The organism is Streptomyces sp. NPDC047108 (genome assembly GCF_040643575.1).
Lineage (GTDB): Bacteria > Actinomycetota > Actinomycetes > Streptomycetales > Streptomycetaceae > Streptomyces.
Window position 1 is genome coordinate 112,131 of record NZ_JBEYUP010000015.1, and the last position, 50,045, is coordinate 162,175.

Here is a 50,045-nt window from a genome sequence, read left to right on the forward strand (position 1 = left end):
CACCAGCCAGGGCAGGGTCATCAGCGCGGCGAAGCGGGTGAAGCTCAGCCCGCTCGCGGCGAAGGCGAGGAGATTGGTCAGATTGGAGACCGGCAGAAGCAGCGAGGCCGTGTTGGACAGATGCGTGCAGGCGTAGACGTGCGGCTTGGGACGGGCGCCGAGGCGCATGGCGGTGGCGAACACGACAGGCGTGAGCAGCACGACCGTGGCGTCCAGACTGAGCACCGCCGTGATGGCCGACGCGGCCGCGAAGACCTGGACGAGCAGCCGGCGCGACTGCCCCGCGGCCGCACGGGCCATCCAGGCGCCGCAGGCCCGGAACAGGCCCTCGTCGTCGCACAGTTGGGCGAGGACGAGCACGGCTGCCAGGAAGCCGATCACCGGGCTCAGCTGCTCCGCCTCGGCACGGGCGTGGTCCGGCGGGAGGGCGCCGACGACGATCACCAGGAGGGCTGCGGGTACGGCGACGACCGCCTCCGACCTGCCCCAGGGGCGCACCACCGCCCAGGCGAGTACGGCCAGGAGCAGCACGACGGAGAGGGCTTCGGCGAGCGGCGCGTTCAGGGTCGGTCGGGCCTTTCCGGGCGGAACGGGCGGGGCAGCGGGGTGCAGAGGCGGCGCAGAGGGGGCGGACGGCGGGGGGTCCATCCTCGCGGACGCGCACCCCGCGCAAGCACTTCCGGGGGACGGGTGTGGCGGGCACGGTGGAAAGCGCTGTCCCGCGGGGGAGAATCTTCACTGTCCCGCACGCAGGAGGACGAGGGGTGACGCCATGGCGCTTCGCAACAACAGGGCTCCGAAGGACACCGTGCACCATCCGCTGTTCGCACGCTTCTACGCCCGGCTGAGCGTGGCCGCCGACGCACGGGCCGGAGTGGCCGCCCACCGCGCCGAGTTGCTCTCGGGCCTGTCCGGGCGCGTGATCGAGATCGGTGCCGGGAACGGGCTGAACTTCGCCCACTACCCCGCGCAGGTCTCCGAAGTGGTGGCCATCGAACCGGAGCGGAACCTGCGGCGCATGGCGGCGACCGCCGCGCTGCGCGCCGACGTGCCGGTCGACGTCGTACCAGGTGCGGCTGAGGCGCTGCCCGTGAAGAGCGAGGCCTTCGACGCCGCCGTCGCCTCCCTGGTGCTGTGCAGCGTGCGGGACCTGCCGCGCACCCTCAGGGAGATCCGCCGCGTGCTGCGGCCGGGCGGTGAGCTGCGGTTCTACGAGCACGGGCGTGCGGAGGGACGGGCCATGGTGGTGGCGCAGCAGGCCGTGGACCGCACGGTCTGGCCGCTGCTGTTCGGCGGCTGCCACTCGGGCCGGGACACGCTGGGCGCGCTGGAGGCAGCCGGGTTCGAGCTCGGCCCGTACAGGCGGCTTCGGGTCCCCGAGCAGGGGCTGCGGCTGCCGTCCTCCGCGCACGTCCTGGGCGTCGCGCGCCGGCCCGCGGACTGACGGCCCCGGCCCGGCCCGTACAGCCGCTGACCGCTACAGGCTCCAGGTGCGCAGTTCGTCGGCGATCCCGCGCACGTCGGCCTCGCCGTCCTTCACCAGGCGCGCGAGGTCCCGGACCTGCTCCGGCGAGGTGGTCACCTTGACGCCGCTGGCGACGAGATACGCGTACGCGACGGCCGAGGCGAACATCGCGTTGGACCGCTCCAGCGCCGGTACGTGGAGCAGCAGTTGCAGCAGCGCGGCCGCGCGGTCCTGTGGGTCGGTGTAGACGGGGACGCCGAATATCTCCGCCTCGTGCCGGCTGACGGCGGCGACGAGCGCACCCCAGTCGGTGACCGGAGGGTCACCCGGAGTGTGCTGTTCGGCGATCATGAGGAGCCAGGAGAGGTCGATACGGAGGCTCAACGGTTCTTGTGCTCCTCGCCGAACTCCTCCGCGAACACGTGCTCGTACTGCTTCATGAAGTCGGAGGCGGCTTCCACGAACGTGTGCCCGGCTTCGCCCGCGTCCTGGCGGACCAGCTCCTCGATGTACCGGTTCATGCTGAGGCCCCGCTGGAGCGCTCGCTGTCTCGCGGTCTCGGCGGTCGATTCGTCCACGCGGACGTTCAGCTGTGTTTTCGCCACCCCACCAAGCTAGCGCTCATCCGCTAGCACCTGCAAGGGCACGTGGCGCCGCGAAGATGTACGGCGTGGGCTGTGAGCGCGGGGGCACGCGCGCCGGGGCAGCGGCGCGGCCCTCGCACTCCGAGGGCGCATACGGCGGGGACCCGTACCGGAGGGGGATGCCGTTCCGTGCCTGACCGCTTTACCCTCGGTCACAGACGCTCGGTGAGCCCGGTCCAGGGAGGCGGCCTTGTCCACACCCGCGGCACAGAAGGCATTCGGCGTGGCAGAGGGGACGGAGATCGCCGCCCGCGCCTTGGCACTGACCAAGGCCTACGGCACCGGCGAGACGACCGTCCTCGCCCTCGACGCGGTCGACGTGGCCCTGGCCCGCCGCCGTTTCACCGCCGTCATGGGCCCCTCCGGCTCCGGCAAGTCCACGCTCATGCACTGCCTCGCCGGTCTGGACACAGTCTCGGCGGGCCAGGTGTGGCTGGGCGAGACCGAGATCACCGGTCTGAGCGAGCGCGAGCTGACCCGGCTGCGCCGCGACCGCGTGGGTTTCATGTTCCAGTCCTTCAACCTGCTGCCCACCCTGAACGCGGCGGAGAACATCACGCTGCCCATGGACATCGCGGGCCGCAAGCCCGACCCGGAGTGGTTGGAGCGGGTCATCGACACCCTCGGTCTGCGGGACCGGCTGGGGCACCGGCCCGCGCAGCTCTCCGGGGGGCAGCAGCAGCGCGTGGCCTGCGCCCGCGCGCTCGCCTCCCGCCCCGAGCTGATCTTCGCCGACGAGCCGACGGGCAATCTCGACTCGCGCTCGGGGCAGGAGGTACTGCGGTTCCTGCGGGAGGCGGTGGACGACCTCGGGCAGACCGTGGTCATGGTGACCCACGACCCCGGAGCCGCCGCCCACGCGGACCTCGTGCTGTTCCTCGCCGACGGACGGATCGTGGACGAGATGCCCGAACCGACCGCGGAGGCGGTGCTGGAGCGGTTGAAGCGCTTCGACACCATCAGCGGCGCCGGCTCCGCCGGGAAGACCGGGAAGAGCTGAGTCCGGGTGCTCCGGGCCACCCTCCGCAGCTTCCTCGCCCACAAGGGACGGCTGCTGCTGTCCGCCCTCGCCGTGATGCTGTCGGTGGCGTTCGTCGTGGGGAGCCTGATCTTCTCCGACACGGTGAACCGCACCTTCGACCAGCTCTTCACCTCCACCTCCGCCGATGTGACGGTGGGTCCGAAGTCGGAGTTCGAGGAGGCGGGCGGGCTGTCCTCGGGCCGGGTGGAGACCCTCCCCGCCGAACTGCGCCGGCGCGTGGCCGCGGTGGACGGGGTCGCGGACGCCCAGGTCGACGTCCGCGTGGAGAACGTCACGCTCGTCGACGAACGCAACGATCCGGTCGGCCCGACCACCGGCGCCCCCACGATCGCCACCAACTGGAACGACACCGAACGCAGCCCGGTCGAGCTGACGAGCGGCCACCTCCCCCGCGGCCCCCGCCAAGCCCTCCTCGACGCCGAGACGGCCGACCGCGCGGACGTGCGGATCGGCGACACCCTCCGGGTGGTGGCGCGGCCCGGCACCTTCCCGGTGAAGGTCGTCGGGATCATGACGTTCACCACGACCAACCCGGGCGCCGCCCTCCTGGCCCTCGACACCCCGACCGCGCAGACGAAGCTCCTCGGGAAGCCGGGCGCCGTCACCTCGATCATGGCCGAGGCCGCCCCCGGCGTCGGCGACCAGGAGCTGAAGCAGCGCATCGCCGACGCGCTCGGCCCCGCGTACGACCTGACCACGCGCGACGAGCGGGCGGAGTCCCAGGCCGCCGAGCTGGGCGGGTTCCTGGACGTGATCAAGTACGTGATGCTGGGCTTCGCGGGCATCGCCGTCCTCGTCGGGGTCTTCCTGATCGTCAACACCTTCTCGATGCTCATCGCCCAACGCACCCGCGAGCTCGGCCTGTTGCGTGCCCTGGGCGCCGACCGCCGCCAGGTGCGCCGCTCCGTCCTCGCCGAGGCGCTGCTGCTCGGTCTCGTCGGCTCGACGCTCGGGCTCGTCGCGGGCATCGGGCTCGCCGCGGGGCTCATCTCGCTGATGTCCCTGCTGGGGATGAACCTGGACGCGGCCGAGATGGCGTTCGGGTGGCAGACCCCTGTCGCCGCGTACGTGGTGGGCGTCGGCGTCACCTTCGTCGCCGCCTATCTGCCCGCGCGGCGCGCCTCCCGCGTCTCCCCCATGGCCGCGCTCGCGGACATCGAAGTGGCGGGCGTGGGACGGCCGTTGCGGGTCCGCGCGATCGTCGGCACGGTGCTCGGGGCGGGCGGGGCGGCCGCGCTGGCCGGCTGCGCCTGGGCGACCCGGACCGCGGACGCCACGCTGCTCCTGCTGGTGGGGCTCGTCCTCACCCTGGTCGCGACGGTCGTGGCGGGCCCGCTGCTCGTGCGACCGGTGATCCGCGTCCTGGGCGGCGCGTTCCCGCGCGTGTTCGGCCCGGTGGGCCGGATGAGCCAGCGCAACGCGCTGCGCAACCCGCGCCGTACGGGAGCGACCGCGGCCGCCCTGATGGTCGGACTCGCCCTCGTCACCGGTCTGTCGGTGGCCGGGGAGTCGATGACGAAATCCTTCGACCAGCAGATCGATCAGCAGCTCGGCTCCGACTTCGTCGTCCAGAACCGCAACTTCACGCCGTTCCCGCAGGAGATCACCGACCGGATGCGGAAGACGGAGGGCGTCGGCACCCTCGTACGGGAACGGTTCGCGCCGATGCGGCTGACCCTGCCCGACGGGAGGACGGTCCGCACCACCGGCGCGGGCTTCGACCCGGGTCTGGACCGCGTCGTGAACATGGAGTACGCCGCGGGCGACACCGCTTCCGCCCTCGCGCCCGGCCGGATCGCCCTGCAGAAGGCGTACGCGGACGAGCACAAGATCCGTGTCGGCAGCAGGATCGAGGCACGGTTCGCGAACGGACGGAAGGCGGCCCTGACCGTCGGGGCGCTCACGGACATGGAGCGCGGCGAAGGATTCGGCACCCAGGGCGGCTTCTTCCTGCGGCTGGCCACGCTGGAGCAGTACCTCCCGGGCGGGCAGGACGCGGCGGTGTACGCCAACGCGGCGCGCGGCACCGATCCGCCGCAGCTGCGGGAACGCCTCGAACGCACCCTGGAGCCGTTCCCGCAGGTCCAGGTGCGGGACCAGGCCGACTACAAGGAGCTGGTCCGCGGGCAGATCGCGGTGCTGCTGTATCTGGTCTACGCGCTGCTCGGCCTGGCGATCGTCATCGCGGTGCTGGGGGTGGTCAACACCCTTGCCCTGTCGGTCGTCGAGCGCACGCGCGAGATCGGCCTGCTGCGGGCCATCGGCCTCTCGCGCACCCAGCTGCGGCGCATGATCCGGCTGGAGTCGGTGGTCATCGCGGTCTTCGGTGCCGTACTGGGGCTGGCGCTCGGCTTCGTCTGGGGTCTCGCCGTCCAGCAGGTGCTGGCGCTGGAGGCCATGAAGGCGCTGGCGGTTCCCTGGCTGACCGTGGCAGCGGTGGTGGCCGGTTCGGTCGTGGTGGGCCTGGCGGCGGCGCTGCTGCCGGCGCTGCGCGCCTCGCGCATGAACGTCCTCGCCGCCATCGCTCACGAGTGACGCCGCCATCATCCGTGCAGGGGGCATGCGTTCCCACGGGGTGAACACACCTCCGACACGATTCCCTGCCAAGCGGAGGTCTGCTCCGATAGCGTCGGGTGAGGCGTGAGCGAGGAGGGGTCTCATGGGGCGGGCGTTCCGGTTCGGCGTGAATCTGTACACCTACGGCACGGGCGAGGAGTTCCGCGCCAAGTGCCGCCGTGCCGAACAGCTCGGCTACGACGTCATCCTGGCCCCCGACCACCTCGGGTGGCCCGCACCGTTCCCCGCGCTCATCGCGGCCGCGGAGGTGACCGAGAGGCCGCGCCTGGGCACGTTCGTGCTCAATGCCGGATTCTGGAATCCCGCGCTGCTGGCCCGCGAGGTGGCCACCACCGACCTCCTCACCGGCGGGCGTCTCGAACTGGGCCTCGGCACCGGCTATGTGAAGGCCGAGCACGACACCGCGGGACTGCCGTACGGCTCGCCCGGCGAGAGAGTGGACCATCTGCGGTACACCGTGGATGAGTTGGAGCGGCTGCTGGCCGACGAGGACCATGTGCCTCGGCCCGCCCAGTCGCCCCGGCCCCCGCTGCTGCTCGGTGGCAACGGCGACCGCGTCCTGCGCCTGACCGCCCGGCACGCCGACATCGCCGCCTTCACCGGGGCCGCGCAGGCGCCCGGCGAGCCGGACGGCACGCTGCGGCTCATCGCGCCGGATGCGCTCGTGGAGCGCGTCACCGCGTACCGCGGCTTCGCCGCCGAGGCGGGCCGGGCGGATGCGGCCGAGCTCAACTATCTGGTGCAGCGCGTTTCGGTCTGCGGTGACCGACGCGCCGCCGTACGCGAACTGGCCCCGCACGCCGCCGACTTGTCCGAGAACCAGCTGCTGGAGCACCCGGCGCTGCTCACCGGGTCGGTCAAGGAGATAGCCGAGCAGCTGCGCGAGCACCGGGAGCGGTTCGGCTTCTCGTACATCACGGTGCTGGATCAGTATCTTGAGGCGTTCGGTCCGGTGATCGAGGAGCTGAGCGGCGACTGACCCCCTTCGGCCCGTCACCGGAGTCCGACCGCATACCGGGAAATCCCTCGACCGGTCCGCCGGCCCGGTGATGGGATGGCTATGTGAACGATCTGCGGATTCGGACGGCCACGGCGGAGGACCTGGATGCCGTTCTGGCCTTCTGGGCACAGGCCGCCGAGGGAAAGAGCATCAGCGACAGCCGCGAAGGAGTCGCCCGGCTCATCGAGCGCGACCCGGGTGCGCTGCTGCTGGCCGAGCGTGCGGGCGAACTCGCCGGCACGCTCATCGCCGGGTTCGACGGCTGGCGGTGCCACCTCTACCGGCTCGCGGTGCACCCGGCCCACCGGAAGCAGGGCGTGGCGAAGGCGCTGCTGCGCGCGGCGGAGGAGCGCTTCACGGCGCTCGGCGGACGGCGCGGCGACGCGATGGTGCTGGACCGGAACGAGCTGGCGCACCACGCGTGGAGCGCCGCGGGGTATGCCCCGCAGCCGGAGTGGAGCCGCTGGGTCAAGCCACTCGCCGGCTGACGCCACGGGAGTGGCCGGTCCGCTTGCCGGGCGGTCCCTCGCGTACGCCCCCTGCCCCGTCGTCACGCGACACTGCGTGCAGCCGCGCCTCACACGTCGATCCGCGCCGTACATCGATCCGCCCTGTGCGTCGATCCGCGCCGCACGTCGATCCGCGCCGCCCGCCCTCGCCCCGCACGCCCGTTCACCTGACGCGCCTCACCTGCCGGGCCCCGTCGCTCTGGCACGCTGTCCCTCGCACCCACCGCCGCACCTGCCGCCGCGCCCGCCCTCCGCCTGGGCTTTTACCATGGGTGGTCCGATCCTCACGACGTGAAAGGTGTGAGCGTCCGCCGATGGGCGAGCCTCCCTGCAGTCCCCGTCGAACAGAACGTTCCACGGTGCTTCCCCTCCTGCCGGATCATGGATGGGAGGTGTACCGATGACCGAAGTGCTGCTGCTGGTGGTCGCCCTCCTGCTGACGCTCGCCTGCGGCGTCTTCGTGGCCGCCGAGTTCTCGCTGACCACGGTCGAGCGCAGCGTGCTGGAGAAGGCCGCCGCCGAGGGCGAACGCGGCGCGGACTCCGCCCTGCGGGCCGTACGGACGCTCACGTTCCAGCTCTCCGGGGCACAGCTCGGCATCACCGTCACCGGCCTGGTCATCGGCATGCTCGCCGAACCGTCGCTGGGCCGGTTGCTCACCGGACCGCTGGAGGCCGCGGGCCTTCCCGGATCCGCCGCCAGGTCCGCCGCCCTGATCCTGGGTACGGCCGTCTCGACCGTCGTCCTGATGGTCGTCGGCGAACTGGTGCCCAAGAACTGGGCGATCTCCCGCCCGCTGTCGGTGGCCCGCCATGTGGCCGGGCTCCAGCGGGCGTTCAGTACGGCGTTCCGCCCGCTGATCGGCCATCTCAATACGACCGCCAACCGTCTGGTGAGCCGCATGGGTCTGCAGCCCACCGAGGAGCTGGCCTCCGCGCGCGGCCCGCGGGAACTGGTCGCCCTGGCACGGCACTCGGCAAAGGAAGGGGCCCTCGAGGCGGACACCGCCGAGCTGTTCGTCCGGATGCTCAACCTGGCCGAGCTGACGGCGGAGAACGTCATGACGCCGCGGGTCCAGGTCGTCGCCCTCGACGTGCGGACGACGGCGGAGGACGTCGCGAACGCGACCCGGGCCACCGGCCTCTCCCGCTTTCCCGTCTATCGCGAGAATCTGGACACGGTCATCGGCACCGCCCACATCAAGGACGTCGTGGCCATCCCGGCCGACGAGCGCGCCTGGCGCCCGGTCAGGGAGATCGTGCGCGAGCCCGTCCTCGTCCCCGAGTCGCTGACCGTGGACCGTCTGCTGGACCGCCTCTCCCCGAAGCACGCCATGGCCGTCGTGATCGACGAGTACGGCGGCACGGCGGGCGTCGTCACCCTCGAGGACATCGTCGAGGAGGTCGTCGGCGAGGTACGCGACGAGCACGACCCGCTCGAGGTGCCGGACCTGGCGCCCGCGGGGATCGACGCCGACGGGTGGGCGCTGTACGACGCGGACGGCGCGATCCGCACGGACCAGCTCGAGGACATCGGCCTGCACGCGCCCGAGGGCCCGTACGAGACGCTCGCCGGTCTGCTGGCCACCGAGCTGGGCCGGATCCCGGAGGAGGGCGACGTCGTGGAGACGGCGGGCTGGCGGGTCGAGGTCGTGCACGCGACGGGCCACCGGGCCGCGCGGGTGCGGCTGCACCAGCCGCCGAAGGGCCCGGAAGAGCCGCCTCACGAGGAAGGAACCGACCGATGATCCTGGTGCAGCTCCTCATCGGTCTGCTGACTCTGGTGACCAACGCCTTCTTCGTCGGGGCCGAGTTCTCGCTGATCTCGGTGCGCCGCAGCCAGGTCGAACCGCTCGCCGAGCGGGGCGAACGGCGGGCGCGCAGCGTGCTGTGGGGCCTTCAGCACATCACCGTCGTCATGGCCGCGGCGCAGCTCGGCATCACGCTGAGCACGCTGGTGCTCGGTGTGGTCGCGGAGCCTGCCATCGCCCATCTGCTGGAGCCGCTGTTCCACGCGGTGGGTCTGCCGGGCGGGCTGATCCACCCGGTCTCGTTCGTGATCGCGATCTCCGTCGCGACGTATCTGCACATGCTCCTCGGCGAGATGGTGCCGAAGAACGTGGCGCTCGCGGAGCCCGTCCGCGCCGCGCTGATGCTGGGCCCGCCGATGGTGGCGCTGACGCGCGGCGTGCGCCCGGTGATCTTCGCCGTCAACGCCTTCGCGAACGCCCTCCTCAAGCTGCTGCGCGTCCAGCCGCGGGACGAGGTGCCCGCGACCTTCTCGGACGACGAGCTGGCCCGCATGGTCGCCGACTCCAGCCAGGCCGGACTGCTCGACGACCGGGCCACGGAGCGGCTGCGCGACGCGCTGGAGCTGGGGCGCCGTCCGGTGCGCCAGGTGGTCGTCCCGGTCGAGCGCGTGGTGACGGCCCCGGTCGCGGTGACACCGGAGGGCCTGGAGCAGCTGTCCGCGGAATCGGGATTCTCGCGGTTCCCCGTGGTCGACGGCGACCAGATCCTGGGCTATCTGCACGTCAAGGACGCGCTGGACGCCCGGCCCCGGGACCAGGCGTTCTCCCGGAGCGCGCTGCGCCCCATCGCGCGCGTCACGGCCTCGATCCCGCTGGACGACGCGCTGGGCGCACTGCGCAGCAGCGGAACGCACGTCGCGGTGGTGATCGGTGACGACGGCCGGCTGGACGGAATGGTGACCATGGAGGACGTACTGCGGGAACTCGTCGGCAAGGCCCCCTCGGCCTGAGCGCCCGTCCCGGGCGGCCGGCTCGTTGCCCCGCGGGCGCCTCGACCGGAAGGAAGGATCGCGGATGACGTCCCAGCTCGTGGTGGACGAGGTCTCGGTCGGTCATCCCGGCCGGCCGGTCCTGGAGCGGGTCTCGCTGCGCGTCCCGCCCGGCGAGCACGTGGCCGTCATCGGCGACAACGGCTCGGGCAAGTCGACGCTGCTGCGGCTCATCGCGGGACGCCAGGCGCCCGACGAGGGCAGGGTCACCGTGACCGCCGACGGCGGCACCGGCTACCTCCCGCAGAGCCTCGAACTGCCCGGCCGCTCCACGGTGCGCGAGGTGATCGACGAGGCGCTCGCCGACCTGCGCGATCTGGAGCGGCGGATGCGCGAGGCCGAGGCCGCGCTCGGCACCGCGAACGGCCAGGAGGTGGCGGCGTACGGCGACCTGGTCACGGCGTACGAGGCGCGGGACGGCTATCTGACCGAGACGCGACTGGAGACGGCACTGCACGCGCTGGGCCTCCCCGGACTCGACCGCGACCGGCTACTGGGCACGCTGTCCGGCGGAGAGCAGTCCCGGCTCGCGCTCGCCTGCGTCCTGACCTCCTCGCCCGAACTGCTGCTGCTCGACGAGCCGACGAACCACCTGGACGAGGAGGCGGTCGCCTGGCTGGAGGAGCGCCTGCGGGCGCACAAGGGCACGCTCGTGACCGTCACCCACGACCGGGAGTTCCTGGACCGGGTGTCCGACACGGTGGTGGAGGTCGACGGCGACCGCCGGTCGGTCGCGCGCTACGGCGGTGGCTGGACCGGATTTCTGCAGCAGAAGGCGGCGGAGCGGCACCGCTGGGAGCAGCGCTACCGCGTGTGGCGGGAGGAGATCGCCCGCCAGGAGGAGCTGGCGTCGGCGGGTTCGGCCCGTATGACGACCGGCTGGCGGATGAGCGAACGGCCCGCCTGGACCAAGCACCAGCGGTCGGTGGAAGGCCAGCTGTCCGGCCGGGTGCGCAACGCCCGCGAGCGGCTGAACCGGCTGCGGGCGGAGCCGGTCCCGCGCCCGCCGGACCCGCTGCGCTTCACCGTGGCGATCGGAGGCGGACCGATCGGGGACGGACCGATCGGGGACGGACCGATCGGGGACGGTCTGCTCGTGGACGGGCCGGGGGAGAACGGCCACGGCGCGGAGGCCGGGGAGCCGGTGGCCGAGTTGCTGGGGGTGGCCGTCGACGGGCGGCTGTCGGTGGACCGGCTGGCGCTGGGCGCGGGCGAACGGCTGCTGGTGACGGGCCCGAACGGCGCGGGGAAGACGACCCTGCTCCGAGTGCTCTCGGGTGACCTGGCGCCCGACCGCGGAGGTGTCCGGCTGCCGGAGCGGATCGGCAGGCTGCCGCAGGAGGTGCCAGCCATCGCCTCGCGGCGGCCGCTGCTGGCGGCGTTCGCCGAAGGGCTCGCCGGCGATCCGGAGGAGCACGCCGACGCTCTGGCCGCACTGGGGCTGTTCCGCGAGGAGGACTTCCACGTTCCGGTGAACGGGCTCTCGGTCGGCCAGCGGCGGCGGCTGACCCTGGCGCGGCTGCTGACACGGCCGGTGGAGATGCTGCTGCTGGACGAGCCGACGAACCACCTGTCGCTGAGGCTGGTGGAGGAGCTGGAGCAGGCGCTCGCGGGGTACGCGGGGACGCTCGTGGTCGTGTCGCACGACCGCCGGCTTCGGGCGCGGTTCACGGGCACCCGGCGGGAGATGGCGGAGGGGCGGCTGCTGCCGCTGGAGGGCTGACGGCGGTGCGGGCCGCGTACGACTCACGGCCGGTAGGTGATGCGAGGCGCGAGGCTCGTGCGGCCGGGGCTCAGCCGAGTTCGAACCAGACCGACTTGCCGTCCGCGGTCTGCTCCACACCCCAGTCCGTGGACATGTGGTGGACGAGTTCCAGGCCGCGTCCGTTCTCGTCGTCCGGAGCCGCCGCGCGCCGGCGCGGCACCTCGGGGCTCCCGTCCTCGACGCGGCAGCGCAGGGTCTTGCGGCGTTCGACGGTGAGCCGGAGGGGGCCGTCGGTGTGCAGGAGGGCGTTCCCGACGAGCTCGCTCACGAGCAGCTCCGCGGTGTGCGTGAGGTGCTCGAGCTCCCAGTCGGCGAGGACGGCGCGTACGGCCCGCCGCGCGCTGCGGCATGCGGCGGGGTCACTGGGCAGATGCCACGGTCCGGCCTTGCGGCCGTGCTGAGGGGGCACCCCGGCGAGGACACTGCCCTCCGCTCTGTGCGGAGGTGCCTCCTCCGGGGCCCCGGATATAGGTGGGTGGTGCATCGTGTCTCCAGTACGGCCTTGGCCGGCGACGCGGGAGGCGCCGGCCCGGTGCTGCCAACAGTGAGGCGCTTCCCGTATCGGGAAAATGACACGAATCACTGTCACTGGTCTACTGCCCGGTAAACCCTAATTTGGCTTTACGAAGAAGTAAAGTGCGGTACATGATCGGTCGCCCGAGTGACGAGGACATGCTCGATGCCGCCTGCACGGTATTTGCCGAACTCGGCTTCCGCGCAGCCACGATGGACGCGATCGCGGCCCGTGGCGGAACGACGAAGCCGACGCTCTATGCCCATTTCGGCAACAAAGACGATCTCTACCGGCGCTGCACCGAGTGGTCCGCGGAATCACTGGGCGCTCAGCTCACCGCGGCCTTCGCGTCCGCCGCGGAACTCCCCCTGGAAGGCCAGATCCGCGCGGGCATGACCGCGCTGTTCGGCTACGCGGCCCAGCACCCTCCGAAATTCCTGCTGATCTTCGGCACGGACTCCGTGGGCCCGGTCACCGTCACGCGAGACCGGCTCGCACGGGCCACCACCCAGGAAATCGCCGTACGCATTCGCGACTTCACCGAACGCCACGGGAGGGGCCGCTGGGATGTGAGTGCGGAACTGTGCGCCTCGATGATCGTGGGACTGACACTGGAGGGCGCGCGCTATGCACTCGCGAAGGATTCTCTCGACGCCACGACGGCGGGAGAGTTCGCGACGGCGTTCACGGTGTCCGCACTGCGGCACATCGATCCGGCACTCGCCGAGGAAATCGACCGAGAGGCTCCGGCGACGGAAATCGGCTGATTCCGCATACGCCTTTCGAGCACGGCCGTATCGTTTCTCCCGCCATTCCGGAGCCCAAGTCGCCTGAATGCGCGGCGCGTTCCGCATACCGCGGGTACCGGGTTCCGGAAGCGACCGCAACGGGCGGCCGTCGAGCGCGGAAGGGGGATGCGCCTGCGAGCCGCGGCGCGGCGCCGGATAGGATCCCCGCGCCATGGAGACGAATGCCCCCTACACCAGTCTTGTCGCGATCGGCGACTCCTTCACCGAAGGCATGTCGGACGCGCTGCCCGACGGCACGTACCGCGGCTGGGCCGACCTCCTCGCGGGCCGGCTCGCGGCCCGCTACCCCGGGTTCCGGTACGCCAACCTCGCGGTGCGGGGCAAACTGATCGGGCAGATCGTCGACGAGCAGGTGGACCACGCCGCCGCGATGGGTGCCGACGTGATCACCCTGGTCGGCGGGCTCAACGACGCGCTGCGCCCCTCCTGCGACTTCGGCATGGTCCGCGACCGCCTGGAGCAGGCCGTCACCAAGCTCGCCCCCAACTGCCGCCGGCTCGTCCTCATGCGCAGCCCTGCGCGGCGCGGACCGTTCGGGACGCGCTTCCTGCCGCGCATGCACCAGCTGTTCACCATCCTCGAGGACCTGGCGGAGCGGCACGACGCCGTGCTCGTCGACCTCTTCGGCGGGACCGTGCTCGGCGACCCCCGGATGTGGGCCGACGACCGTCTGCACCTGAACGCGGAGGGGCACCGGCGGGTGTCCGAAGCGGTCTGGCAGGCGCTGGGCCACGACCCCGAGTGGGACTGGCGCACACCGCTGCCGCCCGCCGCCCCGGTCTCCTGGCATCTGCGGCAGGCCGCGCACGCCCGGTTCGCCCGCGAGCACCTCGTGCCCTGGGTCGGGAGGCGGCTGACGGGCCGCTCGTCCGGCGACGGCCGCCCGCCCAAGCGCGCGGAGCTCCTGCCGTACGACGGGTGAGCCGGGGCCCGGCTCCCGCCCTCCGGTGTTGTAGGGACCTACGAAGCGGCGCCCGGGCCTGCGTCGGAGCAGCGCCCCAGGCCGGGGCGCTGGCCTGCGGGAACGCCCAGTAGAATCTGGTCACGTGACCTCCAAGCCTCGCATCCCCAATGTCCTGGCCGGCCGGTACGCCTCCGCGGACCTCGCCGTGCTGTGGTCCCCCGAGTACAAGGTGACCCTGGAGCGGCGGCTCTGGCTGGCCGTGCTCCGCGCGCAGAAGGACCTCGGCATCGAGGTGCCCGAGCAGGCGCTCGCCGACTACGAGCGCGTCCTCGACCAGGTCGACCTCGCCTCGATCGCGGAGCGCGAGAAGGTCACGCGGCACGATGTGAAGGCCCGTATCGAGGAGTTCAACGCCCTGGCCGGGCACGAGCACGTGCACAAGGGCATGACCTCCCGGGACCTCACCGAGAACGTCGAGCAGCTCCAGATCCGGCTCTCCCTCGAGCTGGTGCGTGACCGTACGGTCGCGGTGCTGGCGCGCCTGGGCAGGCTGGCGGCCGAGCACGCCGAGCTGGTGATGGCGGGCCGTTCGCACAACGTCGCCGCGCAGGCCACCACCCTCGGGAAGCGCTTCGCGACCGCGGCGGACGAGATGCTCGTGGCGTACGAGCGGCTGGAGGACCTGCTGGGCCGCTACCCGCTGCGCGGCATCAAGGGCCCCGTCGGCACCGCGCAGGACATGCTCGACCTCCTCGGCGGGGACGCGGAGAAGCTGGCGGACCTCGAGCGCCGGATCGCCGAACACCTCGGCTTCTCGCGGGCGTTCACCTCGGTCGGCCAGGTCTATCCGAGGTCCCTGGACTACGACGTGGTCAGCGCGCTCGTGCAGCTCGCCGCCGCGCCGTCCTCCCTCGCCAAGACCGTCCGGCTGATGGCCGGGCACGAGCTGGTGACCGAGGGGTTCAAGCCCGGCCAGGTCGGCTCCTCGGCGATGCCGCACAAGATGAACACCCGCTCCTGCGAGCGCGTCAACGGCCTCGCGGTCATCCTCCGCGGCTATGCGTCGATGACCGGCGAGCTGGCGGGCGACCAGTGGAACGAGGGCGACGTCTCCTGCTCGGTGGTGCGCCGCGTCGCCCTGCCGGACGCCTTCTTCGCCTTCGACGGGCTGCTGGAGACGTTCCTGACCGTGCTGGACGAGTTCGGCGCCTTTCCTGCGGTCATCGCGCGCGAGCTCGACCGCTACCTGCCGTTCCTCGCCACGACCAAGGTCCTGATGGGCGCGGTGCGGGCCGGCGTCGGCCGGGAGATCGCGCACGAGGTCATCAAGGAGCACGCGGTCGCGTCCGCACTCGCCATGCGCGAGAAGGGCGTCGAGCGCAACGAACTGCTCGACCGTCTCTCCGACGACGAGCGCATCCCGCTGGACCGTGCGCGGCTCGACGCGCTCATGGCCGACCGTCTGTCCTTCACCGGCGCGGCCGCCGGTCAGGTGGCCGCCGTCGTCCGCCGGATCGAGCAGGTCGCGGAGCAGCACCCGGAGGCAGCCGGGTACGCGCCCGGGGCGATCCTCTGACGCGCCCGACGCCCGAGGAGCTGGAGGCCGCCCGCGACCGCCGGATCGACGACGTGCTCGCCGGCGGCCTCGCCGTGCTGTTCTGCGGGATCAATCCGGGGCTGATGTCCGGGGCGACGGGTCACCACTTCGCCCGGCCGGGCAACCGGTTCTGGCCCGCGCTCCACGCCTCGGGCTTCACCCCGCGGCAGCTGGCCCCGGCGGAGCAGCGCGAACTGCTCGGTCACGGGCTCGGCATCACCAATGTCGCGGCGCGCACGACGGCGCGGGCCGACGAACTCTCCGACGAGGAGCTGCGCGAGGGCGGGCGCCTCCTGCGGGTCAAGGTGGAGCGGTACGAACCGAGCTGGCTCGCCGTCGTCGGCGTCACCGCGTACCGCGTGGCCTTCGGCGACCGTACGGCGAGGATCGGTCGTCAGGAGCGGATGATCGGCGGCACGCGTATCTGGGTGCTGCCCAACCCCAGTGGTCTGAACGCCCATTGGACGCTGCCCTCCATGGCCGAGGAGTTCGCGCGGCTCCGTGAGGCGGCGGGCCTTCCGGACGCCCGCTCCGGCGACCGGGGCTGACCCGACCGCGCCGGACGGACCATCCCCGGTCACCCCGCTGCGGCCAGGGCCTCGCCCCCTATGGCGGCGACCAGCAGGACGCGTTGGGGCGGCTGCGGCTCGTCCCGGCTGATCCCCAGGGCGACCCACCGTCCGTCGACGCTCCAGGCGTGCACCTCCCCGACGAACGCGCTCAGCGTGCACAGCGGCTCCGGGACCGGCTCCCCCATCGCGGAGCGCTCCAAGTGAGCGTCGAGGGACCGGTGTTCGGGCTCGCCCCACCGGTAGGTGAGCACCTGGACGAGCACCTGCAGCTCGGACTCGAACTCCTCACGCTCGTCCCGTACGAGCGTGAAATCATCGTCGCCGAACCGGTCGCTGTACTCGAGTTCGGCGACATGGAAGTCCGGACCGCTCTCGACGCCGCGCTCGGTCCGCCGGCGCGCGGGGAACGGGAGGGCGCGCAGGCGGTCTATGGCGGCCAGATGGGCGGTGGTGCTGTCCATAACGTCAGTAAACCCCGCGCTGCCGACAATTGGCGAAGCGTCAGAACCACCAGCGACTGCTGCGGGAGACGTCACACCGCCACGGACCCGGGCTGTCGTACGTCGGCACAGCCGCGGCTGTCGTCGCCCGTACGGTTCGCAGCACCGCCGACGATCAGCACCGGCCGGCGGTGCGCCCCTCCCCGTACGGCCCGGCGACGACCCGACGGGACACGGCGGCGCGGGACCGGTGCGGAGCCGGTGCGGCGGAACCCGGCGAGGACAGCCGCGCGGCTCGCCGCCCCACAGCTCAGCGGCTACGATCCGGCTCACACGGACTGGAGGGAGGCCGGGTCTTGGCGCGGCTCACCGGTGGGGACCCGTCCCTGCTGCGACGGATCAACTCGGCGGTGGTGCTGTACGCGCTGCGGGACACCGGAGAGGCCACGCTGACCCATCTCGTCCAGATCACCGGTCTCTCGCGACCGACCGTCGAGGGCGTCGTCGAAGGGCTGACCGAGACCGGCCTGGTGCGCGAGGCACCCGCCGCCGAGGGCGGGACGCGGCGCCAGGGCCGCCCCGCGCGCCGCTTCCGCTTCCACGCCGAGGCCGGGCATCTGCTCGGCATCGAGATCGGACCGCACCGGGTCGCGGCCGTGCTCTCCGACCTGAACGGGAGCGCGGCCGGATCGGCGGTGCGCGAGGTGCCGGAGACGGCATCGGCCGAGGAGCGGCTGGAACGGGTCCGGGCGGTGGTCGCCGATCTCCTGCGGAGAGCGGGCGTGGCCCGCGGCTCGCTGCGCGCCGTCGGCGTGGGTTCCCCGGGCATCGTCGAGGCGGACGGGACCGTACGGCTGTGCACCGCGCTCCCGGGGTGGACCGAACTGCCGCTCGGCGAGCGGCTGCAGCGTTCCTTCAGCTGCCCCGTGCTGGTGGAGAACGACGCCAACGCGGCCGCGGTCGCCGAGCACTGGAAGGGCGCGGGCGCCGGCTCCGATGACATCGTTTTCGTCCTGGCCGGTCTCAGCCCCGGCGCGGGCTCGCTCATCGGCGGCCGCCTGCACCGGGGTTACGGCGGTGCGGCCGGCGAGATCGGCGCCCTGCACCTGCTGGGCCGGGAAGCGACTCCGGAACAGGTGCTGTCGCCGACCGGCGAACCGCTGCCCCCGCTCGACGAGGCCGCCGTGACCCGGGTGTTCGCGCAGGCCCGGGGCGGTGACGAGCGAGCGCGGCAGGCCGTGGAACGGTACATCCGGCGGCTGGTGCACGACGTCGCGGCGCTGGTGCTGGCCCTCGACCCCGAGCTGGTGGTCGTGGGCGGCTGGGCGGCCGGACTCGACGGGGTCCTCGACCCGCTGCGCCGCGAACTCGCCCGCTACTGCCTCCGGCCGCCCCGGGTCGAACTGTCGGTGCTGGGTGAGGCGGCCGTGTCGACGGGTGCGCTGCGCCTGGCCCTGGACCATGTCGAGGAGCAGCTCTTCGCGGTCGAGCGCACGGTGACGGCCCGCCGCTGACCCGCGCCTCCGTCCGGATGGGCATCCGGACGGACCGTCGTGGTCGCGGACGCGCCCTGCCTTGCGCGACGCAGGCAGGGCCCACTCGCCGCCCTCCCCAACGGCGTCGAGGAGGCGGGGACGTTCAGGAGACGCTCAGGAGGCGCGACGCTGCTCGTCCGGGTGGCCGATCTGCACCGATCCCGTCTCGCCGAACGTCAGCCGGCAGGTGTCCGCGCGGTAGGTGGCCACGCCGACCGCGACCGTACGGCCCTCAGCGAAGTAGCGTGCCGTGACGACCAGGACGGGTGAGCCCGGCAGACGGTCGAGCTGCTTGGCGTCGTCGGCGCGTGCCGAGCCGAGCTCGACGGAGCGGTCCTGCCCCTCCAGCTCCAGGCGCTGCAGCTCGCGCAGCACGGCCCGCGCCCGTGCCGCACCGCCGAGCTGGTCGATGGCCGTGAGGCCGGGGACCGACGCGGCCGGGACGTAGAGCAGTTCGGCGGCGACCTGCTGGCCGTGCGTCCCGCGGGTGCGGCGAACGGTGTGGACCTGCTCCTCCGGGTCGGTGCCGAGCAGACGCCCGACGGAGGCGGGCGGCGCGGCCATCTCGGAGTCGACCGGCTGCCAGGCATCGGCGCCGCCGCCCGGCCAGGCGTGGTCCTCGGGGCCGACGTTCACACCCATGCGCGGCGGGGCGACGGTGGTGCCGACGCCGCGGCGCCGCTGGAGCCGCCCCTCGAGTTCGAGCTGCTCGAGCGCCTGGCGCAGGGTGGCACGCGCGACGCCGAACCGGGCCGCGAGTTCGCGCTCGTTGGGCAGGATCTCGCCCACCTCGAACTCGGAGTCCAGCGCATCGCTGAGCACGGTCTTCAGGTGCCAGTATTTGGGTTCCGGCACCGATTCGAGCTGCGTGGTCCCCACCCTGTCCTCCACGATCTCCGTGTCCCCGGGATCCCCTGCCTGAGCAGGGGAGGGATATTAACGCCCTTGTTTATTAAAGGTTCTTGCACTATCCCTGCGACCATAGGGCGGGCCCCAGGCTTGGTCAAGACCAATCCTCGGTCCGTTGCCTCGCCCCCGCGGCGTCGCCGCGGAGCGTTCACACGTCGTTCGCGGACCCCCGGGCGGGGTGACGGGAAGGTGGCACGGTGTAGCGTCGGTGATCATCGCCGCGCCGGCAGGCAGCGGTCTCAAGGCGCACCGGCGAAGGGGAGGCTGCTCAGCATGGACCGGATCACCGTGGTCACCGGCGGCGGTCGCGGGATCGGCGCGGCCGTGGCCGTACGGCTGGCCGGCGCAGGACACCGGATCGGCATCGGCTACGAGCGCGACAGGGACGCCGCGGAGGAGACGGCCGCCGCCGTACGGGACGCGGGCTCCGACTGTGTCGTCGTCCAGGCGGACACCGCGGCGGAGGACCAGGTCGAGACCCTCTTCGACACGGTGAGGGACGCGCTCGGACCGGTCACCGGACTCGTGAACAACGCGGGCATCACCGGACCGCTCGGCCGTTTCGCGGACACCTCCCCCGAGACGATGCGCCGTGTGGTGGACGTGAACGTGACGGGCGCCATGCTCTGCGCGCGCCGCGCCGTACGGGAGATGTCGACCCGGTACGGCGGCAGCGGCGGGGCGATCGTCAACATCTCGTCGGCCGCGGCCACGCTGGGCAGTCCGGGCGAGTACGTGCACTACGCGGCCGCCAAGGCCGCCGTGGACGCCATGACGGTCGGCCTCGCCAAGGAGCTGGGCCCCGAGGGGGTGCGGGTGAACTCCGTGCAGCCGGGCATGATCCTCACGGACATCCACGCCTCGATGGGCGATCCCGAGCGGCCCTGGCGCCACCCGGAGCGGGTGCCGATGCGGCGCCCCGGCGAGCCGGACGAGGTGGCGGGCGCCGTCGCGTGGCTGCTGTCCCCCGAGGCGTCGTACACGTCGGGCGCCGTGCTGCGCGTCTCGGGCGGCCTGTAGGTCACGGCGGTTCGGATCGCGGGCGAGCGTTCCACCCCTGTCCGGACCGCGGCTCTCTACGGCCCGACGGCACCGAGCTTGTCGGGATTCCGCACGATGTAGACGCAACGGACGCGCCCGTCCTCCGTCAGGTCCAGGGACATGACGCTGTCCGGCTTCCCGTCGACCAGGACCAGCATCGACGGGACCCCGTTGATCTCGCGGAAGACGAACTGCAGGTCCCCGGCCGGGTCCTGCGCCACGGCGACCAGGAACCGCCCGACCTTGTCCGGGCTCTCGATGACGCGCAGCGGCGCCTTCGCCTTGCCGCCGCTGTCGCCGACCAGCCGGACGTCCGGGGCGAGGAGCGCCAGCAGCCCCTGGATGTCGCCGCCCGTCGCCGCGGCGAGGAAGCGTTCGGTGACGTCACGCTGTTCCTGCGGGTCGACGGGGAACCGCGGCTTCCCCTCCTCCACGTGGCGCCGCGCACGGCCGGCGAGCTGCCGTACGGCCGGTTCGGAGCGCTCGAGAATCCCGGCGATCTCCGCGTACGGGAAGCCGAACGCCTCCCTCAGCACGAACACCGCGCGCTCCAGGGGCGAGAGGGATTCCAGGACGACGAGCACGGCGAAGGACACGGACTCGGTGAGCACGGCCCGCTCGGCGGCATCGGGGACCGTACCGGCGAAGTCGGTCGCGATCGGCTCCGGCAGCCACGGCCCGACATAGGACTCCCGCCGCGACTGGACGTGCCGCAGCCGGTCGATGGCGAGGCGGGTGGTGATCCGCACCAGGAAGGCGCGAGGTTCGCGGACGGCCGCGTGATCGGCGCCGGACCAGCGGAGCCAGGCCTCCTGGACGATGTCCTCGGCGTCGGCGACGCGACCGAGCATGCGGTACGCGACGCCGGTCAGGACGGGTCGGTGCTCCTCGAAGACGTCGGTTGCCGTATCGCTCGCCACGGCGTCCATCCCACCGGACGGGCGGGCCGGTGTCCAGGCGATCCGGGTATGCGCCGACCGTTTTGACCTGATTCGGGGGCCGTTCGCGCCAGGCTCGTCGAACTCCGGGCTACCGAACGGTAATTGTTCCTGACATCCTGTCCAGCAATCAGCCGCCCGTCCAACCGGCGTCGCACGGCGACGGTCAGGAGCACCACATGCCCGCAACGATTTCCTTCACGGCCGACACGCCCGCCGGCGAGCACCCGGTCTCGGTGGTGTACGAGCGCCGCGGCTCCGGTGAGCCGCTGCTGCTCCTGCACGGCATCGGCCACCACCGCCAGGGGTGGGACCCGGTACTGCACATCCTCGCCGCCGAGCGCGACGTCATCGCCATCGACCTGCCGGGCTTCGGGGAGTCCCCCGCCCTGCCCGACGGCGTACCGCATGACCTGCCGACGGTCGTGCCGGTGCTCGGCGGCCTCTGCACGGCACTGGGGATCGAGCGGCCGCATGTCGTGGGGAATTCGCTGGGCGGGCTGCTCGCGCTGGCGATGGGCCGCGACCGGCTCGTACGGTCGGTGACCGCCCTCGCCCCCGCCGGGTTCTGGTCCGAGGCGGAGCGGCGCTACGCGTTCGGCCTGCTCCGCGGCATGCGGGCCGGTGCCAAGATCCTGACGCCGCCCATGGTGGAACGGCTGTCGCGCACCACGGCGGGGCGCGCGGTGCTCGTCAGCTCCATCTACGCACGGCCCGGGCGGCGTTCACCGGAAGGTGCGGCGGCCGAGACCCTGGCCCTGCGGGAGGCCCCGGCGTTCTGGCCCACCTTGGCGGCCGGCCGCCCTGTCGTCTTCACCGACGACATCCCCGACATCCCGGTCACGATCGCCTGGGGCACGCGCGACCGGCTTCTGATCCCGCGCCAGGGCGTCCGCGCCAAGGAGGCCATTCCCGGCGCGCGTCTCGTACGGCTGCCCGGCTGCGGGCATGTGCCGATGAGCGACGACCCGGCGCTGGTGGCGCGGGTGATCCTCGACGGGAGCCGTACGCCCGCGGCGGCCTGACCCCTGCCGGAGCCGACCCCTGCCGGAGCCCCGACGGCCGACCGACGGCCGGCGCGAGTCCGGCCGCGAGGCCGGTGTGCGGTGCCGCCAGGGCGGCGACGCGAGATGGGTGAGCGCGCGCAGCAACCATTCCAGCGGGCCGTAGGGGTGGCGGCGGGTCCACCAGGTGCTCGCCGCCGCGAGGGCTGCGTACACCGCCGCCGCGGTCAGCAGCACCTCGGCGGGCCCCATCCGGTTGACCAGGCCCGCGCCGTACGCGGTGAAGATCAGCGACATGAGCAGGGACTGGGCCAGGTAGTTGGAGAGCGCGGTGCGGCCCGCGGGGACGAGCAGCGCGGTGGCCGCCGCCGTACGGCGGTGGACGGTCGCCAGGAGGAACAGCGCGGCGTACGCGGCGGCCAGCGCCGGTGCGGTGGCGACGTCGACGGCCAGGCCCGCCACCTGCACGGCGAGTTCGGGCCGGGACTGGCTCCATCCGTACAGCAGGGCGCCGGGCAGGCCCACCAGCACGCCGGTGAGCGCCAGTCGGCGCAGGCCGCGCGTATGGGCCGCGGGATCGGCGAGGAGCCGGTGCTTCCCGGCGGCCAGTCCGGTCAGGAACGCGGCCAGGGCACACGGCGCCTGGAATCCCCACAACACCCCCAGCATTTCCGGGAGTTCGGTCAGGTGCCGGCCGACGACCGAGCCCGGACCCGCGCGGTAGGCGTCGGCCGCCTCGCGCGCCTGGGCGGTGAGGGCCGCGGTGTCGACGGGCTCGGGAAAGCGGTGAGCCAGGAGGGCAAGGACCAGGCACAGCGCGGTCATGACGGCGATGAGGCAGGCCGCGGCAACGAGCGCGGTGCGCGGGCGTATCGCGCGGCAGGCCAGGAGGATCAGGCCCAGCAGGGCGTACGTCGTCAGGATGTCCCCGTGGAAGAGCAGGACGGCGTGCGCGGCACCGATCAGGGCGAGTCCGGCGAGGCGGCGGACGAACCCGGCACCGAAGCGGCGGCCGCGGCGGGCCGCGGAATCGAGCTGCAGGGTGAAGCTGTAGCCGAAGAGGAACGAGAACAGCAGATAGAACTTCGTCTCGAAGAGCACCGTCACCGCATACGAGACCAGCGTCTGCACCGGGCCCTCCGCTGCGGGATCGGGCACTCCGGCGCTGTGGAACGTCGAGGCGATGAACGTGCTGTTGACCACGAGGATGCCGAACAGGGCGAATCCGCGCAGTGCGTCGACGGCGGCCAGGCGCGGCGGCGCGGCGCTCACCGATGGCAGCGGGCCCGGCGCGGCGGGCGTGGCGGGGGCGCGGGAGCCGGGTGGAGGCGCGGCGGATGAACGGTTCGCGGGCATGACGGTGTGTCTCCTGCTGGTGTGGGGAGGTGAGTTGAGGGTCCGCGGGCAGACCGGGCCGACCCGTGACCAGTCGCCGCGGAGGTGCGGCAGTGCGGAGGCGCGGCAGCACTGCGGTGCCGCCTTGCGGCACCGCAGGGGCGTGCGCGGAGAACGGCGCCCGGAGTGGCGTCAGATCCGGCGGCGCAGGACCTCGATGGCCACGACGTAGGTGACCGCGGACACGAGCAGCAGACCGCCGGGCATCCAGGCCGGTCCGTCCGTGGCAAGTGCGGCGATCAGCCACACCCCGAGGACGACGGTGAGGACGCCGTCGCAGACGGCCATCGCCAGGACGTCGATCTCCTGCTCGCGCGGATCGCCCCCGGCCACGATGCGTCCGGTCTCACCCCCGCCGCCGCGCAGACAGACCCAGGCAAGAAGACCGAACCCGGCCGCCCCGCCCAGCCCGCCCCACAGCTGTCCGCCGACCGCACCGGCCACCGCGCACCCCAGCGCGAAGAGCCCGGCCCCGGCGGCGATGGCGATCAGGGCCGAAGACTTCGGCACGGCCGGACTCTTCGGCGCGCTGCGCGAAGCGGGCGGGCCGGGCTGTCGTCGGGACCCGTGTCCCTGCCCCGAACTTCCGGGGCTCTCAGGGGTGTTCGGCGTCTTCGGTGTCATCGAAGAGTTCCTCCACGCTGGCGCCCAGTGTCCGGGCGAGTTTCAGGGCAACGGGGAGCGATGGATCCCACTTGCCGGTCTCGATGGCGTTGACGGTCTGCCGGGACACCCCGATCAGGTCCGCCAGCGCTGCCTGGGACAGGCCGGCGGCTGCCCTCCGGTCCCGAACGCTGTTTCGCACCTGTCAAGAAGACACGACATCGCCGAGGGGTGTCAAGAAGACGCGACATCTGCGTAAAGTGCCCCTCATGGACTGGAGTGACCTTGCAGACATCGCGTTCGACCGGCTCGGTGACAGCAGCAACCGGGTCGAATCAGCCGTGGACGACACGGCCGTACCGGGTGAGGCACCGCTTGCGGTGACCTCCGCCCGCGCTCGTCAGGACTGGACCAACGGTGCCCTGGTGCTGACCACCCACCGGCTTCTGTACGTCAAGGAGGGCCGGGCACCCGTACCCGTACCGCTTCCCGGGATCACGGACGTGCAGGTCGCCAAGTCCCGGCTGACCGGGCAGATACTCAAGGTCACGGCGGTGTCGGGGGCGCACAGCTGGGAGAACGTCACGGACTCCGAGGCGTTCGCCGACACACTCCGCACCGCCGTGAAGAACGCCGCGGAGTTCCGTTCCCCGGCTGCCGGTTCCCCGGACGCCGACATCAAGGCCACCGGCAGCGCGACGCCGCAGCAGGATCCCTCCTGGGTCGACCGGATCGAGCGCCTCGCCGATCTGCACGGCCGTGGCGCCCTGACGGACGAGGAGTTCGCGATGGCCAAACGGAAGCTCATCGACGGCTGACCTGCCGCACCCCCGGCTTCCGCGGTGGCGCGCCCGTCAGCCCTTGTCGATCACGCAGAAGCGGTTGCCCTCGGTGTCGGCGAGCACGACGTAGTCGGCGTCGTCCGCGTACAGGGCCCACTCGACCCGCTCCGCGCCGAGCGCGATCAGCCGCTCCACCTCCGCCGCCTGATCAGTGGCGTACAGATCGAGATGCACACGCGGACGCTCCTGTACGGGTGTCTCACTCACGCCGATCGACACCGCGGCGCCGCGCCCATCGGCCGGTACGAGCACGGTCCAGTCGTCCTCGACCTCCCCGTCGCGGGGGACGTAACCGAGCGCTCGCATCCAGAACGCGGCCGCACGGCGCACGTCCGAGGCACCCATCACGACCGATCCCATGGTCAGCATGGCGCCATTCTGGCAGCCGGCACCGGAGGCGTTGAGTGCTCCGCGCACGTCGGGTCCGGGCGGTTCACTCCTCCACGAGGAGTTGCTCGCACCAGATCGTCTTGCCCACGCGCGAATGGCGCGTGCCCCAGCGCTGCGTGAGCTGGGCGACCAGGAGGAGCCCGCGCCCTCCCTCGTCGGAGAGGCGTGCGCGGCGCATGTGCGGGGCCGTGCTGCTGGCGTCGGACACCTCGCAGATGAGCGTGGTGTCCCGCAACAGCCGGAGCTGGATGGGGCCTTGGGCGTGCCGGATGGCGTTGGTGACCAGCTCGCTGGCCACCAGCTCGGTGATCGGGGCCGCGCTCTCCAGCCCCCACGCGGCCAGTTGGTCGATGGCCCAGGACCGTGCGTACCCCACCGACTCGGGCTCTGGCGGCACGTCGAGGACCGCGACCTTGTCCGAACCCAGGGTCCGCAGATGGGCGATGAGGAGGGCGACGTCGTCGGCCGGGGGACGGGTCGGCAGCAGGTCGTCGAGCACGGCCTCGCACCGCGCGCTCAGCGACGCCGCGGGCTTCTCGAACGCCCGGCGCAGGCGGTCCAGCCCCTCGTCGATGCCCTGCTCCCGGTAGTCGAGCAGCCCGTTGGTGTAGAGGGCGAGCAGGCTGTCCTCGGGCAGGATCACGTCGGCCGACTCGAACGGCAGATGGCCGAGCCCGAGCGGGGGCCCGGCCGGCAGCTGGAGGATCTCCACCGCGCCGTCCGGGTGGACGACGGCCGGGGGCGGATGTCCGGCGCGGGCGATGGAGCACACCTGGGAGACGGGGTCGTAGACGGCATAGGTACAGGTGGCGCCCAGGTCGGTGGCCTGGGTGTCGACGAGTTCGTCCTCGGTGGCGAGGCGGATCACCAAGTCGTCCAGATGGGTGAGGAGTTCGTCCGGGGGGAGGTCGACGTCGGCGAGTGTGCGCACGGCCGTACGGAGACGCCCCATCGTCGCGGCGGCGTGGATCCCGTGCCCCACGACATCGCCCACGACGAGGGCGACGCGCTTCCCCGACAGGGGAATCACGTCGAACCAGTCGCCCCCGACCCCGGAGCGCCCCCCGGCCGGGAGATAGCGCGACTCGACCTCGACCGCCGTCTGCGTGGGGAGCTGCTGCGGCAGGAGGGTCTGCTGCAGGGTCAGGGCGGCGGTGTGCTCACGCATGAACCGGCGTGCGTTGTCCAGGCATACGGCGGCGCGCGCCACCAACTCCTCCGCCAGCAGCCGGTCGTCGTCGCTGAAGGGCACCTTGGACCGCTTGAGGAAGAGCGTGACGCCCAAGGTCGTACCGCGCGCGCGGATCGGAACACCCATGATCGCCTGGAAGCCGGACTGGGCGAACCCCACCGTGCGTACGGGGTCGTCGGCCAGCCAGGCCTGCGTGGCCGGGTCCTCCACGAGCTGCAGCACGGAACGGCCGGTGGCCATGCAGCGCACCGGAGCCGACTGGGCCGGGTAGACGTCCACGTCCCCCGGCTGCAACAGGGCTTCCGGGGCACCGGGGTTGACGGACTCGTTCGCCACACGCCGCAGGGCCACGCCCCCGGTGAAGGGACCTGGCTCCTCGCCTTGCAGCAGGGTCTCGAGCAGATCCACATGGACCCAGTCGGCCAGCCGGGGAACGGCCATCTCCGCGAGCTCCTGGGCGGTACGCGTGACGTCCAAGGTGCTGCCGATGTGCGTACTGGCCTCGTTCAGCAGGTTCAGCCGCTCACGGCCGCGGACCTGTTCGGTGATGTCCATGACCGTCGCACAGATGCCGAGCATCCGTCCGGTGCGGTCCTGGAGCGGGGAGGCCGCGGCCGAGAAGACCAGGTCGTGGTCGGGGCCGGCCGGCATACGGCCGCGCATCTCCCCGGAGTAGGCGGGCTCGCCGGTCTCCAGAACGCGCCGCATGCGCCGCTCCCAGACCACGGCGTCGGGGCCGGACAGGATCTCGGGCAGGCGCTTCCCCAGCCGGTCGACCTCGGATACGCCGGTGAGCCGCGCCATCGCCTTGTTCTGGCGCACGCACCGCAGGTCCGTGTCGTAGACCGTCATCGCGACCGGCGAACGCCGGTAGAGCCAGTCCAGCATGGCCTGCTCCTCCCCCAGGAGCAGGAAGTTCCCGGGCAGTGCAGCGGTCACGAGCCACTGGCGCTGCGTGCTGCCGTCGGGGAGGAAGCGGTAGCCCTGGGCCGCCAGGTGCAGAAGGCGACCGCTGATGTGGCGTGCGGTCACCTCGCCGACCCAGTCGTCCTGGTCCCGTGGCGGTGTCCAGAAGGGCGGTTCGTTGCCCGGGAGGAAGAGGTCGGCCGCGGGCCGCCCGACGACCTGCCGCCCGGCGTGGCCGAGGAGCCGCTGCGCGTCAGGGCTCCAGCCGGTGACGACCCCGTCCTCACCGACCATGAACGTGGCCCAGCGCGTCAAGTCCACGCCACGCGATTCCCGGCCGTGGAGAAGGGCGTCCTCGGTGTTCATACCGCCCTGCCTCGGTCCGATGGGAACCCGGATGGCCTGCACATCACTGGGCTGATCACCCAGCCCTCACGCCTTCAGCATGCTCTCCGAACAGGTCCGGTTCAAATGGACGGAAAAGCCGTGAACCGCTCTTTCGGGGCCGCATGCGCCCGCAGCGTCAGCCGCCCTGGTCCCGGGGTATCCCGCGCCCCCCTCTTCTCACTCACCGTGGCCGTGCCATGACCATCAGCAGGGGCGGCATCGAACGGCCGGAGCGGTCGCGGTCAGGCGTCGGCCGGTCCCGGTGCAGGCGGCCAGGCGCCCGGCGACAGGACACCGAGGGCATACGCCTTGGCCACGAGCGCCGTACGGTTCGGGGTCCGCCAGCGTCGCGACAGCCGGGTGACGTGGTAATTCACCCCGTCCACGGTCAGGCCCATCGCCTTCGCGATGGCGGCGGTGGTGAGTCCCGCCGCGGCCAGGGCCAGCACGCGGCGCCCCACCGGCCCGACCTCTCCGTCCTCTCGGAGCGGGCCGTCCTGTTCCCCCGCCTCGCGCGGCGCGGCATCGACGGAGCGGAGCACCACGAGCAGCGCGGGCACCGCGTGGCTGCCCTCGCTGACGGGATCGACGGTCAGCTCGCCGTGCCGATCCTCTCCCCCGGACGTCCAGCCAACCGCCAGCGGGTAGCGCGAGCGACGCCCCACCCGGAGCGCTTCGGCGATCCGCTCCAGCTGGGCCGAGGCCCGCGGGTGGAAGAGTTCCAGGACGTTACGGCCGGTGAGTCGCCCGGCGGGGCGGCCCCACTCGGCGCCCAGCGCCGGATTGGCCAGCAGGATCTCGCCGTCCGTCCGGCACAGGGCCATGGCCAGTGGCATGCGGTCGAACAGCATGAGGAAGCGGTTGCGCCAGGCGATGGCCTCGTCGCAGCGGGCCCGCCCCGGCTCCTGCTCGTCGGTGGCGTCGGCTCTCAGGTCGGCCGCGGCCCTCCGCGGTTCGTCCGGCGAGTCCGCACACTCCGCCACAGCGTCGTTCCTCCGCTCCCGGTCCGTCACGCCGCCTCCGCGCGAACGGCGCGGCCCGGCTGCCCGTCCACGATCGCCCAGGGTCCGGTGCGCAGTCCGGCGTCCGCCGCGCAAGCCCCTGCCGCGGGGAACCGCTACACGTTCCTGCAGTCGGCGCACACGGAACCGTACGCCACCAGGGACAGGGTGGAGTCAGGCGCCCTCGGGCCGCCCGCACCGCACACGTGACGACGCGGTGCGGGGTGGCTCCGCCGCGCGCCGCCTCATCGAGCCCCCACCGGAAGAAGTACTGGTGATGACGACCGACACGACAGTCCTCCCGCACCTCGACGACATCCCCGTCGTGGACATCTCCCGGACCGGTCCCACGAGCAAGCCGCTGCAGCAGGCCATGGATCTGGCCCGCCGTCACGGTCCGGTGTTCCGCCGCCGGTTGCACGGACCGGAGACCCTCTTCGTCAGCTCGCTCGACCTCGTCACGGACCTGTCGGACGAGACCAGGTTCACCAAGTACGTGGGCCCGGCGCTGGAGAACGTCCGTGAGATGACGGCGGACGGGCTTTTCACCGCGTACAACGACGAGCCCAACTGGGCCAAGGCGCATGACGTGTTGATGCCGGCCTTCGCGCTCGGCTCCATGCGCTCCTACCATCCGGTGATGCTGCGCGTGGCCCGGCGCCTCGTCGGCTCGTGGGACGCGGCCGCGGCCGAGGGACTGCCGGTGCACGTGCCCGACGACATGACGCGGATGACGCTCGACACCATCGGACTGGCCGGATTCGGCTACGACTTCGAGTCGTTCTCGCGGGCCGAGGCACACCCGTTCGTCGCGGCGATGGTCCGCTGCCTGGAGTGGGCCATGACCCGGCTGGGCCGGGCTCCGGACGGCGACTACGGCGTGCAGGACGCGGCGTTCCGGGTGGACGCCGACCATATCGCCGGTGTGGTCGACGAGGTCATCGGCGCACGGACCGCCGGCGGCGCCCGCGGAGGAAACGGCGGCCCCGGGGGTGACGATCTGCTCGGGCTCATGCTCGGCGCCCCGCACCCCTCCGACGGCACAACACTCGACCTGGCCAACATCCGCAACCAGGTCATCACGTTCCTCATCGCCGGTCACGAGACGACCTCGGGCGCGCTCTCGTTCGCGCTGTACCACCTGCTGAAGGACCCGACGGTGCTCCGGCTCGTCCAGCGGGAGGTGGACGAACTGTGGGGCGACGAGACCGACCCCGACCCGTCGTTCGAGGACGTCGGGCGGCTGCGGTACACCCGCCAGGTGGTCGCCGAGGCGCTGCGCCTGTGGCCGACGGCGGCGGCGTTCGGCCGTGAGGCACGCGAGGACGTCCTCCTCGGAGGGCGCATCCCACTGCGCGCGGGTGAACCAGCGATCGTGCTGACCCCGATGCTGCACCGGGATCCGGTCTGGGGGCCCAACCCGGAGCTGTTCGACCCCTCGCGCTTCGCGCCCGAGGCGGAGGCTGCGCGGTCCCCGCACGCGTACAAGCCCTTCGGTACGGGTGAACGGGCCTGCATCGGGCGGCAGTTCGCCCTGCACGAGGCGGTCATGCTGCTGGGTCTGCTGGTGCACCGGTACCGCCTGCTCGACCACACCGACTACCGGTTGGAGATCAAGGAGACGCTGACGCTGAAGCCGGACGGCCTGACCGTGCTGCTCGCCCCGCGGACCCCGGCCGACCGGGCCGCCGACCGCACGGCGCTCCCGGAGCGTCGTACCGCACAGGCCCGCAGGCCGGGCGGCGACACGGCACCGGACGCCGCGGGAGCCGGGGACAGCACGCCGCCCGCACGGATCGCGCCGGGTACGGACCTGCTGCTCCTGCACGGGTCCAACTACGGAACCTGCCGCGGCTTCGCGCGCCAACTCGCCGACGAGGCCGAGGAGCTCGGCTTCCGCCCGCCGGTCACCGCACCCCTGGACGGCCACGCGGGCCGGCTGCCCACCGACCGTGCCGTGGTGATCGTGGCGGCGTCCTACAACGGCCGGCCCACGGACGACGCGGTGGCCTTCGCCGAGTGGCTGGAGACGGCGGAGCCCGGCACGGCGGAGGGGGTCACCTACGCGGTGCTGGGAGTCGGGGACCGCAACTGGGCCGCCACGTACCAGCGCGTGCCCACACTCATCGACGAACGCCTCGCGGAACTGGGCGGCACCCGCCTCATCGAGCGCGGGGCGGCGGACGCGTCCGGTGATCTGACGGGCGCGGTCGGCGAGTTCACCGACCGGCTCTCGCGCGCACTTCTCGAGCGGTACGGCAGCGGGGAGACGGCGAGTGCGGGCGGGGCGCCCGCAGGTGCGGGGGCCGACTCCACGCGCCGGGGCACCGAACCCGCCTTCACCGTGCGCGAGTTGACCGGCGGACCGCTCGACTCCCTGGCCGCGCGCCACGGCATGGTCGAGATGACGGTGACCGAGGCGCGCCCGCTCACCGCCCCCGGGTACCCGCGGCTCAAGCAGTTCCTGCGGCTCGCCCTCCCCGAGGGCGTCTCGTACCGCACCGCCGACCACCTGACGGTCCTGCCGGTCAACGATCCGGGTGTGGTGGAGCGCGCAGCGACGGCGTTCGGCGCCGACCTGGACACGGTCCTCGACATCCGCGCGGGCCGCCCGGCCCGCAGCGCGCTGCCTCTCGACCGGCCCGTGACCGTACGGACCCTGCTCGGCCACTTCACCGAACTCCAGGACCGGCCGACGGCTGGGCAGTTGGCCCGGCTCGCCAGGATCAACCCCTGCCCGCCGGAGCGCATCGCGCTGCAGGCGCTGGCCGACGATCCGGAGGCGCGGGACGCCGATCCGCGCACGCTGCTGGACGTCGTCGAGGACCATCCCGCGCTGCGCGAGGTCCTGACCTGGCCGGTGCTGCTGGACCTGCTGCGCCCCGCCGCCCCCGGCACTACTCGATCTCCTCCTCGCCGGCCGTCGACCCCCGCCACGCGGAGCTGATGGTCTCGCTGCTGCGTGCCCCTGCGCGTTCGGGGCGCGGTGAGTTCACGGGTACGGGGTCGGGGTTCCTGGCCTCGCTGAAGCCGGGCGACACCGTGCAGGCCAGGATCCAGCCGTGCCGGGAGGCGTTCCGGGTGGTGGAGGACGAGGGCACTCCCCTGATCCTGGTCTCGGCCGGTACGGGGCTGGCGCCCTTCCGGGGAGCGGTCTCCGACCGGCGGATGCGAGCGGTGCGGGGAGAACAACTGGCGCCCGCGCTCTGCTACTTCGGCTGCGACGACCCTGAGGGCGACTTCCTGCACGCGGACGAACTGCGGGACGCGGACGCCCTGGGCGCCGTCTCGCTGCGTCCGGTGTTCAGCGCACGGCCGGATCAGGGCCACCGGTTCGTCCAGCACCGCATCGAGGCCGAGGGCGAGGAGGTGTGGTCGCTGCTGGAACGTGGCGCGCGGGTGTACGTGTGCGGAGACGGGGCGCACATGGCTCCCGGGGTGCGCGCGGCGTTCGTCGCGCTCTGCACGGCACGGACGGGCGCTTCGCCCGAGGCCGCGACGGAGTGGCTGGACGGCTTGATCGCGGACGGACGGTACGTGGAGGACGTCTACACGGCGGGATGAACCCCGGCCCCTGGACGGGGGCGTGAAGGAACCGGACGGCCGGGCCCAGCGGCCCGGCCGTCCGGCACTGGGCACTCGGCACTCGGCACTCTCGGCACTGGGCACTCTCGGCGCTCGAGAGCCGTGCCGGAGCGTGACGCTTCGGCCGTCCCGCAGCGGGGCCTTGGAGTATGTGCTGCTCACGCCCGTCGACGCGGCGCCGTGCTCTGATGACCCGCAGCCGGACATTCCAGACGCAGGCGCATACCGCCGCGTCATTCATACAGGGGGGCCAATTGTCCAGAAAACTCAGGGCGAGAGCCATCGGCGGCGCTGCCGCGGCACTCGTCGCGCTCGGCGGCACCGTGCTCTTCGCCACTCCTTCACAGGCCGCGGAGTCGAGCACCACGGCGACGGTGTGGGACTACGTCAACGGCTGCAACTACACGGTGAGCGCGTGGAGTTCGTACGACGGCGGGGGTGAGGTCCTGAACGCGGTCACGGACGCCACGGCCACGTCGTCGAGCTGTGCGTCGAAGTTCAACGGCGGCAGTGTGACGGCCCAGATCGTGTGCGACAACGCATCGTCGATCAACCTCAAGTACCCGATGAGGACGGCCGTCGCCTGGCGCCCGTACGGTGCCACGTCGTGCTACGCCCGCTTCCGCTACAGCCCGACGGGCTTCCCGGGCACATGGGGCACCGAGTACCGCATCGGCTGGTGGCCGTCCTTCGGCTGGCAGAGCCCGTACGCGGCCTGACCCGCAGCACCGCGATTCGCACCGTGGTGCGGTCAGGCTCGTACGTGGCGCCCGGTCCGTACGCGACCTGACCCCCGTACGCGACCCGGCGCCGATCACACCGAGGGCCCGTCCAGCGGCAGGACGGGCCCTCGGTGCCGTTCCGCCCCCCGCCGCCCCGCTGCCGATGCGGCGGGTTCCGCCGCGATCGGTTCCGCCTCGTCCCGGCGTCCGGGAGAGCCGCGTTGTCAGTGGGCGGGGCTAGCGTTCTGTCCCATCGGCCCGCCGGTATCGGGCCGTGATGAGACCGCGCAGCAGGAGCAGCAGGAGGGGGAGTCCGCGGTGCACTGGACGGGGTGGGTCGTCGTGGCCCTGGTTGCGATCGTCGGCGGATGGATGCTGTTCGACGGCATCCACGCGCTGGTCACCGGTGACTACGTGACGCCCGGCAGCGGGGAGCACGCGGGGCAACTCGGCCCGTGGGCGCAGGCGGTGTCGGGGGCGGGGCTCGAACCGCGGTCACTGCCGGTCAAGCTGGTCTTCGTCGGCTACGCGAGCGTGTATCTGGCGGCGGGTGCCGCGTACGGAGCGAGTGTCCAGGGGGCCTGGTGGGCCGTCCTGGTGCTCGCCGTGCTCGGCCTCTGGTATCTGCCGTTCGGCACGGTGGCCGGGCTCGCGGTCATAGCCCTGCTGCTCACGCCGTCGCTGCGGACGGCGGCCCCGTAGACGGGCCTTCCAGACACCGGGCGGATATCGCTCCCAAGGAAGGGATCATCGCCCAGCCCCTTGGCCCGGGCGAGACCCGCATACCGTCCGGGACCGGTCCGGGCGGCACCTCCGCACCGCAGCAGCAGTCGGCGCCTTACGGCGAACGCCTCGCGTGCGGAGACCTACCCAGCGGAAGGTGCCGCTCACGATCACCGGCGCGCCGGCGAGTAGCACCGGCCCCGCATCGGTTCACGCCACCGGAACGCCGCTGCGGCGGCGCAGGTCGACGCGGCGGCGCAGGCGGTGCGGCCTTGCGCACGTCCGCCCGCAGGTCGTCGCGTGTGTCCAGGGGTCCGTGGGTTCCCTCCTTGACGTGCAGCCATCTGGCTGCCTATCGTGCAGTCATGCAGCCGGATGGCTGCATGACAGAGGTGACGAGATGGACGAGGTGTTCAAGGCGCTGGCCGATGCCAGCCGACGGAGGCTGCTGGACAGCCTGAACGCCCGCAACGGGCAGAGCCTGCGGGAGCTGTGCGCCGGACTCGACATGGCCCGGCAGTCCGTCAGCAAGCACCTGGCCGTTCTGGAGGCGGCGAACCTGGTGACGACCGTCCGGCGCGGCAGGGAGAAGCTGCATTACCTCAATGCCGCGCCGATCAACGCCATCACGGACCGCTGGATCCACCGGTACGACCGGGAGCGCGTGCGCGCGCTCGCCGACCTGAAGACGGCATTGGAGCGAGAACCCATGGAATCCACACCCGAGTTCGTCTACACCACCTACATCCACACCACTCCGGAGCGGCTCTGGCAGGCACTGACCGATCCGGCCTTCACCCGCCGTTACTGGGGGGTGGCCTTCGAGACCGACTGGAAGCCCGGCTCGCCGATGGTCTGGGACGAGCGGGGGGCCAGGACCGAGGACCCGGGTCAGGTCGTCCTCGAAGCGGACCCGCCCCGCCGGCTGTCCTACACCTGGCACACCTTCAGCCCTCAGTGGGCGGAGACTTTCGAGGTCGGCGACGAGTTGCTGGCGAAGATCGCCGCCGAGCAGCGGTCGAAGGTGACCTTCGAGATCGAACCGGTCGGCGAGATGGTCAAACTGACCGTCGTGCACGACGGATTCGCGCCCGGCAGCACGGTCGTGGAGATGGTCGGCGAAGGCTGGCCCTCGCTGCTCTCCAGCCTCAAGACGCTGCTGGAGACCGGCGATCCCCTGCCGGAACCGGCACCGGAACCGGAGTCGGAGCCCGTGCGGCAGCGCCACCCGTAGGGCGAGCCCGGTGCCACTCCCAGGACGGGATCAGCGTCCAGATGTCCACCGAAAGAGAGCACATGGACGACCGGGCACAGCAGGAACGGGCCACCCCCGAGACAGAGGCGCGCATCCGGAGCAGCTTCGACCGCCAGGGCCTGATGCGTCATCTGGGTGCGCGCATCACGCAGGTCGGCCCTGGTCGCGTCCACATCGTCCTGCCGAGCCGCCCCGAAGTGACCCAGCAGCACGGGTACTTCCACGCCGGGGCCACCAGCGCCATCGCGGACAGCGCCGGCGGCTACGCCGCGTTCACACTGTTTCCCGAGGACACGGATGTGCTCACCGTCGAGTACAAGATCAATCTCCTCGCGCCCGCCGTCGGCGACCACATCGAGGCCGTGGGCACGGTCCTCAAGTCCGGACGGACCTTGACCGTGTGCCAGTTGGAGGTGTTCGGCGTGCGGGACGGCCATCGGAAGCTCGTCGCGAACGGCCAGCAGACCTTGATCCGTGTGAACGTCCCCGTTCCATGACGCCTGCCCCGGGCCGCGGGACTCCGCCGCACACCCACCCGTGACGTGCCGGGCCCGCTCGACCGGCCCCGACGGACGCGGGACACCGCCGCATCGCGAGGAAGACATCGCCGCAGTGCGAGGAATGAGCCCGACGCGGCGCACAAGAAAAGGCAAGGAGTTCCGTCTCCTTGCCACTCTCAACGTATAGCGCACCGGGGGACTTGCGGCAAGGCCCGGGTCCTGCCGCACAATCGTCGACCGAGGCCGGAACCTGCAGAGTTGTGCGAGTCGCGACATCTGTTCGGCTTTGTCGGCGTATGGGTTGCCCCAGGACGTCGAACCGCCGGACCGGCTCGCCCTGCGGTTGCCGGGAACTCCGCGCGGTGGTGCGGGTGGCGCGGAAGCGTGCCGCAGGACCGCGCGGAGCCGGCCGGCCGACATTCCATCGCGCTGAACGACGGGGAACTCGATGATCGACGTGATCGTGGTCGGCGGCGGACCGACCGGACTGATGCTGGCGGCCGAGTTGCGGCTGCACGGCGTACACGCGCTCGTACTGGAGAAGCTGACCGAGCCGACCGTGCACTCCCGCGCCCTGGGCCTGCATGTACGCAGCGTCGAGGTGATGGACCAGCGCGGCCTGCTCGACCGGTTCCTCGCTGCCGGAAAACGGTTCTCGGTCGGGGGCCTGTTCGGCGGCATCACCAAGCCCTGGCCGGACGGGATGGACACCGCTCACCCGTACGGCCTCGCCATCCCGCAGGCGGTCACCGAGCGCCTGCTGACCGAGCACGCCACGGAACTCGGCACCGAACTCCGCCGCGGATGCGAACTGGTCGGGCTGAGCCAGGACGAGTACGGGGTGAGCGCCGAGCTGGCCGACGGCACCCGGCTGCGGGCCCGCTACCTCGTCGGCTGCGACGGCGGCCGGAGCCGGGTGCGCGCGCTGCTCGGCGTCGGCTTCCCCGGTGAGCCCTCCAGGACCGAGACGCTGCTGGGCGACATGGAGGTGACCGACGACCCGGCGACGCTGGCCGCGGTGACGGCCGAAACCCGCAAGACGCATCTGCGGTTCGGCGCCATGCCGCTCGGGGACGGGGTGTACCGCGTCATCGTGCCCGCCGAAGGGGTGGCCGAGGACCGCGCGACCGCGCCGACCTTCGACGAGTTCAAGCAGCGGTTGCGGGCGGTCGGCGGCACCGACTTCGGCGTGCACTCACCGCGATGGTTGTCCCGGTTCGGTGACGCCACCCGGCAGGCCGAGCGCTACCGGGTCGGGCGGGTGCTGCTGGCCGGCGACGCGGCGCACATCCACCCGCCGACCGGAGGGCAGGGGCTCAACCTCGGTATCCAGGACGCGTTCAACCTGGGCTGGAAACTGGCCGCCGAGGTGAGCGGACGGGCGCCGCACGGGCTGCTCGACAGCTACCACACCGAGCGGCACCCGGTGGCCGCCCGCGTACTGGACAACACCTGCGCGCAGAGCGCGTTGCTGGTCCCCGATCCCGGTGCCCGTGCGCTGCAGCGCCTGCTGTCGGAGCTGATGGACTTCCCGGACGTCAACCGGTACGTGACGGAGATGATCACGGCGATCGGGGTCCGTTACGACCTCGGCGACGGCCCTGACCTGCTCGGCAAGCGGATGCGCGACATCGCCCTGAAGCAGGGGCGCCTCTACGCGTTGCTGCACCGCGGTCGCGGACTGCTCCTGGACCGGACCGGCCGCCTCTCGGTCACCGGATGGGCCGACCGGATCGACCACGTCGTCGACGACAGCGACGAACTGGAGGTGCCCGCCGTGCTGCTGCGGCCGGACGGCCATGTGGCCTGGGCCGGGGAGGATCAGGCGGATCTGGCCGGCCAGGCGCAACGGTGGTTCGGCGCGCCCGCCGCCTGACCTCGCTGACCTCGCACCACACCTCATCGGCCAACTCACCCCCGCTCGCCCGGTCTTGCCGCGCGCCGCACCGCGTCGGCCGGAAACCGGGTGCGGACGGTCGGTTCGGTGGTGTGTGATCGGGCGTATGGCGATCGCGTTGGGCATGCCGGGAGTCGACGGGCTGAGCGAAGCGGTGGGCGTGCTGCGGGAGTGGCAGGACGACGGCGGGCCGATGCAACTCCATCCGGGAGACCTGGGCTGGTTCTGGCGGTCCGGCGCGGAAGCCACCGCCGCGGCGGTCAGGACGTGGAGCCGGGACGGACGGATTCTCGCTGTCGGGCTGCTGGACGGTCCCCGGCTGCTGCGGCTGACGACCGCGCCGGACGCTCGGCGGGACGAGGAGCTGGCGCGGCAAGTGGCCGACGACGCGGCCGATCCCGAGCGCGGTGTGCTGCCCGAGGGACAGGTGAACGTCGAAGCGCCGACGGGTGCACTGGTCCAAGATCTGCTGGTCGAGAACGGCTGGAACGCCGACGAGCCGTGGACACCGCTGCGCCGCGACCTCACGGGGCCGGTGAAGGACCTGAAGGACCTCAAGGACCCGGGCGTACGGATCGAGGTGATCGGACCCGAGCGGGCGCACGCGTACGTAGCCGTACATCGCGCGGCCTTCGACGGGTCGACGTTCACGGACGACCGCTGGCACGCGATGGCAGCCGGTTCTCCGTTCGCCGACGCCCGGTGTCTGGTCGCGTACGACGACCGGGGCGACGCGGTGGCGGCGGTGGCCGTGTGGTCGGCCGGTCCGGGCAGGCCCGGGTTGCTCGAGCCGATGGGCGTGCACCGGGAACATCGTCGTCACGGCTACGGCGTGGCGATCACCGTCGCCGCGGCGGCCGCGCTCCGGGAGCTGGGCTCGTCGAGCGCGATCGTCTGCACCCCGAGCTCCAATGTCGGCGCCGTCGCCACCTACACGTCAGCCGGTTTCCGGCAACGCCCGGAAGTCCGCGATCTCCGCCGGGATGCCTAGCGCCTGGTCTCCTCGGTCACGAGCGGGGCCGGATGAGCGGGACCGGATGAGCCGGGCCGGATGAGCGGGACCGGATGAGCGGGACCGACGCGCCCCGGCTTATCGCACGCGGCTCACAAGGTGACCGGCAGAGCGCTGAGACTGCGGACGCGCAGCGATTCCGTCCACCGCAGTCTGCTCGCTGGGACGGCCGCCGCCAGGGCCGGGAAGCGGTGGATCAGGGCGCTCACGGCGACGCTGTTCTCCAGGCGGGCGAGGGACGCCCCCGGGCAGTAGTGGGCGCCGTGGCCGAACGAGAGGTGGCCCTTGCTGTCCGGACGGGTGGGATCGAAGACCTCGGGCATCGCGAAGCGCTCGGGGTCGCGGTTGGCCGAACCCCAGGAGAGCCATATGCGTTCACCCGCCCGTGCGGTCGTCGACCCGAGTGAGAGGTCCTGCCGGGCGAAGCGCCGGGACGCCAGCATCGTCGGACCGTTCCAGCGCAGCGCCTCCTCCGTCACCGCGTCCATGCCCAGGGCGCCCATGCGGAGGGCGGCGAGGTGCTCGGGGTGGGTGAGCAGCGCCAGCACCGTGGTGGCGATCAGCGTCGCGGAGTTGCTGTAGCCGCCGAAGAGCAGGAGGAAGGCCATGGCGACGAGTTCGTCCTCGCTCAGCCGATCCCCGTCGTCACGCGCCTCGACGAGCGCCGACAGCAGATCTTCCCCGGGGCGGCGGCGCTTGAGCGCGACGAGCCCGGTGAGGTAGTCGTGCATGCTCCGCATGGCCTCGCGCGAGTGCAACGCGGCGTCGGACGCCGGGGAGTTGAGCGTGTCCGTCCAGGCCCGGAAGTCGGGCCGGTCCTCGTCGGGGACGCCCAGCAGATCGCAGATCACCGCCATGGACAGCGGCATGGCGAGATCCGCGACGACGTCCGCACTGCCCCGGGGCTCCATCCGGCCGAGCAGTTCGTCGGTCACCCGCTGTACGGAGTCACGCAGTCGCTCCATGCGGCGCGGGGTGAAAGCCGTGGCCACCAGCCGACGGAGCCGGGTGTGCTCGGGCGCATCGGTGTTGAGCAGATGGGCGTCGAGTTCGGGAGGCATGGACGAGCCGTGCTGACCGGTGGTGGCCGCATGGCATTTGCTGAGCGACAGCCCCGGATCCACGGTGGCGGCGCGGACTTCGCGGTATCCGGTGACGAGCAGGACCGGCGCCCCGTCGGGAGTCACCGCCCGGTGGACGGGGGCCGTGGCGTTCAGTTGCGCGTATGCGTCGTGGGGGTCCGTGACGAAGGGTCCGTCGAGGACGATCGGATCCTGGGGCTCCGTCACATGGTCTCCCTTGTCGTCGCGCTGCGCGGCGCACGCCTGCTGCGTGCGCCGACCGGTCATGGTTTCAGCATATGCGGCCCCTTTCCGACCGGTTGACGCCGGTCGGAAAGGGGCCGGATGGGGGCCGGAACACGGGACCTGGCGAGCGCGGGACGCGTTAGCGGTCGGCCTCGGGGAGCGGGGGAAGGTCGGCGTGGCGGACGGCGAAGCCGCCTTCTGCGACGGGGGCGAACGGGGCGAGAGCCATGCAGGTGCCCGTACGTACGGGGACGGGATCGCCTTGGTCGTCCACGTCCTGGTTCGCGACGCCCTAGGAGAACCCGAAGCGGTCCCGGCCGCCCCGGTCGCCGTGCGCACCCGCGGACCCGTCGAGGACGCCGAACCCGAGGCGCTGACCGAGGGTGTCCTCGAGGCGGGGGTCGTTGACCTTGGTGACGACAGCCGTGAACGTCGCCACGCCGTCCCCCGTCACCAGACAGTCGACGGCCGCTTCGGACGCCAGTGTCTCGCCGGTCGCCGCGACCCGGTGCGACCAGCGGAGCGTGCCGCGCGCGTCGGTCGGCAGGCCGTGCCTCGGCTCCTTCCCCGCGGGAGCGGGGCGGGAGAACGGGGCGGCCGTAGCGTCGACGGTGAAACGGATGCGGTCGTCGGGCGCGTAGGCGTACGCGATCCGGCCGGATCCGTGGACCCGGGCGACCGCCGTTCCCCCGCTCTTGGCAGGTGCATCGGCCCCGACGACGGTGCCGTGCGCGGTGGGGCGGACGGTCGTGGCGGAGGCAGCGGTCAGCGAGACCAGGAGGACGCAGGCGGGACCGGCGGTGACGCTGATCCGGGAGGCGGCGGCGACGCGTCGGAACATGGTGAACTCCAGGAGACATCAGCCCTGTTGAGCAGGGTGCGGAAGGAAGGTTCGGTGCTTCCATCCTCGGCGCGGCGCCGTCACCGGACCATCTGCCGATCGGCAGAGATCCGTTCGCGAATCGCCGTTCACACTCTGCCGTTCGGCGGATGCCCAGGACGACGGCAGGTCCGGGGCCGCCGCGGCGCCCGCCCCGGCCGGCCACCGCACCGATGACCGCTCCCACCGCGCAGGCCGCAGGGACGGTGACGTACGCACTCGTCCCCTCGGCGGCCACGACGGTGACCACGACCGCGAAAGCCACGGCAACAGCAACGAGGACGTCGAGAACCCCGGGTCGGGGGAGGCGAGTTGAGGCCACGTCCTGAGCCTACGAGCGTACGGTGGCCGGCCCGCCCGTGCCGCCTCGTCACTCGGCACGGGCGTACTGCCTCACCCTTCCGCCGGGACGTACCGCCCCGTCACGCGGGCCGGCGCCTCCGGAGCTTCAGCGCTCCCCAGGCCAGGGCACCGAGAACGGCCACCGCGCCCACGACGTACGAGGCCACCAGATCGCCCCGCCCACCGCCGGCCGCCCGGTCGGCACCGTCCGCAGCGGGCCCGGCCTCTCCGTTCTCGGCGTCGCCCCGCCCACCGCACGCCGCCGCGTCCGCCGCGGACCCCTCGGCCTTGCCCGGGACGGACACGCGGATCGGCGCGGCGTTGTTGGCCGGTTTTCCGTCGCGCGACAGGAACTGCCGGTCGCCGACGATCTCGACCTTCCCTTCGGCGCCTTCGACCCGTTTCTCGACGCAGAACTCGATGGGCATCGTGTCGGAGTCGCCGGGCCCGAAGTTCTCGCCGATCGGGCAGGTGTAGGAACGGGCCCCGGACCGGGCCGGGTTGCAGGGCCAGGGCTCCTCCTCTTCCTCCTCCGGATCCGGTTCGTGCACCAGGCGGGTGCCTTCCGGCGGAGTGATCCGGTACGCCAGCCCGTCGGTGTTCTCGTAGCCCTCGGTGTCCATGTCGCCCGGTCCCGCGTTGCGCGCGCCCAGGTCGACCGTGACCCGCTCCCCCAGACTCCCCTTGAGGGCCGCGCCGACCGCCTGCAGATCGGCCCGCGTCGTGGTGCGGACATCGGTGTTCGTCCCGATGTCCTCGTAGTCGGACAGGCGCGCGCCGGAGACCGGGCGGAGGGTGACCTCGGGTCCGCTCCCCCGCTTCGTGAAGCGGGCCTTTGCCTCCGGGTCGTCGGCCCACGGCGACGCCTGACCGGACGCCCACGGGGTCGCCAGGATCATCCCCTGCATCAGGGTGCCGGAGACTCCGAAGGACAGCGGGGCGGAGAACTCGTAGGCCCTGCCCGGCTCGACGACCGTGTCGAACCAGCAGTAGAACTCCTGGCCGACCTCCGGGTGGGTGCTCTTGGCCGACGGATAGCGGCAGTTGCGGAAGGTCCGGTGGGGATCGAGGCCGGGATAGGGGGAGAGGGTCACGCCCACGCCCCGGGAGGGCTTCCTGCCCGGATTGGCCACGGCGGGCGTGTACTCGACGGTGGAGCCCGCCGCGACCCCGTCGATCCGGGGCTTCTTCCGGGCGGCCAGATGGGGCCCCCCGACCATGAGCCGTGTCGTGGACCGCGCGGTGGCGCCTCCGGCCGCGGTGGCGGAGTAACGAAGAGTCGCGGTCTCGCCCTCCCCCGCCCCTCGGGCCTTCTTGATCTTCAGTCCCCACACCTCGGTACGGCCCGGCCCGAGCGTGTCGTACGCGCACGAGAAGACGTAACTCCGGGCGGTCTCGCGGCACTTCTTGTCGGCACGCAGGTCCACGACACCCTTCGCGTCGCGCGCGTCGACCGTGAGCCGGACGTCCCGGGCGCCCGATGCCGTGCGCAGCCCGAGGAAGAAGTGCGTCTCGACGGTCATGGAGGGGCGGTGGGTGACGTAGTCGTCCACGGTGTCGAGCGTCAGGTCGCCCTCGCCCGCGTGTGCGGGTACGGCCGTGGCGGTGGCCAGCAGCGCGACCACGGCGGCCACGCCGCTCCCGATCCGGGTCATCGCCCTCATCGTTCCCCCCCCTGTCGCCGCGCGCCGGAGCCGGAGGCCGTCGCGGATGCCCTGACGGATGCCGTAGCGGCGGCACTTCACCGTGCGTCTCACCGCGCGTCGCCGCACCTCACGCCACGTCGCGGCACTTCACCGTAGGTCGGCGCGCGAGCCGCTGTCGATCACCGCCGCATCACGGAGCGGGGGCGGTACGGACACTCCGCGCCGGGGCGGGCCCGCATCGCGGTCGGCGGCCCCGCATCCGCACCGCCGGATGTCACGAACCGCACCCGTGAAGCCGGCCTCCGGCAGGCAGGCTGACCAGGGACGCCGGGGGGCGTGGCGACGCGCCGCACGCGGGCCCGAAGTGAGTAGCGGCTACCCACACGTTTGGTGGCTACGGCACCCCGCGGCCCCGTACGCTGACCAGCCATGAACACCAGGGGGGCCGGCAGACGGCTTGTCGACGGTCGATTCGAGCTGATCGCGCGGCTGGGCAGTGGGGGCATGGGGACCGTGTGGCGCGCCCTCGACACGGCGCTGCACCGGGAAGTGGCACTCAAAGAGGTCCGGCCACCCGACCCCGCACTGGCCGAGGCCGATCCGCATCTCGTCAGGACGGCACGTGAGCGCGTACTGCGGGAGGCGCGCGCGCTCGCGCGCCTGGACCACCCGCACGTGGTGACGATCCATCACATCGTCGAGCCCGCCGACGGTTCGCACCCCTGGCTGGTGATGGAGCTGGTACGGGGCGGTTGTCTGGCCGACCGCCTGGCCCAGGGCTCGCTCCCCACGTCCGAGGTACTGCGGCTCGGCCGCGGCGTCCTCTCCGCACTCCGCGCGGCCCATGCGGCAGGCATCCACCACCGGGACGTCAAACCCGCGAACGTCCTGCTGCGCACCGACGGCAGCCCCGTGCTCACGGACTTCGGCATCGCCGCGCTCCGTGAGTCGACCAGCCTGACGGCGACGGGCGACCTCATCGGCTCGCCCGAGTACATCGCCCCCGAGCGCATCCGGGGTGTGGAGGGCGATCCCGCATCGGACCTGTGGTCGCTCGGCATGCTGCTCTACGTCTGTGCCGAGGGGGCGCACCCGCTGCGCCGGGCGACGAGTCTCGCCACGCTCGTCGCCGTGCTCGACGAGCCCATCCCGCCGCCCGTACGGTCCGGCCCGCTGGCCCCCGTGCTCGCGGAGCTGCTCGTACGCGACGTCGCCGCCCGGCCCGACGCGGCACGCCTCGACATGCTGCTGGAGAACGCTCAGCAGGCCGCCGGCGCCGAAGAGGACGCGGTCCCCGGAGCCGGTGTGGGCTTCGCCGACGGCGCGGGCTTCACGAAGAGCATGAGCCTCACGCAGAGCGCGGGCCTCACGGACGGTTCGGGCACGCCCGACGGCGCCGGGTCAGGTGAGGTGCACGACGCGGTGCCGACGCCCTACCAGGTCCCGTACGTACCGGTGCAGCCGGTCCTGAGCACGCCGTCCGCCACCCCGCAGAACCCGTACGCCCGGCCTCCTTCGGACCAGGTGCTGCCCGGCGTCTTCGGCCCCGCACCCGGCCACGGCCCGCCCCCTGGGGCGCTGCCTCCACGCCGGAAGCCCCGCCGGCCGTTCGTCGCCGGCCTGGCGGCGGTCGCCGTCGCGGTCACGGTGACGACCGTCGTGGTCCTCATACCGCGCGAGGGCTCCGCGGGCGCCACCGACCGCAAGGAGCAACCGGCGGCGAGCGACACCTCCGGCGCGGCGAAGAAGCGTCCCTCCGAGACGGAGGGCGAGGAGACCGTGGTCGAGAAGCCGGTCGCGCCGGACCATGGGGGCGATCTCCTGACCCCGTCGGGCATGCGGGACGCGGTCAAGGCGTTCCGCTCGGCGTCGGGCCGCCGGGACGTCGTGGACCTGACGGTCTACCCCGAGTACGCGATGGCGTCCATCCCGTCGAAGTCCCGTTCCCGCGTGTACGACGAGTACGAGTTCCGGGAGGAGGTCGCGACGCGCACGGGGCCGGGGAGCACCCTGGACTCCGACGACGTGACGGTCGACCTCAGCAAGATCGACTGGGACATTCTGCCGAAGCTGATGAAGAAGGCCGAGAAGGAGCTGGGCGTCGCCAAGCCGACGAGCCGCTACGTCATCGTCGACACGGACATCATCTCGCACGTCGCCTCGCTGCGGATCTACCTCACGGACGACTACGGCGCCGCCTATCTCAGCGCGGACCTCAAGGGCCGCGTGCAGCGGATCTATCGGCGCGACTGACGGCCCGGCCGACGGCCGCCCCGGCCATGGACCGGTCCCCGGCCCCCGGCCCGTTCGACCGTGCACCGGCCTGCGATCATGAGGGCCTGCGATCATGGAGCGTCGTCCGAGGGCCGGGGGAAAGAACAGTGCATCTGGACGGGGTGGCGTTCACCTTGGCGCGCTCGGGGTCACCGAACCGGTACGTCCTGCGCGACCAGGTGTTCTCCTGGGCCGGGACCGTCAGCGGTCTGGGACACGTCGAGATGGTGTACCCGACCGAGAGATCCGACCACGGAGGTCTCTTCCTCGGGGCGTCCGTGACGGGCGTTGGCGTTCCGGCATCGTCGTACGGCGGCCGTGAGTACGGAGGCCGCCCCTCCCTGGCGGACGGCGAACTCGTTCTCGCGGGCAACCCCGCGCGCCTGTCGAGGAGTTCATGGGGGCTGACCCGGCGGGCACGCGCCCTGCGGATCCACGCGGGTGACCGGTCGTACGCCTACGCCGAGGTCCGTGACCGCCGCCGTCACGAACTGCGCCGCCCCGGCGCGTGCGTCAGGACGACCCGCTCGGCCCGGAGGAACCCGCGGACGATCGCGGGCTCCGTGCACGGCCTGGCGGACGGCGTCGACGTCGCGCTCGCGGTTCTGCTGGAGGGCGTCGACACGCGCAGCCTGTCCCTGCGGGGAGCGCTGCTGTCCGCGCCCGGACGTCTTCTCGTCCGGCTCGGCGACTGACTCGCCGTACGTCCCCCACCGCATCCGGTCGGCGCCCGGCGCATCCCTCCACCCCGTCCTCCGCCCCAGCCGTACGTCGCCCGGCACAGGCGAACAGCACACGGCACGCGACACACGGGCACACGGGCACACGGGCACACGGGGTCAGCCCGTCGGTTCAGAGACCGAGCGATGTGGCGACAGGTCGACAAGGCGACAGCACCTCTCGCCCCTGAACGGCGCGTCCCTGAACGCGTTCCGGCGGCGGCTCCCTCAGCGGTCCTTCTTCGTGCACCGGTAGACGAAGCCCACCGAGTCCCGGCCGCCCGGACCCGGCGAGGTGATCTCGAGGTCGGCCCGCGCCTTGAGCGTGCCCCGTCCGTCGAAGGACCAGCTCATCTCGACGACGGCGGTCCGCTGCCCGTCCTCCACGCTCTCCTTCCTCGGCGGGGACACGGTGCCGTCGCTGCGGCGCCAGCGGTAGGTGACGTCCCCCGCCTCCCCGTTGGTCCTGACGACGCCCCGGACGGTGGCCGTGCCGCCGCAGCCCACCTGTCCGGAGTCCACCGCCACCTCGACACCGGAGACGGACAACTCGGCCCGGTTCAGCGGCCAGCGCTCGACGGCCAGGAAACCGAGCAGCGCCAGGATCACGACGTACGGCGCCGCGATGCGCAGCCGTTCCCCGAGGCCACGACGGCGGGCCCGCTTGCGGCCGCGCTGCCGGGTCGCCGTGGCCTCCTCGGTGGGCACGCCGGGTCCGAAGCGCATCCGCGTCGCGTCGGGCGGCTGCGACTCCTGAGTGGCCCGTGCTCTGTCGGAGAACCGGAGCGTGGACACGGCCGTGCTGCCGACGCGTTCGGTGTCCGCCATGGACCGTTCGCGCTCGCGCTCGGGCGCGAGCCGGACGCGTTCCATTTCCACGGTCACGTCCAGGGAGGTGTCCGCCTCCAGGACCATGGGCGGGTCGCCCGGCTGCCAGGTGGTGTGGACGGGGTGCCCGCCCTGCCCCCACACCTGGGTGATGTGCCGTGTGGCCGCTTCGCTCCGTCCCCCGCCGTCCCCGCCGTGTCCGGCGCCGGGCCCGGTGCCCGCGGGGCCCTTCACCTCGGGAGGCATGCGTCGGTCCCGCCGGATCTGTACGGGCGGCCGGTCTCGGCGCCCGGGGTCGTGGAGGCGAGGACGCCGCGGAAGTCCGTGCAGTTGAGCGAGTCGAAGGAGTGCTCGGCATCGATCACATAGCTGGTCTTGCCGCTGAGGTAGAAGGTCTGGACGGCGCCGTCCGGTGACCCCGGGTCCGAGGCGGCGCTGCCACGGTAGGAGTCGTACCACGTGACCTTGAGCTGGACCGGTCCCGTCCCGTCCGTGCTGATCGTGAACCGGGCGGTCGACCTGGAGCCGTGTCCCGGCTGGAAGTCGGTGACGTACACCGACTCGACGGCCGCCGGGGCGGGCGCGCTCTCGGCCCCGGGTCCTTCGGGCTCGGAGGGGTCGGTGGAGGAGGCAGGCGTCTCCGGCCCCGGGTCGGCGGGTACGGTCGCGTCGCCGTCGGGCGTCTCGCCCGGGACGACCGTCACCTGTATCCCGTCGGGGGTCTTGCCTTCCGCCGACTCCTCGTCGTCCGGTGAGGCCGAAGGGCTGTGCGACGGCGAACCGGACTGCTCCGGCGTACTGCCGGGGGTCTTGTCCGGGTCGGCGTCGGCGCTGCCCGGCCGCGACGAGGCGTGGTTGTCGGTCGTGCCCGCGGCCTGGTCCGTGGTGCGCCGTCCGTCGCCAGGTCCCGCGAGGGAGACGACCGCGCCGAGCGCCACCACGGCGGAGCCCGCCGCGAGCGCGGCCCGGGCCTTGCGGCTGACAGGCCGGCGGATCACCGACGCGACGGAGCCGCCCGCGGCCGGTACCACCGCGGTGACCGCGTCGTCCGGCGGGCCCAGCGAGGTCGTCGCCGAGTCGGTGTCGTGAGAGGCGCCGCTGTCGCCGTCCGGCAGCAGATGGACGAGGGACACCAGGGCGGCGAGCGTACGGCGCCCGCGCTCCTCCCAGTCACGCCCGCTGAGCGAGCGGCCCACGGCCTCGACCGCCTCGACGAACTCCTCGGCGGTGGCGGGCCGGTCCCCGGGGAACTTCGCCATCCCGCGCAGGACGACGTCGTGCAGTTCCTCGCGGATCGCGGAGACGGGCACGGGCGAGCTGACGTGCTGGACGGCGAGTTCCGGCACGGTCACGCCGGGGAAGGGAGGGGTGCCGGTGAGGCACTCGAAGAAGGTGGCGGTCGCCGCGTAGACGTCGGCGCGGGGGGAGGCGGGGCGGCCCTCCCACTGCTCGGGCGCCATGTAGAGCGGGGTTCCGGCGGCCGGGACCTCCTCCCCCTGGCGTACGGCGATGCCGAAGTCGACGAGGACCGAGGAGCCTTCGGTGGTGACGAGGACGTTGCCCGGCTTGTAGTCGCGGTGGACGAGACCGCAGCGGTGCGCGGTCGCCAGGCCGAGCAGGGAGCCCTTGAGCACGGCGAGCGCGGCCTCGGGCGGCAGGGGTGCGTGCTTGCGCAGCAGCGTGCCGAGGTCGACCCCGTCGACGTACTCCATCACCAGCGCGACGCCGTCGGCGGTCTCCAGGTACTCGTAGAGCCCGGCGATGTGCGGGGAGTCGAAGGTCTCCAGGGTCCGGGCCTCGGCACGGAAGCGCATCAGCAGATCGGGATCCCGCCAGGTCTCGTCGCTCAGGTACTTGACGGCGACGGCGGTACCCGTCAGCTCGTGGACGGCCTGGACGACCCGGCCGGTGGTGCCCCGGCCCAGCGCCCGGACGGTCCGGTAACCGGGAACGGCCCATCCGGCGGCCCCCGTGACGGCTCCGGCGACGGCGTCCCAGCCGGCTGCCCCCTCCCAGCCGGCTGTCCCCTCCGCGCCGTCCCCGCCGGACGCATGGTGGCGTCCGGTCGCGCCTCCGTGTCCACTGCCCCCGTGTCCGTCGTGTCCGCCCGCAGGTCGGTTTTCGGCCCCGTTGCCACCTGCTGGTCCGACGGCGTCCTCGCCCCCGGCGTGGATCGGATCTGTCATTTTGTTATCCCCCAGCCGGCACGGATGCCGGCGCGTATTCATGTGTAGGAGGGGGAGAGCCGCCTGCGTGCATCGTCGCCCGGTCGGTGGCGCGATGGCCGGCACCCGGCGTGCCTTCGACTCTCCCCCGGAGGCGTCTTATCGTGGCTGGATCGGGCCCGCCTGCCATGAGTAACGACTACGCATATCGCGCCGGCGGGGTTTGAACTGCCGTACACGGTACGTGCGGTGAGTCACAACGCCATAGCGTCGGGTACGGAAATGTGTTTCACGTAGGCGTCGTCGCCGCTCGGCCAGTCGTTGTCCAGGCAGACCGCGTGCACCCACATGTGGCCGCCCGCCTGGGTCGCGTGGTTCTTCGGGTAGCCCACCACCAGGCCCTCGACCTCCAGATCGGGGGCATTGAGCCCGCAGGAGCCGAGGTACACGCCCGGTCCGCCGCCCGTCGCCGGCAGGGCGTATCCGCGTACGTCCTTGCTCGCGTCGGAGCTCAGGTAGAGGCGGCCCCGCGCGGAGAACGCACCGCCCTGGACGCGCCGGACCGCGTGTGGCAGTGCGACGGTGCGCACCAGGCGGAAGCCGTCCGCCGGGTCGTAGGCGTGCACCTGCGTGACCTCGGTGATGGGCTCGCCGGAGTCCCCGAACGCCGAGCTGTAGAGCAGCCCGTCGCGCGGGTTGACGGCGCACCACGGCATCGAGTTGCCCTGCGGGCGGGGCCCGCTGCCGCCGAGCGGCGCGATCCGCACGGTCGAGCGCTGGGCGCCGCTGATGGCGATCTCCCAGACCTTGGCAGGTTCGAGGGCGGCGAAGATCCGGTTGCGGGCGAAGTCGAACGAGATGTCGCCGAGGTGGTGGTCGCGCGCCGGGTTCCTGAGCATGCGGGTGCGCTGGGAGAAGTCGTGGGTGACGCGCCAGATGCCCTCCTGGCCGTCGTCGGAGTTGTTGGCGATGTACCAGTACTCCGTGCCGGCCGTGATGCCCTGCAGTTCCTCGCTGTAGTCCTCGTTGTCCCAGACGTGCTCGTTCTTCACGTACCACTGGGACATGAGCGGATCCGGGATCACCGCGTGACCGGATCCCGCGCCGGAGGCCGTGGCGGCGAGGGCGCCTCCGGTTCCCGCGGCCACGGCGACTGCTGCCGCGGCGCGCAACGCTCCGCGGCGGGTGATGACAGGGTTTCTTGGCACTGGTCTTCCTTCCTTCGGGGACCGGGTGCCGCACGCCCGGGCGGCCGTGCCGCACCTGATCGGGATCGTCGGTGACGTATGCGGTTGTGGAAGCGGCCCGCACGCGGCGGGCCGGGAGGCTCGGGTGACGCCGGCCGTCACGGCGATGCGGTGACGGCCGGCGGGGGCCGGGGCCCCCCCTCCGCCGTTCGTCCTGGTCGAG

The 50,045-nt window shown here is 72.4% G+C and carries 42 protein-coding genes and 2 pseudogenes (1 of these 44 only partly in view); 25 read left to right on the top strand and 19 right to left on the bottom strand.

The annotated features are described in order from the left end of the window. Window positions 1-564, bottom strand: the 5' end (the start) of a protein-coding gene (locus ABZ822_RS24890; protein WP_360858449.1) for an SLC13 family permease. Its footprint begins 693 nt before the window's first position; 564 of the gene's 1,257 nt are visible here — the first part of the coding sequence; its start codon is at window positions 562-564; the stop codon falls past the left edge of the window. Between the two features lie 208 nt (window positions 565-772). Here ABZ822_RS24890 and ABZ822_RS24895 point away from each other — a divergent pair, with 208 nt between their 5' ends. Next, on the top strand, window positions 773-1,444 hold the full coding sequence (locus tag ABZ822_RS24895) for a class I SAM-dependent methyltransferase (protein WP_360858309.1): 672 nt from the start codon (window positions 773-775) through the stop codon (window positions 1,442-1,444). A 33-nt stretch (window positions 1,445-1,477) separates the two neighbouring features. On the opposite strand, the gene ABZ822_RS24900 is transcribed toward ABZ822_RS24895, so the two are convergent. Next, window positions 1,478-1,849 carry a fic family toxin-antitoxin system, toxin component gene (locus tag ABZ822_RS24900; RefSeq protein ID WP_360858313.1) on the bottom strand — a complete coding sequence of 124 codons (372 nt, stop codon included), beginning with the start codon at window positions 1,847-1,849 and terminating at the stop codon, window positions 1,478-1,480. Continuing rightward, a complete protein-coding gene (locus ABZ822_RS24905; protein WP_360858316.1) occupies window positions 1,846-2,070 on the bottom strand; it encodes an antitoxin in 225 nt (74 codons plus the stop codon). Before ABZ822_RS24905 ends, ABZ822_RS24900 begins: the two co-directional genes overlap by 4 nt. A gap of 229 nt (window positions 2,071-2,299) precedes the next feature. On the opposite strand from ABZ822_RS24905, the gene ABZ822_RS24910 reads away from it, so the two are divergent. The 7 genes from ABZ822_RS24910 (at window position 2,300) to ABZ822_RS24940 (ending at window position 11,759) form a co-directional block, all read left to right on the top strand. Then, window positions 2,300-3,109, top strand: a complete 810-nt coding sequence (locus ABZ822_RS24910; RefSeq protein ID WP_360858319.1) for an ABC transporter ATP-binding protein — start codon at window positions 2,300-2,302, stop codon at window positions 3,107-3,109. Between the two features lie 6 nt (window positions 3,110-3,115). Next, on the top strand, window positions 3,116-5,686 hold the full coding sequence (locus ABZ822_RS24915) for an FtsX-like permease family protein (protein WP_360858322.1): 2,571 nt from the start codon (window positions 3,116-3,118) through the stop codon (window positions 5,684-5,686). Between the two features lie 124 nt (window positions 5,687-5,810). Further along, window positions 5,811-6,707 carry an LLM class F420-dependent oxidoreductase gene (locus tag ABZ822_RS24920; protein WP_360858324.1) on the top strand — a complete coding sequence of 299 codons (897 nt, stop codon included), beginning with the start codon at window positions 5,811-5,813 and terminating at the stop codon, window positions 6,705-6,707. An 83-nt stretch (window positions 6,708-6,790) separates the two neighbouring features. Beyond that, the gene (locus tag ABZ822_RS24925; RefSeq protein ID WP_360858327.1) at window positions 6,791-7,216 is read left to right on the top strand and encodes a GNAT family N-acetyltransferase; all 426 of its coding nucleotides are present in this window, start codon (window positions 6,791-6,793) and stop codon (window positions 7,214-7,216) included. A 421-nt stretch (window positions 7,217-7,637) separates the two neighbouring features. After that, window positions 7,638-8,984, top strand: a complete 1,347-nt coding sequence (locus ABZ822_RS24930; protein ID WP_360858330.1) for a hemolysin family protein — start codon at window positions 7,638-7,640, stop codon at window positions 8,982-8,984. Continuing rightward, window positions 8,981-9,997, top strand: a complete 1,017-nt coding sequence (locus ABZ822_RS24935; RefSeq protein WP_360858333.1) for a hemolysin family protein — start codon at window positions 8,981-8,983, stop codon at window positions 9,995-9,997. The genes ABZ822_RS24930 and ABZ822_RS24935 overlap by 4 nt, the downstream gene beginning before the upstream one ends. 64 nt (window positions 9,998-10,061) lie before the next feature. Then, window positions 10,062-11,759 (top strand): ABC-F family ATP-binding cassette domain-containing protein, encoded by a 1,698-nt coding sequence (locus ABZ822_RS24940; RefSeq protein ID WP_360858336.1) that lies wholly within the window; start codon window positions 10,062-10,064, stop codon window positions 11,757-11,759. Between the two features lie 70 nt (window positions 11,760-11,829). Here the strand turns inward: ABZ822_RS24940 and ABZ822_RS24945 are convergent, their stop codons facing one another. Then, complete coding sequence (locus ABZ822_RS24945; RefSeq protein ID WP_360858339.1) at window positions 11,830-12,210, bottom strand: ATP-binding protein; 381 nt, start codon at window positions 12,208-12,210, stop codon at window positions 11,830-11,832. A gap of 236 nt (window positions 12,211-12,446) precedes the next feature. Here ABZ822_RS24945 and ABZ822_RS24950 point away from each other — a divergent pair, with 236 nt between their 5' ends. The 4 genes from ABZ822_RS24950 (at window position 12,447) to mug (ending at window position 16,173) form a co-directional block, all read left to right on the top strand. Beyond that, on the top strand, window positions 12,447-13,082 hold the full coding sequence (locus ABZ822_RS24950) for a TetR/AcrR family transcriptional regulator (protein ID WP_360858343.1): 636 nt from the start codon (window positions 12,447-12,449) through the stop codon (window positions 13,080-13,082). Window positions 13,083-13,275: 193 nt separating this feature from the next. After that, complete coding sequence (locus ABZ822_RS24955; RefSeq protein WP_360858346.1) at window positions 13,276-14,046, top strand: SGNH/GDSL hydrolase family protein; 771 nt, start codon at window positions 13,276-13,278, stop codon at window positions 14,044-14,046. Window positions 14,047-14,170: 124 nt separating this feature from the next. Beyond that, a complete protein-coding gene (gene purB, locus ABZ822_RS24960) occupies window positions 14,171-15,604 on the top strand; it encodes an adenylosuccinate lyase (protein WP_360858349.1) in 1,434 nt (477 codons plus the stop codon). Then, complete coding sequence (gene mug, locus ABZ822_RS24965; protein ID WP_360858452.1) at window positions 15,601-16,173, top strand: G/U mismatch-specific DNA glycosylase; 573 nt, start codon at window positions 15,601-15,603, stop codon at window positions 16,171-16,173. The genes purB and mug overlap by 4 nt, the downstream gene beginning before the upstream one ends. A 29-nt stretch (window positions 16,174-16,202) precedes the next feature. On the opposite strand, the gene ABZ822_RS24970 is transcribed toward mug, so the two are convergent. Then, window positions 16,203-16,658, bottom strand: coding sequence for a hypothetical protein (locus ABZ822_RS24970; RefSeq protein ID WP_360858352.1), 456 nt, complete (start codon window positions 16,656-16,658; stop codon window positions 16,203-16,205). 335 nt (window positions 16,659-16,993) lie between these two features. Between ABZ822_RS24970 and ABZ822_RS24975 the strand changes: the two genes are divergently transcribed. Continuing rightward, the gene (locus ABZ822_RS24975) at window positions 16,994-18,151 is read left to right on the top strand and encodes an ROK family transcriptional regulator (protein WP_360858355.1); all 1,158 of its coding nucleotides are present in this window, start codon (window positions 16,994-16,996) and stop codon (window positions 18,149-18,151) included. A gap of 135 nt (window positions 18,152-18,286) precedes the next feature. On the opposite strand, the gene ABZ822_RS24980 is transcribed toward ABZ822_RS24975, so the two are convergent. Further along, complete coding sequence (locus ABZ822_RS24980) at window positions 18,287-19,051, bottom strand: GntR family transcriptional regulator (RefSeq protein ID WP_360858358.1); 765 nt, start codon at window positions 19,049-19,051, stop codon at window positions 18,287-18,289. Window positions 19,052-19,354: 303 nt separating this feature from the next. Here ABZ822_RS24980 and ABZ822_RS24985 point away from each other — a divergent pair, with 303 nt between their 5' ends. After that, a complete protein-coding gene (locus ABZ822_RS24985; RefSeq protein ID WP_360858361.1) occupies window positions 19,355-20,101 on the top strand; it encodes an SDR family oxidoreductase in 747 nt (248 codons plus the stop codon). 56 nt (window positions 20,102-20,157) lie between these two features. On the opposite strand, the gene ABZ822_RS24990 is transcribed toward ABZ822_RS24985, so the two are convergent. Then, complete coding sequence (locus tag ABZ822_RS24990; protein WP_360858364.1) at window positions 20,158-21,042, bottom strand: RNA polymerase sigma-70 factor; 885 nt, start codon at window positions 21,040-21,042, stop codon at window positions 20,158-20,160. A gap of 197 nt (window positions 21,043-21,239) precedes the next feature. On the opposite strand from ABZ822_RS24990, the gene ABZ822_RS24995 reads away from it, so the two are divergent. Next, entirely contained in the window at window positions 21,240-22,085 is an 846-nt protein-coding gene (locus tag ABZ822_RS24995; protein ID WP_360858368.1) for an alpha/beta fold hydrolase, read from the top strand. Between the two features lie 117 nt (window positions 22,086-22,202). Here the strand turns inward: ABZ822_RS24995 and ABZ822_RS25000 are convergent. The 3 genes and pseudogenes from ABZ822_RS25000 to ABZ822_RS25010 form a co-directional block, all read right to left on the bottom strand. Then, a pseudogene (locus ABZ822_RS25000) lies at window positions 22,203-23,420 on the bottom strand (DUF418 domain-containing protein); the annotation flags it as partial. A 171-nt stretch (window positions 23,421-23,591) separates the two neighbouring features. Beyond that, the gene (locus tag ABZ822_RS25005; RefSeq protein ID WP_360858371.1) at window positions 23,592-23,969 is read right to left on the bottom strand and encodes a hypothetical protein; all 378 of its coding nucleotides are present in this window, start codon (window positions 23,967-23,969) and stop codon (window positions 23,592-23,594) included. A gap of 85 nt (window positions 23,970-24,054) precedes the next feature. After that, complete coding sequence (locus ABZ822_RS25010) at window positions 24,055-24,264, bottom strand: helix-turn-helix transcriptional regulator (RefSeq protein WP_360858374.1); 210 nt, start codon at window positions 24,262-24,264, stop codon at window positions 24,055-24,057. Between the two features lie 67 nt (window positions 24,265-24,331). Between ABZ822_RS25010 and ABZ822_RS25015 the strand changes: the two genes are divergently transcribed. Next, window positions 24,332-24,880 carry an SHOCT domain-containing protein gene (locus ABZ822_RS25015; RefSeq protein WP_360858376.1) on the top strand — a complete coding sequence of 183 codons (549 nt, stop codon included), beginning with the start codon at window positions 24,332-24,334 and terminating at the stop codon, window positions 24,878-24,880. A 36-nt stretch (window positions 24,881-24,916) separates the two neighbouring features. Here ABZ822_RS25015 and ABZ822_RS25020 read toward each other — a convergent pair whose 3' ends face one another. From ABZ822_RS25020 to ABZ822_RS25030, 3 genes are all read right to left on the bottom strand, one after another. Continuing rightward, window positions 24,917-25,273, bottom strand: a complete 357-nt coding sequence (locus ABZ822_RS25020; protein ID WP_360858379.1) for a VOC family protein — start codon at window positions 25,271-25,273, stop codon at window positions 24,917-24,919. Between the two features lie 64 nt (window positions 25,274-25,337). Continuing rightward, on the bottom strand, window positions 25,338-27,758 hold the full coding sequence (locus tag ABZ822_RS25025; protein ID WP_360858382.1) for a SpoIIE family protein phosphatase: 2,421 nt from the start codon (window positions 27,756-27,758) through the stop codon (window positions 25,338-25,340). Window positions 27,759-28,021: 263 nt separating this feature from the next. Beyond that, window positions 28,022-28,762, bottom strand: coding sequence for a PAS domain S-box protein (locus ABZ822_RS25030; RefSeq protein WP_360858385.1), 741 nt, complete (start codon window positions 28,760-28,762; stop codon window positions 28,022-28,024). Between the two features lie 295 nt (window positions 28,763-29,057). On the opposite strand from ABZ822_RS25030, the pseudogene ABZ822_RS25035 reads away from it, so the two are divergent. The 7 genes and pseudogenes from ABZ822_RS25035 to ABZ822_RS25065 all read left to right on the top strand — a co-directional run bounded on the left by ABZ822_RS25035 (window position 29,058) and on the right by ABZ822_RS25065 (window position 38,453). Continuing rightward, window positions 29,058-32,344 (top strand): annotated as a pseudogene (locus ABZ822_RS25035) (cytochrome P450). A gap of 275 nt (window positions 32,345-32,619) precedes the next feature. Continuing rightward, window positions 32,620-33,084, top strand: a complete 465-nt coding sequence (locus ABZ822_RS25040; RefSeq protein WP_360858388.1) for a hypothetical protein — start codon at window positions 32,620-32,622, stop codon at window positions 33,082-33,084. A gap of 321 nt (window positions 33,085-33,405) precedes the next feature. Beyond that, a complete protein-coding gene (locus tag ABZ822_RS25045) occupies window positions 33,406-33,789 on the top strand; it encodes a hypothetical protein (RefSeq protein ID WP_360858391.1) in 384 nt (127 codons plus the stop codon). Window positions 33,790-34,210: 421 nt separating this feature from the next. Next, the gene (locus tag ABZ822_RS25050; RefSeq protein WP_360858393.1) at window positions 34,211-35,044 is read left to right on the top strand and encodes a metalloregulator ArsR/SmtB family transcription factor; all 834 of its coding nucleotides are present in this window, start codon (window positions 34,211-34,213) and stop codon (window positions 35,042-35,044) included. A 62-nt stretch (window positions 35,045-35,106) separates the two neighbouring features. Continuing rightward, on the top strand, window positions 35,107-35,562 hold the full coding sequence (locus tag ABZ822_RS25055) for a PaaI family thioesterase (protein WP_360858455.1): 456 nt from the start codon (window positions 35,107-35,109) through the stop codon (window positions 35,560-35,562). A gap of 451 nt (window positions 35,563-36,013) precedes the next feature. Then, the gene (gene rox / locus ABZ822_RS25060) at window positions 36,014-37,441 is read left to right on the top strand and encodes a rifampin monooxygenase (protein WP_360858396.1); all 1,428 of its coding nucleotides are present in this window, start codon (window positions 36,014-36,016) and stop codon (window positions 37,439-37,441) included. 127 nt (window positions 37,442-37,568) lie between these two features. Beyond that, a complete protein-coding gene (locus tag ABZ822_RS25065; protein WP_360858399.1) occupies window positions 37,569-38,453 on the top strand; it encodes a GNAT family N-acetyltransferase in 885 nt (294 codons plus the stop codon). A gap of 113 nt (window positions 38,454-38,566) precedes the next feature. Here ABZ822_RS25065 and ABZ822_RS25070 read toward each other — a convergent pair whose 3' ends face one another. The 3 genes from ABZ822_RS25070 to ABZ822_RS25080 all read right to left on the bottom strand — a co-directional run bounded on the left by ABZ822_RS25070 (window position 38,567) and on the right by ABZ822_RS25080 (window position 42,658). Further along, a complete protein-coding gene (locus ABZ822_RS25070) occupies window positions 38,567-39,823 on the bottom strand; it encodes a cytochrome P450 (RefSeq protein ID WP_360858402.1) in 1,257 nt (418 codons plus the stop codon). Window positions 39,824-40,073: 250 nt separating this feature from the next. Then, window positions 40,074-40,622 (bottom strand): hypothetical protein, encoded by a 549-nt coding sequence (locus tag ABZ822_RS25075; RefSeq protein ID WP_360858405.1) that lies wholly within the window; start codon window positions 40,620-40,622, stop codon window positions 40,074-40,076. Window positions 40,623-41,083: 461 nt separating this feature from the next. Then, window positions 41,084-42,658 carry a hypothetical protein gene (locus tag ABZ822_RS25080; protein WP_360858408.1) on the bottom strand — a complete coding sequence of 525 codons (1,575 nt, stop codon included), beginning with the start codon at window positions 42,656-42,658 and terminating at the stop codon, window positions 41,084-41,086. Window positions 42,659-43,078: 420 nt separating this feature from the next. On the opposite strand from ABZ822_RS25080, the gene ABZ822_RS25085 reads away from it, so the two are divergent. Then, window positions 43,079-44,902, top strand: a complete 1,824-nt coding sequence (locus tag ABZ822_RS25085; protein WP_360858411.1) for a serine/threonine-protein kinase — start codon at window positions 43,079-43,081, stop codon at window positions 44,900-44,902. Window positions 44,903-45,030: 128 nt separating this feature from the next. After that, entirely contained in the window at window positions 45,031-45,618 is a 588-nt protein-coding gene (locus ABZ822_RS25090) for a hypothetical protein (RefSeq protein WP_360858414.1), read from the top strand. Window positions 45,619-45,870: 252 nt separating this feature from the next. On the opposite strand, the gene ABZ822_RS25095 is transcribed toward ABZ822_RS25090, so the two are convergent. The 3 genes from ABZ822_RS25095 to ABZ822_RS25105 form a co-directional block, all read right to left on the bottom strand. After that, window positions 45,871-46,716 carry a hypothetical protein gene (locus ABZ822_RS25095; protein WP_360858417.1) on the bottom strand — a complete coding sequence of 282 codons (846 nt, stop codon included), beginning with the start codon at window positions 46,714-46,716 and terminating at the stop codon, window positions 45,871-45,873. Next, complete coding sequence (locus ABZ822_RS25100; RefSeq protein WP_360858420.1) at window positions 46,701-48,656, bottom strand: protein kinase; 1,956 nt, start codon at window positions 48,654-48,656, stop codon at window positions 46,701-46,703. The genes ABZ822_RS25095 and ABZ822_RS25100 overlap by 16 nt, the downstream gene beginning before the upstream one ends. A gap of 233 nt (window positions 48,657-48,889) precedes the next feature. Then, entirely contained in the window at window positions 48,890-49,843 is a 954-nt protein-coding gene (locus ABZ822_RS25105; protein WP_360858423.1) for a hypothetical protein, read from the bottom strand. Between the last annotated feature and the right edge of the window lie 202 nt (window positions 49,844-50,045).

Coding starts and splice junctions, on each gene's coding strand:
- ABZ822_RS24895 (WP_360858309.1), top strand. CDS start 773: ATGGCGCTTCGCAACAACAGGGCTCCGAAGGACACCGTGCACCATCCG.
- ABZ822_RS24920 (WP_360858324.1), top strand. CDS start 5,811: ATGGGGCGGGCGTTCCGGTTCGGCGTGAATCTGTACACCTACGGCACG.
- ABZ822_RS24930 (WP_360858330.1), top strand. CDS start 7,638: ATGACCGAAGTGCTGCTGCTGGTGGTCGCCCTCCTGCTGACGCTCGCC.
- ABZ822_RS24935 (WP_360858333.1), top strand. CDS start 8,981: ATGATCCTGGTGCAGCTCCTCATCGGTCTGCTGACTCTGGTGACCAAC.
- ABZ822_RS24940 (WP_360858336.1), top strand. CDS start 10,062: ATGACGTCCCAGCTCGTGGTGGACGAGGTCTCGGTCGGTCATCCCGGC.
- ABZ822_RS24950 (WP_360858343.1), top strand. CDS start 12,447: ATGATCGGTCGCCCGAGTGACGAGGACATGCTCGATGCCGCCTGCACG.
- ABZ822_RS24955 (WP_360858346.1), top strand. CDS start 13,276: ATGGAGACGAATGCCCCCTACACCAGTCTTGTCGCGATCGGCGACTCC.
- ABZ822_RS24970 (WP_360858352.1), bottom strand. CDS start 16,658: ATGGACAGCACCACCGCCCATCTGGCCGCCATAGACCGCCTGCGCGCC.
- ABZ822_RS24985 (WP_360858361.1), top strand. CDS start 19,355: ATGGACCGGATCACCGTGGTCACCGGCGGCGGTCGCGGGATCGGCGCG.
- ABZ822_RS24995 (WP_360858368.1), top strand. CDS start 21,240: ATGCCCGCAACGATTTCCTTCACGGCCGACACGCCCGCCGGCGAGCAC.
- ABZ822_RS25015 (WP_360858376.1), top strand. CDS start 24,332: ATGGACTGGAGTGACCTTGCAGACATCGCGTTCGACCGGCTCGGTGAC.
- ABZ822_RS25020 (WP_360858379.1), bottom strand. CDS start 25,273: ATGCTGACCATGGGATCGGTCGTGATGGGTGCCTCGGACGTGCGCCGT.
- ABZ822_RS25025 (WP_360858382.1), bottom strand. CDS start 27,758: ATGAACACCGAGGACGCCCTTCTCCACGGCCGGGAATCGCGTGGCGTG.
- ABZ822_RS25050 (WP_360858393.1), top strand. CDS start 34,211: ATGGACGAGGTGTTCAAGGCGCTGGCCGATGCCAGCCGACGGAGGCTG.
- ABZ822_RS25055 (WP_360858455.1), top strand. CDS start 35,107: ATGGACGACCGGGCACAGCAGGAACGGGCCACCCCCGAGACAGAGGCG.
- rox (WP_360858396.1), top strand. CDS start 36,014: ATGATCGACGTGATCGTGGTCGGCGGCGGACCGACCGGACTGATGCTG.
- ABZ822_RS25065 (WP_360858399.1), top strand. CDS start 37,569: ATGGCGATCGCGTTGGGCATGCCGGGAGTCGACGGGCTGAGCGAAGCG.
- ABZ822_RS25070 (WP_360858402.1), bottom strand. CDS start 39,823: ATGACCGGTCGGCGCACGCAGCAGGCGTGCGCCGCGCAGCGCGACGAC.
- ABZ822_RS25075 (WP_360858405.1), bottom strand. CDS start 40,622: ATGTTCCGACGCGTCGCCGCCGCCTCCCGGATCAGCGTCACCGCCGGT.
- ABZ822_RS25080 (WP_360858408.1), bottom strand. CDS start 42,658: ATGACCCGGATCGGGAGCGGCGTGGCCGCCGTGGTCGCGCTGCTGGCC.
- ABZ822_RS25085 (WP_360858411.1), top strand. CDS start 43,079: ATGAACACCAGGGGGGCCGGCAGACGGCTTGTCGACGGTCGATTCGAG.
- ABZ822_RS25095 (WP_360858417.1), bottom strand. CDS start 46,716: ATGCCTCCCGAGGTGAAGGGCCCCGCGGGCACCGGGCCCGGCGCCGGA.
- ABZ822_RS25100 (WP_360858420.1), bottom strand. CDS start 48,656: ATGACAGATCCGATCCACGCCGGGGGCGAGGACGCCGTCGGACCAGCA.